The organism is Empedobacter brevis NBRC 14943 = ATCC 43319 (assembly GCF_000382425.1).
Classification (GTDB): domain Bacteria; phylum Bacteroidota; class Bacteroidia; order Flavobacteriales; family Weeksellaceae; genus Empedobacter; species Empedobacter brevis.
In genome coordinates this window covers 1-51,742 of sequence record NZ_KB908308.1, presented here as the reverse complement: position 1 = coordinate 51,742, position 51,742 = coordinate 1, and the positions used below count along the sequence as shown (strand labels likewise).

Genomic DNA, 51,742 nt, shown 5'->3' with positions numbered 1-51,742 from the left:
TTTCTGAAATGGTTTGCATTGGCAAAGAAATTACCGAAGAACTGGAATGTCAACCTGCCCGATTTTACATCAAACGCTACATTCGCTACAAATATGCCGCTAAAAACCGAGAAGGCGTTGTAATTGGCGAGCTTCCCGAGCGCGTAATTGACAAAGGCATCCCTGGTGCCGGACTTTTATCGATGATTTTGACCGACAAATATGTAGATCATTTACCATTGTATCGTCAAAAACAGCGATTTTCGAGAGAAAACATCCAAATAGCTTCATCCACTATTGAAGGTTGGACCAAAGAAGCGCTCAATAAACTGGAACCGCTTTATGAACAGTTGGTTTTCGATACCAAATCAAATGGCTATTTACAGGTTGATGAAAGTCCGATAAAAGTGTTGGACAGCGACAAAAAAGGCGCTACCCACCAAGGTTATTATTGGGTATATCACGCGCCGCTTGAAGGCACCGTGTTGTTCGATTACAGTGCAACGCGCGGCAGCAGTGCGCCTTTACCTATTTTAAAAGATTTTATTGGTTACCTACAAACCGATGGCTACGCTGTATACGAAAAATACGCTCGAAAAAACGGTGTTACGCACTTGGCTTGCTGGGCGCATGCCCGCCGTGAGTTTGAAAAAGCATTAGATAACGACAAACCCAGAGCCGAAAAAGCCTTGTTGCTTATCCAAAAATTATACGCGGTAGAACGCAAAGCTAAAGAAGAAAATCTTACGGCAGAAGCAATCAAAGATTTACGATTATCCCATTCTCTTGAAACCATCAACAAACTTGGAAAATGGATTTTTGAAGAGATTAAAAACACCCTTCCTAAAAGTCAAATCGGCAAAGCGATGGCTTACGCTTACGCTAGATGGGATGCGTTGTCTGCCTATTTATACGATGGAAATTTGCAAATCGACAATAATTTGGTAGAAAACGCCATTCGTCCGTTAGCCCTTGGCCGAAAAAATTATCTCTTCGCCGGAAGCCATGATGCAGCCCAACGCGCCGCGATGATTTATTCGTTTTTTGCCATCTGTAAAAAACACGAAGTTAATCCGTACAACTGGCTTAAATATACTTTGGAAAACATCCAATCCATCAACCACAAAAATTTAAAAGACCTCTACCCGCAGAATTATAAAAAAATAGATGAACTAGCAAAGATGTAGTTGGTCGGGGGGATACGAAAAGAAATTAGAATTCAGATATCCCGGTATCAATCAGAATTTTCGACAGATGGTTGGGGAAGACGAATTGAGAATCCTTTAAATGAAACTAAATATCTTGTAAAAAAGTCCGTTAAAAAAGTTGAAAAATTTAATCCCGTAATAAAAGTCTTATTCGATGACCATGAGCAATATTATTATGTAAATATTGTCAACGGTATTAATAAAGCAACTGAAGAACAAGGTTTTTTGTTGTTAGATGATTTCAAAACAAAAAATGAAGATGATAGTGCTGATATTTTAAAGGATAAACTTTATAAATCCCCTTTAGAAGCTTTCCATTCAGGATACTACAAAATTCATGATTTGGTAGATGCGGACTTTTCAGTATTTCAGGAAGATAAAAAGAAAGCAATTCGAGAAGTACAGAAGTTACCACGGAAAATTATAAGAGATTTTATAAATGCTTGTAATAATTCTGTAATAGACGATATTTTGAAAAATCTTGATGAAAACATCAGTTTTCAAAAACGAACAAATTATGTAACAGATAATAGAGTTCAGGGTATTATTGAATTTAAAAAATATCTTGAAACTTCTGAACAGCAATTGTGTGGTAAAAATTTAAAAATAAGATCATCCTGGAGCTTTAAACTGCCATTTGTGGATGTTGGGGTAAAGTATTATCCTGTTTCAATCGACCAAGGGAAAACGAGTATCTCAAAATATGAACAAATAAAGTTTGAATTATCAGGTAATAAAATTGTAAATATTGTATATGAGAGCTAAAACACTTTTTGAGTGTTCTCTTAAATAGCTTTCAATTAGTTTTTATAAATTTACAAACGGCAATCGTTTTTTGTTATATGTTTGGTTAACTCTTTAAGTTTGGTGTAGCCTCTCAGACTGTACAGATAGCAAGCGTATTGCAAATACTAAGTAAACTGACAGTCAAGAATGAGTAAAATAAACATACAAGGAACCATTGATAACATACGTAGTAAATCAAACATTTACACTCCGATTATCGAAGCGATTGTTAATTCAATCCAATCAATTGTTTTAAAACAAATTGATAATGGTAAAATTGAAATAGTTCTACATCGAGAAAAGATTTTAGATATAGAGAATGCGATACCAAGCGTAAAAAGCATTGAAATTAGAGATAATGGCATAGGGTTTACACAAGAAAATAGAGATAGTTTTGACACTTTTTACAGCGAATACAAAAGGTCTATCGGAGGAAAAGGCTTTGGTAGATTTATGTATGTTAAGTATTTCAATAATGTATTTGTAAATAGTGTTTTTAGAGATAATGACCAATCTTTAAAATCTCGCTACTTCCGTTTTGGAAGAGAATATGAAATTATTGTAGATGAAAAGATCGAGCAAAGTACTGCTGTTGAAAGCTATAGTGTGCTGACTTTGGAAAATATTAAATCCGGCCAATATTTTGATAAGCAAATAGAAACGATAGCAAGAAGAATTCTAGATAAGATATTGATTTACTTTATCAATGATACTTTCACTCCTCCAACCATAATTTTGAAAGAGGCAGAAGGAAATCATTCAATCGTCTTAAACGATTTTCTAACCGAAATCAATGAAATAAAGCTTTGGAAAAGTAAGGATTTCACACTTGAAGATGATAAATTTCAGAAATATGAATTTGTAGCAAAAGTTTTCAAAATTTATTATCCAGGTAATCAAAAAAGTAGAGTGAGTTTAACTGGACATAACAGGGAAGTCACAGATACTCCGCTCTACAAATACATTCCAGAATTTGAGGACGAGTTTTTCGAAGAAGACGATAATAAAACAAAGAGAAACTATATAATAAAAACATATATCCTAGGTGAATATTTAGACAGTAATGTATCTCTTGAACGTGAAACTTTTGATTTCCCTAAAGAATCAAAAGATATGTATTTCCCTTTCGGGCAGGCAGATATTGAAAGAAAAGCAAGTGAAATTTCAAAAGAAGCGTTTGGAGAAGATGTTCAAGTTCGTGTCCAGAAAAAAAGCGAACAAATACGGAATTACGTAAATGAATCAGCTCCTTGGCATAAACCGTATCTAAATGAATTAGATATATCCACGATTCCATATAATTTAAAAGATGAAAACATTGAACTTGCTTTACAGGAAGTAAAATTCAGAAAAGAGCAAAAAACTAGAGCTGAACTTAAAACCCTTTTGGAGAATCCTGAAGTTTCTCATAATGGACAAATGGCGGAAGCAATTTCTAAGATTTCAGAAATTGGAAAAAGTGATCTGGCACATTATGTATTCAACAGAAAAATTGTTTTAGAAGCATTTCGTCAATTACTTAAGAGAAAGGAAGATGGCAAAGGAGAATTAGAAAAAGACATACATAATCTGATCTTTCCTATGGGTAAAACTTCTGAAAATTGTGATTATCAAGAACATAATTTATGGTTGCTGGACGAACGTTTAATATTCTCTGAGTTTATTGCATCAGATAAGAAAATATCTACGAAGAAAGATGCCTTGGGTGAACCTGATTTAGTGGTATTTGATAAAAAACAGTCATTTAGAAGTGGTGATAACAATTATAGCAACCCATTAACTATTTTTGAATTTAAACGCCCTAAGCGAGAAGCATATAAAACAGATGATGACCCGATAATGCAAATTGGAAAATATGTAAAGGATATTCGAGCTGGAAAATACGAAATGCCTGAAGGTTTAGAGAAAATTAAAGTTAATGATTCGACACCAGTTTATGCTTATGTAGTTTGTGATTTGACTCCTAAAATAAGAGAATTCGCTGAGGAATTACATTCGCTAACCAAAAGTCCTGATGATGAAGGTTATTTCGGGTTTTTAAGAGGATACAACATGTATGTTGAGGTAATTAGTTTCAAAAAGATGATGGACGATGCAACACTTAGGAACAAAATATTCTTCAAAAAGTTACATCTTGAATAATAATTAATTAGGTTTTGTTTGTTTGAATTTCAATAACTCTTTTAAAATCAGCAACATCACTGCCAACCAATAAACAACACGTAAAACCAATATTTAAAAGAGCCTTGCTAACTTTCTCATCATCAATATCACTATGGGCAATCAATTTAATATGTGGATATTTTTCTCTTAATTCCTGAAGCTGTACCAGCACATCATTATCGTAAAAATCTAAGTCTATGATACAGACTTCTGGAAGTGCTTTTAAAGCGGATAATTGAGTTATTCCATCTTCGACATGCTCCAAGCGGAAGAGTATTTCAAATCCTGAACCAGAGAGGTCATTGCATATACTATCTAAGATGAGGCTTTTATCATTGATAAATGCCAGAGATTGTTTGGGTCTGTTTATTGTATCCATAATGCCATTTTTTCTTTTTCATGAACCCTACACAAAAAAAGAAAGCGTAGGCAATCACACTTACCGGCATTAAGGCACTGGTACGCCATCCCCCAAATAAGCGGACGCCCACGCCTATGACGTGAGCGTTCTTACTTATCTGTTCCGGGGATTTAAAAATTACCAGTTTCTAATGCGGAACCTAAAGCAAAAACACTTTAAGTATTTTCTATCTTCTACAAAGATACAAAACTCATTTCGATATAGAAATATGCCCTAAACTAAATTTGATCATAGATTATTTGATTTTTTGGCTACAATAGTTTTGCTCCAATACACTCAATAAATCTGTTTCTTTATAAATGATTTTGCCTCCTATTTGAATATACGGCATAATATTGTCATCACGATATTGTTGCAAAGTACGTTTACTGATGTGTAACAGCTTGCATACATCTTCGCCCGACAGGTATATTTCTCCGTTCATTACGGGGCGGTAGTTTTTTAATATTTCTTCAATACGGCTTCGCAACCGCATTATCATCTCCTGTTGTTCGATGATTTCTTCGGTTTCATTCGTCAGTAAATCCATTGTCATTGGTATTATACGAATGTTTGCCTTTTAGCAAAGCCTGCACATCCGAAAGTTTATAATAATTTTTGCGGTTAAGCTTGGAGTAAGGCAATAAGCCTTTATCCTTATAGGTCTGCAAAGTCCGTTTGGTAATGTTCATCATCAGGCACACTTCCTGGTTATCGAGCCATTTCTCTTCTTTGAAAATCGGGGTGTATTTCCGAGTAGCGTTTTCGGTCAGTTCCAAAAGTGCTTTCAGCTCGTTTTTCATTCCATCCAGTAGGGATTTTTGTATTGCGATAACTTCCATATTCTGCTCAATTTTTCTGTGGAAGTCTAATTTATAATGGCTTATTACATAACTGGGAAATGTTGTAGTCATTGGCGTTGAGAGGCAGTGTTTGGCTGTTTTCTTTTGCCGTAAACAAAAAATCGGATAGCCTTTTGGGTTATCCGATTCGTTAATAAGTTTATAGGGAAATTTCTATCAACGTTTGGTAGGCTGTTCAATTTTAACTTCCTGTTGTTTTTTCTCCCTTTCTTTTTTCATCTGTGTATAAGACCAAAGAATAACAACGCCAAGAATAATTAAAGCATAGGCAATCCATTTACCAACACGTTCTATAAAACGGATAAATACAGATGCTTCAAAACTCGAAAAGCCCTCTGCACCCATCGCATTACGTCTGTAAAATTTCCTCCGGCTTATCCAGTAGATAAGACCTATACCGATAACAAGCGGAATAATTCCCATTACCAATTGAGAAGTAACTGCATCCATATTGTCAAAATTATATCAAATAAATTTAAACAAAAACATCCTTGGTTGAAAATCAAAAGCAAAAAACCGACCTATAAAGTCGGTTTTGTCGTTGTCAAAGTTGTTGTTCTTAATCACTACTATTGAACTGAAAACTTAATTGCTTTTCATTCCCGAAGCTGTCCGAAATCCAAACCTCAAAGGATTGTGAAACAGCAGATGTTGAAGTGTAGTACAAGCGAAACTGCTCTGTTGGTAATGAATACAAATCGTTCGGGAGGTACGGTGGTTCATCGTAGTATTGCAATGTTCCTGTACCGTCAAACTGAAAATAGCGAAGAAAATACTGAGTGTTCGTGTAGTTTCCTGTTCGATGTATGGTAATGCGGATCTCTACCGTCTGCCCATCGGCAACATCTTTGGGTACCGGCATTACATTTACCTCAAAAGGAAAATCGTTCTGTATTTCGAGTTCATCATCTTTGCTACAAGATACCAAAGAAACCGAAGCTGCGAGAATTGCCAACATTAAGTATATCGGCAATAAGCCTATTCTGAATTTATTGAATATTGCTCTCATTGTTTTTACATTTTAAAAGTTAAACCTTAATCCCACACCTGCGGAGGGGCGGAACTGTTTCATATCCGTACCCCATACGACCTTAGTACGTCCTTGCAGAACTAACACAAAACGATCTGACAGGTACGTTTCAAAAGTGAGCCTTCCACCGGCTCCGTAGATGAAGTTGTCTTCATTCAAAACCTTTGCTCCATCATACAACATTGTTTCGCCACGGTTGATTGTTTCATAACCCAGTACGCCTGTTATAGCTGCATTCAGCGTGATGTTTTTACGGGCATCGCCCAAAAGAAAGAAACTATAACCTCCCTCAGCTGTGTAGGTTTCCTGTGGTATGCGAAGATCTTTGTAGTTGTGGTATTGATGGGTATATTCCAACGCCCATAGCTGATAATTGCCGTTTTTGCCGTTTACAGTCATACCAAGGCTGATGTAATAATCGTTGCCGATTTTATCATCGGATAATACACCAACATTTACTTCCAATCCTTTTTGTTTAGGCAACATTCGTTGCGCTTGGCTGGTTGTGATGCCTATCAGTATAAGCATCACAGTATAGATATACTTTTTCATATTATCGCTTTAAAGGTTTATTAAAATTTCAGATGCATATCGTTGATCAATCGGGCTTTTATCAAATCCGAATTTTCTACCTGAAGTGTTTGATGACGACCACCGTTCTTCTCGAAAATCTCAACCAACAGTACCTTATCATCGGCAATAGTGAATTGGTCTAACAGGAAAACATTTTTTTCGGTGGTTTGTCCCGAAATTTCTGTAAGTGGTTTATAGTTACGAAGCGGTATCATCGGGCGTTCCTGTACTACGGTTCGTTTGGCAACCTTTTTATCAACTACCTTGAAATTCACAAAGTCGATATTGAACGGTACATTGCTGCGATTTCTCAATTCCGTATGGAAATAGTATTTACCATTGTGTATGTAAATTCCTTTCAGAATAAACTGAATGCCGAAACTCTTAGCCCCAATATGCTTTACAATGCGTTTGTCCTTTTTGTAAATAGTTTCCAAAAGCAAGCCCGCCAATGAGGGAGAATTGTTGCCCAATTCTTCAAAAAGCACATCGTTACCGTTGGCTTTGTCCACTGCTTTTTGCATTGTCAAAAGGTCATAGCTCAATGCTTCGGGATACCCGCTGTAATACACATTGAAACTGTAAAAACGTCCGTCATTCGTGATAACGGAAAAATTGGTTTCCGCTTCAAAATCCCTTACCGATGCTTTTACACGCAATACATTTTCGGCATCTTCCGCTTTTCCTGCAATTAGGTATTCACTTCCCAAATCCACGTAACGAATGGCAGTCGGGAAAATTAGGTGTGAAGTTTTATCGTAGGTCACTTCCATACGATAAGGTTCTATCTTGCCCAGAGCAAGAGGTGTCCTGATGCTGTCCTGTGCATAAGATGTTACGGCAAAGCCGATAATGAAGGCGAATGCCCAAAAGGTTTTAAAATGATTTTTCATTGTTTTATTTATTTGAGTTCAACATTATTTTTTTGATACGAGGAAGACCTGATGCCCCGCTTTCAGCGTAACTTTTGGCGTTCTTACTTTCTTGGCGAAATAACCAGAAATACCCTGTACCACGCCACGGCTTAAATCAGCAGCAACCTGTTGTCCGGCATTTTGGGTAAGCATCAGGCTTGTCCCTGATTGTTGGCTCATGTTGCCGGCCATTTCAGTAAGGGCGTTCATTTCAGGCGAATACGGAACATGTAAACCTTGCTGTCCGTCCAAATCGTAAATGGTAATATCCACAGGGATGATGTTGCCCTCCAGTTCTATTGAAGTAATTTTTAGCTGTAATCGCCCTCCCTGAAATTTGGCATTAGCTGTTACAATCGTTCCTTTGGGAATGGTTCGTTGTGGTGTTTGAGCTGGCTCCAATAAACGAAGACGTACACCTGTTTCGCCTACTATCGTTTGTGTTTCGTATACACTTGCCTTTATACTGTTTTTCGGTTGTACCACCTGCTCAATGGAACCTGCGGTATAAAAGCCACGATTTTTTGTCTGACTCCAATCCGCTAAAAATGCACTATCGGTAGGCTCACGGTATAAGGCAGAAACGGTGTTTTTCCTCATAGATGTAAATGCTACGAAGTGTTCTTTTTGACTAGTAGTAGTAGTTCCTGAAGCATTGCTGTTATTGACAGGTAGAGTTTCTGATGTATTCGTAGTACCTTGCGGAAGATACTTTGCTGCCATCTGATAGGATTTTTCCATCAGTGCAAGCTGGTCATCTATGGTTGCAGCTTTTGGTACATCTTTTTCAGCCAATTGATCTTTCAGTTCGTCCAATTGCCTGCGGAGTTCCATTGTTTCAGAATTATCGTCCTGATAAAACGAACCCAATGTACTTTGTGCATTGCGGTAACTGTTTAAGGTAGAATTTCCATATCTGCCGGAATTTCTTTCAGAACCATAACGATAGCTTTCCTCTTCTTCAGGTATTTCTTCTTCCATACTCTGGGAGCTGTCCGTATTCCAATAATCAGAAAGCGTTGTCAGGGCATTTCGTTTTTCCTTATCCTTTTGTTCCAGCATTTCCTGCTCGTATGCCTTTTGCTTGTCCGACTGTAATCCTGCTTCGGTAGCCTGCGGAACGGCATCGTTCAGTCCAAGACTTTCGATTTCGTTCTTATCTTCCGATGGTTTAAATATGAGGTACATACAGCCTACAAAGACAATTCCCATCAAGCCGAAAATGAGTGGCTTTTTTAGTTTATCGGCTTTGCTCTGCGTACTGTCTTGCAGCACATCAGCGGTTTCTTTCGGATTACCCTCGGTTACCCGAACCACCGTCTTTTTATTTTCATTTTCTTTCATAAATCTTATTTTTAAAAATGGTTGATAATGTGTCCTGCAAGCTTGCAGGGCTTTCTCCTTTTCTGAGTACAGGGTTTTCGATATGCCTGATTTTCATATCGTTTTCAGACTTTCCCGTGTCGTACCAAACTTTGGCAATCACGCCTGCGGTAAGCATCAGATAACCCAAGAAAAAGTATAGGGTATACTTGTGCTGTTTGCGTACAGGCAGTTCACGCCAGCGATCATCCAATCGGTCAAAGTACCTGTCCATCTTTGCTCTTAATTTTTTCATATTGTAATGATTATCGGTTATCGCATTCGGAACCGTCTGTTTTGGTTAGACAACTGTTCTCTGGGCTTTTCGGAAACTTGTGCAATCGCTTCTTTTCTTGTCGGAACCGAATTTGTAGTGAGATCCGTTAATTTCGATTGCTTCAATAATTGCCCATACTGGTCTATTCTGTCAATATTCATTTTCTGAACATCGAAAAGACCGTCTTTGTACTTTATCCACATATTGCATTCAACCTTTTGCTTATCATCGCCATTCCATTCCAAGTAGGTTTTCAGCATCAGAATGTTTGGCAACATCGGTTTGTCTGTTCCATTATTACAAGCCTCCAAAAATCTGCTGATGCTATCTTTGATTTTGTCGGCATAGGCCGCTTCTGTTTGGAAATAGCCGTCATACCCTTTGTTCGTGAGGTTTTGTGCGAATGTGTCTAAGTCAAGTAACTGTTTCATAACTTCTATTTTTAGCGTTCAATTACTTCAATGTCCCTGTTTTCCGTTACGGCAAACTTTTCGATATTAAAACCTTGTGGGTTATTATCGGAACGGACAGAGTTCACGAGATAGCAGGACGTGATCAGGTTCCGTCTGGTTACATTGCTCGAACGGATGATGAATTGTTTGGCATAGGTTCGCACGGCATACGGATAGGTATCGAAGTTGCAGACAACGCTATCCACCTCAATACGCTGCTGTACGTTTCCTGAAATGATACGGTTATAGTATCCTTTTTCCGAAAGGTCTTTGTAATAATCAAAGGCACTTTTGTCGGCAAGGTTGAACGCCCGTTTCATATTGCTTTCAATGGCATTCTTATCGGGAGCCAATGTGAAGAACAGTTCGTGAAAACGTCTTACGTGTTCCCTCGCTTCAACAGGTCGGTTAATACTTGCATCCTGCGATAAGGCAAGCATTAGCGATTTTCCGTTGTCCAATACATAAACTTTTTGGCGTTGTTCCTCCGCAAAACGGTAGGACTGCCATACGGCATATCCTACCACACTAATGCAGAGAACGGCAAATACGATGGCATAAAGCCTGATCTGTCTGAAGCTGTTTTCAATATTTCTTAGTGTTTTAAATTCCATTTTTTAGATGATTAATTATTTTACATTATTTCATTAGCTGACCACCTATATTACCTGCGGCAGAACCTGCTCCGGCACTTGCTACATTTCCGGCTTTCATTGCTGTCTGATTTACATTTCGTGTAAAGTTTCCTGCACCTCCGGCCTGGATAATCCAACCTGTTACGGTAGGTATCGTAAAGTATCCGATAATGCCGATGATCATAAATATGATGTACACGGTATTACTGGTATCGGGGATATAACTCGGATCGGCGAGCATCTCAATATCCCGCTCCAATATGAGTGATTGTATCCTTGCAAGCATGGAACTGAACAGATCTGAAACCGGTAGCCAGAGATACACACTGACGTACCTAGTGAGCCACTGTGTGAGCGTACTCTGAAAGCCATCCCATACGGAAATCGCAAAGGCGATTGGTCCGAGTATGGAAAGGACGATCAGAAAAAACGTTCGGATGGTATCTATGACTAATGCGGCTGCCTGAAAGAGTATTTCCAACAGATTGCGAAACCAATCTTTAAGGGCTTTCTCTAGCTGATAAGCGGTTCTGTCCATATACATTCCTGCCATTGTTCCAATGTCGGAAGGCGACCAGCCCAATTCATCCAGTTTTTTATCAAACTCTTCGTCCGATACCATAAAAGCTGTTTCTGGATTTCTGACCATTGCTTCATATTCCAATTGGTCTTTCTGCTGTTGCAATTGGTTCAAGTCGAGTACCTGGTTTTCGAGTATGGCGTGGGTTCCCGTTACCACTGGACTTAGTACCGCATTGATGGTTCCCAATACAATTGTCGGGAAGAACATAATACATAGTCCTAAAGCAAACGGTCGTAGCAATGGGAACATATCTATAGGTTCGGCACGGCTCAGAGCCTGCCAAACCTTTAACGCCACATAGAATAATGCACCCAATCCCGCAAGACCTTTTGCCACTGCTGCCATATCGCCTGCAAGCGGCATCATATCATCGTAGAGCGACCGCAGGACTTCGTGAAGATTATTCCATTCCATAGCTTACCAGTATTTTTGGTTGGAAGTTCCGTAGAGATCAAGTACTCTTTTGGCATCATCTTTCTTTTTCGCTCTCAAATAGCTTACGGAAATGTTCTTGTTGGTGTAATAGCGTACAAGGCTGTGGTATTCCTTGACTTCTTTGTACACACGGTCGATAATGTCCATACGCTCCTTATCGTTCAGCGATAGGCTTGATGAGGTTATGATCTGCTTTAGTTCCTTCAGTAGCTCGGTACTTTCGCCCAGTAATGCCGAATAACCATTGCCAATTGCAGTCAACTCCTGAGCTGTGAAATTGGGATCGTTCATCATCTTGCCGAAATTCTGTACATACATTTCGGATACATCACCTACCAGCAAAACCGTTTGTTGCACTTTACGGGCGTCCTTTACTAAGTTGTTGATGGCTTTCAGTTTGTCGTAATACTCTTTGCCTTGCTTATAGACTTTTTCAACCTCCTTAAAATTCTTAACCACATTACTTACTGTGGAGGATGTTTGTACAATCTCATTGGCGGAGTTGAGAATACCGGACGCAAGATTTGCAGGATCGGTTACTACAAACTGTGCTTTTGCGGAGGGTGTAACGGCAAGCATAATTGCCGTACACACCAGTAACATTACTTTTTTCATTGTTTATAAATTTTTAAATGATTAATAATTATTGATTTACTTGTTCACGCCTTTGCATAGCGATATGCTTAATGGCGAGTTCGACGTTGCCGTCGAGTTCCGATGCGAGCTGCATCACTTCCATTTTTTCGGTTTCTTCCGTGGTATATGCCAAATACTCTTCAAGACTAACTTCGGTGGCATAGACTGCCGAGTGCGTACCACCTAATCCAATCCACACTTCTTTATAAAGCCGTGACGGATCGTTGTTCATATTGATGGAGAGTACCTGTCCTTTTTCTTTATCGGTAAGCCCGAGCATTGCCTGTATATCATCAAACTTGTTCATATACTTGCGTTGGTCTAAAAGGATTTTACAATCACTGTTGTTAATGATACTTTCCTTAACAATGGGCGACTGGATGATGTCATCCACCTCCTGCGTTACCACGATGGCTTCACCGAAAAACTTCCTAACCGTTTTAAACAAATACTTTATATATTCTGCCATACCTTCCTTCGCAATCGCTTTCCACGCTTCTTCAATCAGGATAAGCTTTCGGATACCTTTCAGCCTCCTCATCTTGTTGATAAAGACCTCCATAATGATAATCGTGACGATGGGAAAAAGAATTTTGTGATCCTTGATGGCATCAATTTCAAACACAATAAAGCGTTTGGAAAGCAAGTCTAATTGCTTGTCCGAATTCAACAGATAATCATACTCTCCACCTTTGTAGTAAGGTTCTAACACATTGAGAAAATTAGCGATGTCAAAGTCTTTTTCCCTTACCTCTTTTTCTTCGAGTACCTTGCGGTAATCACCTTGGACATATTCATAAAAACCGTTGAATGATGGGAAAATCCCTTCCGTTTTGATACGCTCAATGTATCCACTCACGGCATTGGAAAGGGCGACCTCTTCAGAACGTGTTGGCTGCTCATCATCACGTTTCCAAAGGGTCAATATCAAAGTCTTGACACTTTCACGTTTCTCGATGTCGAAAACGCCATCGTCGGTATAGAAAGGATTAAATGCAATTGGATTGTCTTCTGTGTACGTGAAATAAACCCCATCTTCGCCTTTGGTTTTTCCTTTAATCAGTTCGCATAATCCCTGATAGGAATTACCTGTATCTACTAATAGTACGTGAGCACCTTGCTCATAGTACTGCCGAACCATGTGATTTGTAAAAAAAGATTTACCACTTCCTGACGGACCAAGTATAAATTTGTTCCGATTTGTGATGATACCACGCTTCATTGGTAAATCCGATATATCCAAGTGGATAGGCTTTCCGGTAAGCCTGTCAGCCATCTTAATCCCGAATGGCGAAGGTGAATTATGATAATTCGTTTCTTCGGTAAAGAAGCATAAGGCAGGTTCAATGAATGTGTAAAAGCTTTCCTCACTCGGAAAATCGCCCGCATTGCCCGGCATTCCTGCCCAATATAAGGTAGCTACATCCGTAGTGTTATGTCGGGGTTTACATTCCATGAGTGCCAAGGCACTACCGCAGTCGTTCTTTAGCTGTTTCAGTTCCGCAGGATCTTCCGACCACGCTATAATATTAAAGTGTGCCCGAATAGAAGAAAGACCGAAAGAATGAGCTTCGTTCAGATACCTTTCTATCCATTCTTTGTTGATCTGGTTGGCACGGCTGTAACGAGCCAGTGAGTGCATATTCCTTGCAGACTTTTCAAACTTTTGCAGATTGGCTTCGCTGTTATCCAAAAACAGGTATTGATTGTAAATGTGATTACAGCTTAACAGCAATCCAACAGGAGCCGCAAAAGACAGACGGCAGTCGCTACGGTCGGTGGACAGCTTTTCAAAACGGGTATCAGCCGATACTGTTCCGGGCAGGTCGTCCGTATCGGACAAAGTATGCAACGACAATCTTTTGTTTCCAATACGTACTTCTTCGGAACCCAGACCGATATCCTGCATCGGAGTTCCGACTTCTCTCGAAAGCGTAAGGTATTGTTCCAGCAATCCTTGCTTTTCATCTGTTCCGATGATTTCGTCTTCACTCAAACGTTGCAGAGTGATGAACCCGCTATCATTCACGATACGCTCAAACTGTGCCACGGCTTCCATAAAGCGATGTATGGCTTCTTTATCCCTGATTTCTTTCGGGATAAGCGAACCTTTGCAAAGCGAACTGAAGTTGCTTTGCATCCGCATTCGCTCTTTGGTAGTCTTTGTAAGGAACAGATAACAATAATGGTTTAGAAATGGTCGCTCGTTAAAATGGCGTTGATAGGACTTTGCCAAAAAACTTTGGTTATCCGCTGCCAAATCGGGAGCATAGTTTTCCTTGATGTACCAATCCTGTTTGTGGATGACCGTAAAATCCGGTAAAGTTTTGATCGCCTTGTGCCAGGCGGAGTGAATGGCTTCATATTCTGCCGATGCTACAGTGAACAGTTCTGGCAAACGAACCTCAAAACATGCTGTGATGTCAGCATCCTTGGAAAGGATGCAGTTGTTCTCTACTGCCAGCAATGGAAATTTGCTTTCCAGTGTGGTAGTCTTTGCTACATTTCTCATACATTATTTGATTTAAGGGTTAACTTTAAATAGCGGTGTACAGCCTTACGGCAGATGATGTAGCGGGGATGCCTTTTGTTGGCTGCTATTTTCATCAATCCGTGTTCACCATATTTGCTATTCAGTGAAAAGGTCTGCCATACAATCAATGAAGCACCTCCGACACCGAGGAAAAGGCAGACGTAAGAATTTACGCCAGCCATATACAGTATCATCACCAAAATGAGCATACCAAGCAGACCGCCTGCGAAGATGAACAGGTACTGTGCTTTCAAGCCTTTAAATTCCACCGTTCTTCCGATGCCTTTGTTGATATTGTAATTCATAAGGCAAAAGATTAAAGGAAGAATGAACGCAGGATAGTAGCCGCAACAATCAAGAAAATACAGGCACCGAACCAAGAAGCTGCTGTCTTGCTTGTATCAGGATCTCCGCTACTAAATTTGTTGTAAACTTTAACCCCTCCGATTAGCCCGACAACGGCACCGATGGCGTAGATTAATTGGGTTGCAGGGTCGAAGTAGCTTGTTACCATTTGGGTAGCCTCGTTGATACCTGCCGAACCATTTCCCTGTGCGAATGCACCAATTCCTGACAGCATCGCCACGGCTGCCAGCAAAACTTTTTTTCTCTGTTTTTCCATAATTGAAACACATTAATTTGTTAAGTCAGCCCACACCTTGCGGGCTTTTCGGAACAAAGGTGTTTCAGAAATAGAGGCAGTATTACAAAGTGGCAGTCAGAGGAAGTGTTTGGCGGTGAGTGGCTTTAAAAACGAAAGGCACCAGTTTAAACTGATGCCTTTCATTGACCAAAATGATAATATTTTTTACATGAAGTTTCTATAATCGTATGTTTTTCCTTCGAATCTGTTTAATAACCAGCCTATTCGGGCTATTTCATTCGATGTTTGAATTGTAGTTGGTAATTTGGAGTATAAATCAAAACTGTTCCAATTCATTTTTGTCAAACCAAGTATTTCTGTAGCAACTGTTCCTATGTTACTTGAACCATAATGCTTCTTTATTTTCAATGGTATAGGTATATTTTTGCCTCCTAAGTAATAACTTCGATTGTCAGATTTTACAGAAGGTACTATCCCATGTGTCCATAGCAAAGCTGTTGTAGAATCTAATAAGAAACAAGATCCTCTAGACAAAGGAAACATTCCTGGCACAATATTCTCATCTTTTGTATAAAGTGAAAGGAAACGAGCATTTTCTTCAAAATTAACTTCAATAAGATCGATTTGTTGTACTCCTGATTTTTTTAAACTGTTAACTATTCCTTTTATTTCATCGGGCTTAAAATGTGTACGCTTATGAACTACCACACGTTTTGGGACTTCTCCCATGGTATTGAAAAATAACTCTCTCACGAGTGTTCCGAACTTATAAGCATCCTGATAGGAAAGGTAAGGGTTATTTTGTTTGTCAAAATAACAGTCTTCAACCCTAGAAAGGCGGTATTTTAACCCTTGTCCCATAGAATTATATATGTGACTACATCCCAAAACGACCTTAGTTTTATCTTTCTTTTTGTTTACGCTATAACCAATACCTACAAAAGCAGTATTAGATTCGAGTCCATTCAACACCCAAGGGGTTCTTTGAGCCTTAACATAAAAAGAAAGTGATAACCACCAGTTGACTTGACATACTAAAGAATCTTTTAAGGTGCTTTCCTGAATAAACTGTGTGGCGATCTGTTTCTGAGCCGCATAAGCTTTAATATAGTCATGCAAATCAAATTTTTCATTTTCATTATTTATATCGCTGATAATATTCCATTCTGTAGGTATAAAAATTACTAAGACTAATTTTTTATTTACAGCTTCCAATTGATCAATAGCCTTTTTTATTTTATCCGAAAACTCTTTAGCTGATTGCATTAGGTTACTTATTGGCAAATTTATATCGCTATCTTTCCACAAATCGCTATTGATATCAGGTACATTAAACGGAATACCATAAGCATTTATGAAACCAGGATAATCAATCAAGTAATCAGGATTTGAAGTTCCGGCTGTTTGCGTTTTATTAAGACGGCATAAAAAATCATAAACAGGAACTCTATATAGATTTGGGCAAATAATACCTAGATTAATTTCCGGATCAAAAACGTTTCCATTTAATGAAAAGTCATAAGGTCTATTTTTTGTCAAGCCTCTCATAGGATGAAAGTCTGTAATAACAGTCCCGGTAAGCTTATCTAAGAATTCAAGATTCGGTTCTTTATATTGAATACCATTATGAAGAATAGATTTCTTATTGAAATTATTAGGGAAACGAAAAGGATAACCTCCCATTGCTTTTGCAAGTGCTACATGCATAGTACCTGAACTTATGGAAAATTTGAATGCTGTACCAGAATTTTGTGGATACTCAAATGTTAAGTTTTTTCCATTTGGAAATAAAATAGATTTCCAACGTTCAAGTTGGTTATTAAATTTTACATTAGGTTGTCCTTGATACAATATTTCATGATACGATTTCCCCACTTCAAATTTCAAAGATTTCGGAATTTCTTCTTCCGAATCAAGAAAGAATGTTGGTTTTAAGTTAATGTATGCAAAGGGCTTTTCTGAACGTATATTGTTGTCAAAAAATAGGCCTACTTCAATAGCATCATATAAATGATATTGAATTCCATTTTTAGACTGTATTTTTTTGCTGTTTGGTAGGTATATTTTTTCAAAGCCGTCTGTTCTCAAATTATATAATTGGCATAAAGAATCAATAATTGTTTTTAAATAGAGATTCTTAAATACACTTCCGTCTTTAACTTCATTATATGTTACTGGAGTTCTTTTTATTTCACCTGTTAACCTTCCAGAGAAGGTTTCTCTAATCTGAGACTGAATACCAAATGCGTAAACCATTTTTTTCAGAGGAACTGCTACAATATTTTTACCTTTTGTCAATTCGCGTATGGTAGCCCAAACTCGCTCATCTTCTTTAAATGGTACTTCAAACTGAAAAACTTCTGTTGGAAAAGTTACCGGAAACAGATTGCTTTTTAGGAGAACATGAGGTTGTTTGACTTCCATTGAAAAAGGAGTTTTTTCAATTCCTTCAATAGAGTTATTCTGTAATATATCGTTTACATCCTTGACGAAAGATTGATTGTCATCTAAACATGTTTTACATGTGTGAATAAGTGTGGTGTCAAAACCTTCGGTTGGTATATAAAATCCTTTTCTACCATGTGATTCTAAATGATTAATCAAGTCTTCAACGTCTTGATTAATATTGTAACCGAAACCACACCAGAATAACATTCCTGCACCTGGCTTTGAGTAAGCTTTCTTAATGGCCTCCATTAAAGATTTATCTCTACCACTATAACCGATCACAATTAAATGTTTATCATACAAATGTTGTTCTAATGCGGCAACGAATGTATTATGTTGGGTATCGAGTTCTGCACCTGTATTTTTCAAAGGACCATATTTGAAATCACCATGTAATGATACAGTTAAAAGCTCGTTGCTACTGGAAGCTCTATGTATTCTTTCTGTACTTTCCAATGATACCGCAATAGGAGTAAGTCCTGTTTGATAGGCTGACTTTTCTACTAATCCGTCAAAATTTGTAGTAAATACAGATTTTACCATGCCATATTTAGCTAATAGGCAGAGCAATCTGTATCCGAGGTGTGGTTCACGATTCCTACATATATTCTCAAAATACTTTCTTCTGGTATCATCAATCGGATAAGCTTTTAAGGCATAGTAAGAATACTCTTCAGCACTTCCTTCTTTAGGATATACTCCCTCATTATCTAACCAACGTTGGATGCTACGCTGAATGGTTTCCGATTTATATTCACTATATTGTTTAGAAAGATTGGGATTTTTAGTAATAAAAATATTCTTTTTCCATTCCCAAATACAGTCCGCTGCTGACTGAATACCAGAACTAATGGAAGCTCCAGCTCCTAAAAGAAATACGTGTCCTGTATCCGTATTTTCTTTAAGCGTTCGCAAAAAAGCGTCATATGGTAATTCTTGATTCATTAATATCTATGATTAATTGGTTAGTGTTTCATTTGTACATCTAAAGCTATTTCCTCACATCGTATTTTGTGCTTTTTTTAGTTTTGAATATACATTTACTGTAATCTTCTGTTATATTCAATGACTTGCCATCCATATCGTTATTTATTTTTTAATCGATTTTCTGAATTTTTAAGTACCTTGTATGCTAATGGTTCTTCTTGCAGCATATCTACAATTTTATCTGAAAGCCATATTACCAGCAGTTCGTCTGGGTTTATTTCCAACAATTCAGCTATCTTCATAATCTGTTCTTTACTGGCTTTCCTTTCTCCTCGTTCTATTTTGCTTACAAGAGCAGTATCAACTTCCAATGCTGCTGCAATTTGCCTGAGCAGTAATCCTTTCTGCTCTCGTAATTGTCTGACCTTAATACCAAAATCTCTTTGTTCCATTTTAATGACTTGTCACTTTATGTCAAATTTAATGTTTTTTTTGACATGAAGTTCTTTATCATTATTAATTTTAAAAAAGAAAAGTGCTAATTGAATACAACGTTTCAATTAGCACTTTTCTTAAATGCCGTTTTGTGTAAGTTTCGATCTGAATATTCACACAAACTCCCCAATATCAAAATCATTAAAATCACTTTTCCGCAAATTGGAAGAATTGTCTTTGGTTTCGGATGAAACGGTGCTGTCCAAAAGCTCGGCAATTTTTCGGGAAGCACCGTCCATTGAACTTTCCAGCAGTGCAAATAATTCGGTTCCCTGTAATCTTTGAACTATATCAATCGCTGTTTCCTTTTGGGCTGGCTCTAATTTTTCTTTTTGAAGCAAGACCCCCACGTTTGATAGTTCCTGAAAGGTAACCCCTGTGGCAAAACCGCTATCTGTGCCGGATATTCCGTACCTGTTCCATTCTTCGTCGTCTTCCTCTGTCAAATCAGGTACATTGCCGAAAACCTCGTCCAATTCTTCCTGCGGAATTTGAATGCTGACGTCTTCGTTCTCGTCATATTCGATGTCTAAATTATCGGGGTTTATTTCTTGTTCCGCCATTTGGCTTTCATTGGCACTGTTTGGCACTGATTGGCTTCTTACGGGTTTCGGTTGCCCCATAATATCAGGCAGGTTCGGATTGACTTTTTCCTGTGTCGGTTTTTGTTCCGGTTTCTTTTTAACGACAATCTTGTCGTGCAATAGCAAGGCAATGATTATCAGCAGGCATATTACAATTATTGTTTCCATAGCTAAAAGTTTGGCTTTTTCGTTTTGTCGTAAATCGCTCTCATTTCGGCTCCGAAATCATCAAAATGATGTTGTAGCAAATTCTGTAAATAATCAGCAAGCGTAAGCTTTCCACCACCGAGCATAAACACGAGCTGGCTTAGTTTCTGATGAAATTCTTTGCTGATATATACTGTTTTTCCGTTCCGTGCCAAAAATTCTGTCGGAGTAAGAAATGTGGATTTGTATTGAGCCGTGCGTAACGCTTTTTCCGGCTTTTGTTTTGCATTTTTCATAATCAGATATTTTAAAAAATAGGTTTGAATTTCTCATTAAAATCATCGGTAATCGCTTTCTCAAATAGTTCAAAATGATGTTCCAAAATATTGTCGAGATACGCATACAGTGGTATTTTATCATTCCCGATGACCTGTACAATACGAGATAAACGTTCGTGATACTCCTGACGGATATAGATACTCTTATCGCCTCTTTTTTCCATAGAGTGCGTATTCAGAAACTTTTCGCCGTAGGTACTGTCAATATTTTTCTTTGCTCTGGTACGTTCTCTTTGTACAGGCTTCTCCTGTATCTGCTCTTTGACTTGTTCTTTTATTTCCTCTTTGGCATGTTCTTCAGGAGTTTCGGCTGGAGGCTGTTGCATTCCCTCTTTGCGGACACCGCCTGCCATTAACGACATTATATATTCTTCGTCTATTTCCGGTGCGTTTCCTTTTTTATTTCTTTTTTCCATAGCATTTACAATTCAATGGTTCTTAAAAATTCCTGTATAAATAAATCCAAATGACAAGCGGTCATCAACCTTTGGTCGGGCGGTAATAAAGAGGAACGGAATGCTGTTTTTTCCATTGCCTCACCCTCTTTTCTGAAACGCTTGCTGTCCGTTATGTAGGTCTTCATCAGGGAGAAGCCCATATCTGTTATAAACTTGCCGTACAAATCGTACAGGTGCGATTTTTCACGCCTGTCCACTTGGTTCCAAAACAGGCGGATACCCTTGATGTTGCTTTCTCCGATTTTCATAATAATATCGGTAAGTGCCTGTGTGAAGCTCAACGTACTTTCCACGACAACCCTGTCAGCCGTTATGGGCGAAAAAATGTAGTTCATACCCATAAGGGTTTGGAGTATTCCCGTTGAATTGACCGTTCCCGGCAGGTCAAAGAAAATTACATCAAAGGGAACGGTTGATGACTGGATTAAATCGTTGGCTTCGCTCAAAGCCGTTTCAGCTTTACATTTCTCAATCGTGTAGGCTTTTTTGTTAATGTTCATAAACTGTTTATGAGCCATTTTCCTAAAGCTCTCGTTTTCCCTTACGGTTTTCAAATCCCTTTCACGCATTTTCAATAAACTGTGCTGTGGGTAATCACAATCCAATACCGCTACATTGTAGCCCATTCGGTAATGGAGCGTACTTGCGACAAGTGCTGTAAAGGTACTTTTGCCGACACCGCCTTTTTGAGAAGAAAAGGCAATAAACAGAGGTTTCTTTTTTGTTTCCATATTTTTAAAAAATTAATGTTTCTACTTGCTTGCAGGCAGTCCTGCGTTCCAGATTTCGTTCAGGCTTCCTTGCAGGATAGCCAGCAGGCTTTCTTGACTGAACCCGTGATTTCCTGCCTGTCTGCGATACGGCAGGACGGCAGTCATTCCTGTATGCTATCAGGCAGGATAGCCGTCATTCCTGCGTTCCTGTAATCCTGCATTCACGAGAGCAATCACGATTGATTGCAAGCCGTCACGCTATCACTCTTGCATTCTTGCAATCCAGCCGTCAGGATTGCAGGATTGTCTGCATTCTTGAATGCTGTCAATCTATCAGTCCTGATTGAGTTCCTGCCTGAAATCTGATGCAAAGAACTATGGATGTTCTTTTCATTGTATGTGTGTGGTAGTGTTTGGCGTTCAAAGGCAGTGTTTGGCACTGTGTTACAGTGCAATGCTTTCGTAAACAGGTCTTTACTTTGTAGAAAGATTTTTATTAACGGATTTATGCAAAATAGAACTGACAAAATGGACTTTAACAGCAACGGCATCGAGCCGTTTTTCCCTGTTAAATTTAATCCGTCCCGCAGGGCGGATTTTTGTGTTCATCAGAACACGGCAAGTTGTGTTTTGAGGCACTCTAAACCGAGTTTAGTGCCTCAAAACAACTTGCCCTTGCAGGGAGCAGAAAAACCCTCCGAAGTCGGCTTTTCGTGTGAATTATAAATGGATTAGTGATGAACGAGAACAATAACAGCAAACAGAATAAGGGCGGTCGTAAGCCCAAGCTCAACCCAAGCACCCACCGCCACGTTTTCCGATTGACAGATGAGGAAAATGCCAAACTTTTATCGCTTTTTGAAGTATCGGGAATGCCCAATAAAGCAAAGTTTATCATTTCGCAAGTGTTCGGAAAGGAAATGAAGTCGGTCAAAATTGATAAAGGAACGGTTGATTTTTATATGCGACTGACTTCTTTTCACAGCCAGTTTCGGGCAATAGGTATCAATTATAATCAGATTGTAAAGCTGTTGTACCGTCATTTTTCGGAAAAGAAAGCCGCAGCTTTCCTGTACAAATTGGAAAAGCAGACGGCTGAAATGGCAATGTTGTGTCAGAAAATCATCCAGCTAACCGAAGAATTTGAAGCCAAACATCTGAAAAAACAGCGTTAGACCTGGATGAGCTATCCATTAAAAGATAAAAATTAATAGCTCATCCACGCTTCATTACCATTAAGAAAATAAAAAAATCAATGAAAAATGATAGCAAAAATCGGAAGAAGCGAAAATTTGTACGGTGCGTTGGCATATAATAATCTGAAAGTGAAAAAGGAAAACGGACAAATTCTGTTTACCAATAAGATAATTGAAACGCCAAGCGGAGCATATACCGTTTCTCAATTAACCCAATCTTTTGAGCCGTACCTTATCGCAAATCGCAATACGCAATATCACACCTTGCATATTTCGCTCAATCCCGACCCGAAAGATAAAGTTAGCGATTACAAGTATAGGGAAATGGCACAAGAATATATGCGGGAAATGGGTTACGGCGAACAGCCTTTTGTGGTCTTCAAACATACCGATATTGACCGTAGCCATATCCATATCGTATCGGTCTGCGTGGACGAACAGGGCGTGAAAATTTCGGATAGTTTTGAGAAAATGCGGTCTATGAATGTATGCCGTGAACTGGAAAGAAAACACGGTCTGATACCCGCAACGGACAAAGAACATAATCACAATGATAAGGTTTTTCGTCCGGTGGATTATCGGGCAAGTGATATAAAAAGTCAGATTGCTTCGGTCATTCGCCACTTGCCGAACTATTATCAATACCAAACTTTGGGAGAATACAATGCTTTGCTATCCCTGTTCAATATTACTACCGAGAAAGTGGAGGGAGAATTACACGGAAAGGCACAGCAGGGTTTATTGTACATTCCATTGAATGAGAAAGGCGAAAGAGCCGGACATCCGTTTAAGGCTTCGCTTTTCGGAAAGAACGCAGGGCTTCCGGCTTTGGAACTGCATTTTGCGAAATGCAAAACAACACTGAAAGATACCCCAGCTAAACAGACCTTAAAATCAGCCGTTACTATTGCCCTGCAATCCACAAACAATGAACAGGCTTTTAAAAAACAATTAGGGGAACAAGGGATTAATGTTGTGGTGCGTAGAAATGACACGGGACGTATTTACGGAATGACCTTTATAGACCACAATTCTAAAAGCGTATGGAACGGTTCACGTTTAAGCAAGGAACTTTCCGCCAATACCTTTAATGATTATTGGAACAACAACATCAAACCGGATATTAAAGAACCAACTGTACAACTGCCAAAAACATCCCCATCAAATGATGCGGATCTTCCTGCGGAAGAACCACATCATTTGTTCGATTTCTTAACTACTGAAAAACACGAAGACCGTTTGATTGAAGCCTTTGGAGGTTTGCTTATACCTGAAGCACAGGGAGAAGACTACGAGGAACAGGGCTTTGCCAACAAAATGAAGAAGAAACGTAAACGCAAAAGAGGTCAGCAGTAGTATTCAGCCAAATACCGCCACTCAAAGCCAATGACTGCCAAATTCTTATAGCCACTATGTAGAGCCTATAAATTCACGCCCGAACATTAAAACTTAAAATAATGCAGGGAGAAGACGATTTAAGAGGACTTGCCAAGATAATGGCTTTTATGAGGGCAGTAAGTATTCTATTGGTACTGATGCACCTTTATTGGTTTTGCTACGGTTTCTTTATGGAACGTGGCTGGACACTGGAAGTAATCAACAAGATATTAAGCAATTTTCAGCGTACTGCCGGGCTGTTTTCGCACACTTTATATACCAAAGTATTTGCTTTGGTATTGCTGGCTTTGAGCTGTCTGGGAACCAAAGGTGTAAAAAATGAAAAAATAACCTGGTCTAAAATTTACGTGGCTTTAGGAGTTGGTTTTGTGCTGTTCTTTCTGAACACACCATTGTTAAAACTATCTCCGGTAATAGGCACATTTCTTTATATCCTTACTATCTCGTTAGGTTATATCGCCTTGTTGATGGCAGGTGTATGGATGAGTCGACTGCTTCGTACCAATCTGATGGATGATGTTTTCAATAATGAGAACGAGAGCTTTCAGCAGGAAACAACGCTGATGGAAAACGAATATTCTGTCAATCTTCCCACGAAGTTTTATTACAAAGGCAAATGGAACAATGGCTGGATTAACATAGTCAATCCTTTTCGAGCCTCAATTGTGTTGGGTACTCCGGGGTCAGGAAAATCGTATGCAATCGTAAACAATTATATCAAGCAGCAGATTGAGAAAGGCTTTAGTATGTATATCTACGATTTCAAGTTTGACGACCTTTCAACCATTGCATACAACCATTTATTAAAGCACAGGGATAAGTACAAAGTACAGCCTAAATTCTACGTTATCAACTTTGACGACCCACGCAAGAGCCATAGGTGTAATCCACTCAATCCCGATTTTATGACGGACATTTCCGATGCTTACGAAGCAGCTTATACCATAATGCTTAACCTTAACAGGTCGTGGATACAGAAGCAAGGGGATTTTTTCGTGGAAAGCCCAATTATCCTATTGGCAGCAATTATATGGTATCTGAAAATCTATGAGGACGGTAAGTATTGTACTTTCCCACACGCTATTGAATTGCTGAATAAAAAATATTCGGACGTATTCACGATTTTAACTTCCTATCCCGATTTGGAAAACTACTTATCGCCGTTTATGGATGCTTGGCAAGGCGGTGCACAAGACCAATTACAGGGACAGATTGCATCGGCAAAAATTCCTTTGTCAAGAATGATTAGCCCGCAACTGTATTGGGTAATGACAGGGGATGATTTTTCATTGGATATCAACAACCCACAAGAACCGAAAATACTTTGTGTAGGTAACAACCCTGACCGTCAGAATATTTATTCCGCAGCATTGGGTTTGTACAATTCAAGAATTGTAAAACTCATTAACAAGAAAGGACAGTTAAAGAGTTCAGTAATCATAGATGAGTTGCCCACGATTTACTTCAGGGGACTCGATAACCTTATCGCAACTGCCAGAAGTAATAAGGTGGCAGTATGTTTAGGATTTCAGGATTTTTCGCAATTAACAAGGGATTATGGCGACAAAGAGAGCAAGGTAATACAGAATACAGTAGGTAATATTTTCAGTGGTCAGGTGGTTGGAGAAACGGCAAAGAGCCTTTCGGAACGCTTCGGAAAAGTATTGCAGAAACGCCAAAGTATGACGATTAACCGCAACGATAAATCTACCTCTATTTCCACACAGTTAGACAGTCTTATTCCGGCTTCCAAAATTTCAACGCTCACACAGGGTATGTTTGTCGGTTCCGTATCGGACAACTTCGATGAACGTATCGAGCAAAAGATATTTCACGCTGAAATTGTCGTGGACAATGAAAAAGTTGCCGCAGAAACTAAGGTATATCAGAAGATACCGGAAATCCTATCCTTTGTTGATGAACACGGAGAGGATAAAATGAAACAGGAAATCGAAAGCAATTACCGTCAGATAAAAATAGATATTGTAAATATTATTGAAAGCGAAATGGAGCGTATCAAGAATGATCCAAACTTACTGCATTTGCTTTCACGGTAAGTAATAAAAAAGTGTCTGAATATCTAAATTCTGCAACAGTTTATCTGGATACAGTATAAATTACGGTGAAATGTGGGATTAAATGTGGGATTAAATGTAGTTTTCAGTAACTTTGTGAGTATGAAAAAAGTGCTCGCAATATTTTTTCTATCTACATATCTTATTTCAACAACAGAGTTAGGTCAGTTGTTGAAGTTTCCTATGCTGGTAGAGCATTATTTCGAGCATAAAGAAAAAAATCCTCAAATTTCCGTCATGGAGTTTCTGGTACTTCACTACGAAGGCAACCACCTTGAAAATCATCCTCACGATGATGACTATGATCAGGATCAAAAACTACCTTTCATTATGCACGGAGACGTATTAAGCTTTTGCTTCGTATATCCCCAACCGCTTTTTTTTGAATCAATTCATAAAATTGACATACGAGAATCGTCTAAGGTAGTTTCTTTTGACGATGCATTTATCTCCAACCAGTTTCTTTCTTCTATTTGGCAGCCTCCAAGATCTTGTTAATTCTTTTTTAACCAATTGACTTTTCGTAAATTCTTTTTGCACTTTGCATAAAGGAAGGTTTGCTATGCAGTATTAACACATTCTATTGAATGCAGGTTTGTGTTATACTTTGGGGAAAAAGATTTTATTTCTTTTTCGATTTCCTCCAAAGTTAAAAAAAACATTGCCTCATTGTTATTTGTGTGCCTATTCATGGACTTTTCTTATGGCATGATTGTATAGAATTTCATCTTCAACTCAATTTTTAGGGTATTCTGTATAGTCTGCCTGAAAAATTGTTGAGGTGCGATTTTGTTATGCACTGATCTCCTACATGAAAGTGTTATATCATTATTGTTCATTTCTGTCTCCATAAAACCGGGGCTTCATGGAATGTGGTTGTCAATTGGTTAATCCTGTTATTTTATTTACGATAAATACTGCTGTATCTATTTGTAATTGTATTGAATAATAATTTGATTAACAAGTAAAACTATGCTTACTAAAATCATTGAGTTTTCCGTAAGGAATAAACTCATCATAGGGCTTTTGGTCATTGCGCTCATTGGAATTGGCACCTACCAAACCACGAAATTACCAATTGATGCTGTGCCTGACATCACCAACAACCAGGTACAGGTTATTACGATAGCACCTTCTTTTGGTGCGACGGATATTGAACGCCTGGTTACCTTCCCCATAGAACAAGCAACGGGCAACATTTCCGGCACCAAAGAAATACGCAGCTTTTCCCGTTTTGGACTCTCGCTCGTTACCATTGTTTTTGATGATGATATAGATGTTTATTGGGCAAGACAACAGGTGGCTGAACGTTTGCAGCAAGTGCAAAGTCAAATCCCCCAAGGGATCGGCACACCGGCATTAGGACCAATTTCTACCGGCTTGGGCGAAATATATCAATATGTAGTCCGCCCCAAAAAAGGTTACGAACAAAAATATGACATCGCCGAACTGCGTACCATTCAGGACTGGATTGTGCGCAGGCAGTTATTAAGCGTAAAGGGGGTTGCTGAAGTGAGTAGTTTCGGTGGCAAACTCAAGCAATATGAAATTGCAGTAAATCCTGACAAACTCAATGCCTACGGGATTAGCATCAACGATATTTTTTCGGCTTTGGAAGAAAACAATCAAAATACCGGTGGTGCATATATCGAAAAAGGGCCTACCGTTTTATATGTCCGCAGCGAAGGCCTGATAGGCAGCCTGGAAGATATCGGCAATATTTCCATTGCCAATAAAAACAACGAAACACCTTTGTTTATCCGTGATGTGGCAAACGTGAAAATGGGTTATGCCACTCGTTATGGGGCTATGACTTACAACGACCAGGGCGAAGTTTCGGGTGCCGTAGTGATGATGCTGAAAGGTGCAAACAGCAGCGAAGTCATCAAGAATGTAAAAGCTAAAGTAGCCCAAATACAGAAAACCCTGCCCGAAGGCGTAGTCATTGAGCCTTTCCTGGACCGTACCAAAATGGTCAATAATGCCATCAGTACAGTAGAAAAAAACCTGATGGAAGGCGCACTGATTGTAGTGCTCGTTTTGGTTCTGTTCCTTGGGAATTTCAGGGCGGGGTTACTGGTAGCATCGGTTATTCCGCTGGCCATGCTTTTTGCCATCTGTATGATGAATTTGTTTGGGGTAAGCGGCAACCTGATGAGCCTTGGAGCCTTGGATTTCGGGCTGATTATAGACGGTGCCGTCATCATTGTAGAATCGGTGATGCACCAACTGTCGCATAACGCCAGATTTCAGCAAATGACCAATTTATCCAAAAAGGAAATGAATAATACGGTAATTGGTTCTGCGGGGAAAATGATGAACAGTGCTGTATTCGGGCAGATCATCATTCTGATCGTTTACCTTCCCATCCTAAGTTTGCAAGGTATAGAAGGCAAAATGTTCCGACCGATGGCACAGACCGTAGCCTTTGCTTTATTGGGCGCATTTTTATTATCGCTTACCTATATCCCAATGATGAGTTCCTGGGTACTGAGCAGGAAAATCAGCCATAAGCACAATCTTTCAGATAGGGTTATGCGTCGTGTAGAAGCCTTCTACCAAAAATTTTTGTTAAAAGCCATCCGCATGCCCAAACGCATTATCGCCGTGGTTTCAGTTTTATTTATTGCGGCCATTTTCGTGATGTCGAGATTGGGAGGCGAGTTTATCCCCTCTTTGGAAGAAGGCGATTTTGCAGTGGATACCAGGGTCTTAACGGGAAGTAACCTTAATACGACCATTGCAAGTACCCAAAAGGCCGCCCATATCCTAAAAACACGCTTTCCTGAAGTGATAAAAGTAGTAACCAAAATAGGTAGCGGCGAGGTACCCACAGACCCGATGCCGATGGATGCCAGCGATATGATGGTGATTCTGAAAGACAAAAGCGAATGGACATCTGCCAAAACTTTTCCGGAACTATCGGAGAAAATGAGCAAGGCCTTGGAAGATGTACCGGGAATTTCAGCAGGTTTTCAATATCCCGTAAATATGCGGTTCAATGAACTGATGACGGGTGCAAGACAGGATGTGGTCCTGAAAATTTTTGGGGATGATTTGGATTCCCTGGCAGCGACGGCTGACAAATTAGGGAAAATAATCAATACGGTGGATGGCGTACAAAACCTTTATATAGAACCTATAACCGGAATGCCCCAGGTTATTATTACCTATAACCGCCCAATGATTGCCCAATACCATTTGTCTGTAGCCGGCATCAACAAGGTGGTCAATACGGCATTTGCCGGACAAAGCACCGGTTTGGTTTTCGAAGGGGAAAAACGTTTTGATATGGTTGTAAAACTAAATGCCGACGTGCGGAAGAATCTGGAAGACGTACAGAATTTATTGATTCCAACACCATCCGGTAATCAGATTCCTCTTTCACAGTTGGCAGATGTGAAGATAAAAGATGGCCCCAATCAAATTCAGCGGGAGAATACACAACGCAGGATTATTGTCGGCTTCAATATAAAAGGCCGGGATGTGCAAAGTATTGTTCAGGAATTGCAAGCCAAAGTGAATGCGCAAATCAAGCTTCCGGCCGGGTATTCTATTACTTATGGCGGTTCGTTCGAGAATCTGAACCAGGCAAAAAGCCGTTTGATGGTTGCGGTGCCTATTTCATTGGCTTTGATATTCATTCTCTTATTTTTTGCTTTTAAATCAGTGAAGGAAAGTTTATTGATTTATACCGCAATCCCATTATCCACCATTGGCGGAATTTTCTTTTTAGCGCTTCGGGGAATGCCTTTTAGCATAAGTGCCGGTATAGGTTTCATTGCACTGTTCGGCGTGGCTGTTTTAAATGGAATTGTTTTGGTCGCCGAATTCAACCGTTTAAAAAAATCAGGAATCAAAAACATTGTCCGCATCGTGGTAGACGGAACAGAATCCCGTTTGCGCCCCGTGCTGATGACCGCATTTGTGGCTTCATTGGGTTTTATTCCAATGGCGCTGAGCAATGGTGCAGGTGCAGAGGTGCAGCGTCCGCTGGCAACGGTAGTTATTGGTGGACTGATGGGGGCTACTTTGCTCACATTATTCGTTCTTCCTTTATTGTTCATCGCATTTGAAAAAGGTTTTACAATGAATCCATTCAAGAAAAAAGCAATCACATTATTGATCGTTTCAGGGATTTCTTTAATGGGAATGGGTTCTGTTAAAGCACAGGAAAAAATCACTTTAGACAGGGCTATTGCATTGGCTGTTCAAAATAATCAAAATTTAAAAACCGAAAAACTGAAGGCCGATTATGCCAAGGCCGTCATCAAAACTTCGGCTGATATTCCGCAGACTGGTATCACGGCTGATTACGGTCAGATCAACAGTGCATACAACGATACCAAGTTCGGAATTTCACAGAATATCGCATTTCCAACGGTTTATAAAAGGCAGAAAGAATTGTTTACACAGGAATGGAAATACAGTTTGCTGAATGTTTCGTTGAAAGAATTTGAATTAAAAAAAGCCGTTACCCAAACTTTTTATGCCATCCTGTTCTGGCAGGAAAAGGAAAGGCTGCTGCTAAAAGCAGATTCCTTATACGCTGATTTTTATGCTAAATCTTTGTTGCGCCTGCAAAAAGGAGAAAGCAATATTTTGGAAAAAACCACTGCACAGAATCAAAAGGCTGCTATCAATATCCAGTTGAAACAGGTGCAGCGGGAATTAGAAACAGCGAAGTTGCAGTGGCAATGGTTATTAAATTCGGATACGGTTTATAAAGTGGAATCCCCTGAAAAAATAATTCCGCTACAGGTGGATGAAACCGGCAAAAATCCTGTTATACAGGTTTTGGAACAGCAGAAAAATATTGCAGCGAGCCAAACCAAAGTAGAAAAATCTAAATTACTGCCCGGTTTGATGATTGGTTACAATCTCAACAGTTTCAAAGGAACCGGAGCCGATGATAAGTTATACAACGCTTCCCCTCAATTCCATTCTGTACAGGTTGGTTTTTCCATTCCTGTTTTTTCACAGTCGCAAAGAGCGAGAATCAATGCTTCCAAAATCACGGAAAGTATTACCGAAAACCAATTGCAGGCTACAAGTGCTTATTTACAGAACCGGTATAAACAACTCTCGGAAAACTATCAGCGCAATTTGGAAATTGTAAACTATTATGAAAGTGAAGGGCTAAAAAATGCGGCAGTCGTTACCGAAACAATACAAAAGCAGTTCACCAACGGGGAAATCAATTACCTGGACTTTGTAATGCTCATAAATCAAGCCATCAGTATTCAAAGTAATTACGCTGATGCTGTCAAAATGCTGAACGATACTATTATACAAATCAATTATCTCAATTAAATTCTTATGACAATGTATTCATTCGATATAAAAAATAAAAACCGGGGCATGCTGAAAATACTGCTTCCCGTTCTGGGAATATTGTTGCTGGTTCAATGCCAAAACAAGCCTAAAGAAGATGTTAAACAAGCTGTTGTAAATGAAAGCAATACCGTAGTATTAACGGATGCCCAATTAAAAAATGCGGCTGTTGAAACGGTACGCCTTTCAGAAAAAAACATTGCCACTGTTTTAAAATTAAACGGAAAGATTGACGTGCCGCCGCAAAACCTGATTTCGGTAAGTGTGCCTTTGGGCGGTTTTTTGAAGAGCACCCGCTTACTGCCCGGAATGTATGTGCGCAAAGGGGAAACTATTGCCGTGATGGAAGACCCGCAGTATATAAAACTGCAACAGGACTATTTGCAGGCCAAATCAAAACTGCACTTTGCTCAGCTGGATTACCAGCGACAAAAAGACCTCAACCAAAGCCAGGCCAGCAGCGATAAGGTAATGCAGACTGCACAGGCAGAAGTGAATAACCAGCAGATTATGATGAATGCCCTGGCACAGCAATTACGCCTTATCAACATCAATCCCAATAGCCTGAATGCGAATAAAATCACTAAAACCATTCCGGTTTACAGCACGATCAATGGCTTTGTGAGCAAGGTAAATGTGAACATCGGGAAATATGTAAATCCTGCAGACATATTATTTGAATTAGTCAATCCCAACGATTTGCACCTCAATTTGAAAGTCTATGAAAACGACATAGATAAACTGAAAATCGGGCAAAAACTAATGGCCTATTCCAATGCAGAACCTGGCAAAAAATATGAAGGGGAAATCATCCTTATCAGCAAAGACATCAGCAGCGATGGTATTTCGGAAGTGCATTGTCATTTTGACCCCTATAACAAAAGCCTGTTGCCGGGTATGTACATGAATGCCGAAATAGAAACCAAAATCTCGTTCGCTCATGCCGTTCCGGAAGAAAGCATCGTGAATTTTGAGGGAAAGGATTATGTGTTTGTGCAAACTGCCAGACAAACCTATAAAATGCTGCCCATAACTGTAGGCGGGAAAGAAAACGGCTTTGTCCAGATTGTAAATGATACAGATTTTACAGATAAAAATATCGTTTCCAAAAATGCCTATACGCTCTTAATGAAACTAAAAAATACGGAGGATGAAGAGTAAAGGAGGTTTTTTAAAGGGCAGAGCAAAAAGCTTGGTATTTACATTAAGAGGAACTTGGTATTTACTCACAACCGAAGATGCTGCGAAGGCTCAGTTCTTTCTTTGTTCTGTTTTCATTGTGATAGGATTTTATTTTGGTATCAACCGTTATGAATGGATGTTTCAATTAGCTGCTATCGGAGCGATACTCGCAGTGGAGGCGTTAAATACAGCGGTAGAAAAATTATGCGATTTCATCCATCCTGATTATCACCCGAAAATAGGTTTTATCAAAGACATCTCTGCGGGAGCTTCAGCCTTCATGGTACTGGTTTCGATAGTATGTGCTTCTATTATCTATTATCCCTATTTGTTCCATGATTAACTCAAATTCAATTATGAAAAAAATATTTTTAAGCAGATATGGATTGCTGCTTTCAACAATAATTATTTACATTATTACGTCTTTTTTGATAAGGCTTACACTTAGCATTATTTCTTTTCATAATCTTGACGGACATGTATATAATATGCTATGCACATTCGCCATTGGCTTATGTTACGATATCACGGTTGCTTTATTTATTACCACTTTCTATAATGTTTATCTGCTGCTTTTCCCAACCTGTTTTATTGGTTCTATAGCGGACAGAATACTTACTTTTTTCATACTGATCGTAACGCTCTTTATCACCTATTTTGGTTCTGTCGCAGAGTTTCCGTTTTGGGATGAATTTGGGTCACGATTTAATTTTATTGCAGTAGATTATCTCATTTATACGTATGAAGTTATAGAAAACATTAAAGAATCCTATCCTTTACCGTTACTGATCGGGGGATTGCTATTGTTAGTACTATTAACCTTGTTTTTACTAAATAAGAAGAAAATTTCCCGCGCTGCTTTTACCAATAAAATGCCTTTTAAAAAAAGGTTGGTCGTATCATCAGCCTTATTGGCAACGACCGCCCTTTTGGGTATTTCCCTGACCAATAAAAATGCGGAGTTCAGTAAAAACACAACTGTAAATGAGCTTAGCAAAAATGGTATTTTTTCCTTTTTTGCTGCATTCAGGTCTAATGAATTAGATTATGATGCTTTTTATCTGACCCTGTCACAACGCGATGCATACACTATTCTAAAAAAAGAATTAGTGCAAGGAAACCAAGAATATGTTTCAACGGATTTTGACGCCATTTCGAGAATTACCAAAGGGAACGGGCAACCGGTTCAATATCCGAATATTATTTTGGTTACCATAGAAAGTTTTAGTGCTGAATTCCTGTCTGCTTTTGGTAATAAAAAAAATATTACGCCAAATTATGATTCAATGGCAAATGAAAGCATATTTTTTAGAAATATGTATGCAACCGGAACACGTACGGTTCGTGGAATGGAAGCCTTAGCACTGTCGGTTCCGCCAACACCTGGAAATAGTATTGTACGAAGACCGAATAATAAAAACATTTATTCCATCGGTACGGTGTTAAAAGAAAAAGGGTATCAGCTAAATTTCATTTATGGCGGAGATGGTTATTTTGATAATATGAATACTTTTTTCGGAGGACAAGGTTTTGATATTATTGATAGGGACAGGGGGAATCCGCTATCTGATAATATTGATACACAGCGTTTTCCTATTCAGGATAACGAAGTCAGCTTTGAAAATGCCTGGGGTATTTGCGATGAGGACATTTACAAACAATCCATCAAAAATGCCGATTTGGAGTTTCAGCAGAATAAACCGTTTTTCCAGTTTATAATGACCTCTTCCAACCACAAACCTTACACCTTCCCCAATGGAAAAATAGATTTACCGCAAGGAGATAGAGATGGAGCTGTAAAATATACTGATTATGCACTGGGCAAATTCATCAATCAGGCAAAAACAAAACCGTGGTTTAAAAATACGGTTTTCGTAATCGTCGCTGACCATTGCGCAAGCAGTGCCGGAAAGTGGGAGATTAACATTGAAAAGCACCGTATTCCGGCTATAATCTATAATCTGAACCATGAGCATACGCAAATAGACCGGTTGGTTTCTCAAATCGACCTCATGCCAACGCTATTGGGATATTTAAACTGGAATTACAAGTCTTCATTTTATGGCAAAGATATTAATCAAACCAAAATTGGCGATGAAAGAGCATTTATTGGGAACTACAGAACACTTGGATTATTAAAAGGAAACGTTTTTACACAACTGAATGATAAAAAAAGAGTAACACAATTCCGTTGGAATGAACGGAGCAAAACAATGTCAGAGGTTAAAGATACCAACAATCGTTTTTTAATTACTCAAACAATAGCCTTTTATCAAACAGCCAGTGAGCGATTTAAAAAAGGACGAATGAAGGAAAAGCAGCATTAGACAGCATATTTTGTCGGCAAAATTCAGCGCTAATAGTATCGTTAAAAACCATTTATAAAAATTAAAAACAATGAAAAAAATACTCTTAATTCTCCATGTGATGGTGATGTCCCACGCATTTGGGCAGACCGCGATACAAAACGCAAAACAACAAGCCAAAGAACAGCACCGATTGATTCTATTGAATTTTTCGGGTTCAGATTGGTGTGTACCCTGCATCAAAATGCACAAAACCATTTTTGAAAACGGAACCTACAAACAAATGGCCGACAGCCTTTTGGTGTATGTAAATGCAGATTTTCCGAGAAAAAAGAAAAACCAGCCCTTATCCCAAACCATAAAGGAAAATGAAGCTTTGGCAGATAAATATAATCCCGGCGGTGCTTTCCCTTATACCCTTTTACTGGATGTGGATGGAAAAATAATCAAAACCTGGGAAGGCCTCCCGAAAGAAGGTGTTGATGGGTTTACAAACGAAATCATAACCCTATACAGAAAAGTAAAAAAATGACAACAAAGGAATTTCGCAAAACCGAAAAGCTGATGGGCAATGCCTTTGAAATCACGGTAGTGGGAGCAGATGAGGTTTTAGCCTATCAACAAATTGATTCCGCCATTGTGGAGATTAAGCGAATTGAGCAATTGTTTACCACTTTTAAAACGGACAGTCAGACCAACCTGATTAATAACAATGCCGGAATACAGGCGGTGAAAGTAGATGAAGAAGTTTTCAACCTGATAAAAAGAAGCCTCCGCATCAGCCGTATTACCAATGGTTTTTTTGACATCACTTACGGAGGTGTGGATAAAAGTCTGTGGAATTTTGATCGGTCAATGACCAGACTGCCCGATGCCGAAACGGCAAAAAAACTGGTTTATCTCATTAATTATCAAAATGTAATCCTGAACAGGGAGAACAGTACCGTCTATCTCAAAGAAAAAGGGATGCGTATTGGTTTCGGTGGTATTGGAAAAGGCTATGCCGCAGAAATGGCCAAGAATGTTTTGCAAAAACAAGGTGTAGGTTCAGGTATCATCAATGCTTCAGGAGACTTAACAGTATGGGGTACACAGGCCGATGGTAAACCCTGGACAATAGGCATTGCCAACCCGGACCAGGCCCGGCTGCCATTTTCTTATTTGAACCTTACGGACACTGCCATTGCCACCTCGGGAAACTATGAAAAATATGTGAAGGTTGGCGGTAAAAAATACTCGCACACCATCAATCCGAAAACAGGAATGCCTATTACCGGGATAAAAAGTGTAACGGTTATTTGCCCCAATGCAGAAATCGCAGATGCTATGGCTACCCCTATCAGTATCATGGGCGTTAAGGCAGGATTGGAAATGATAAACCAAATCCATCAGATAGAATGCATCATCATAGATGACAAAAACAAAATATTCACTTCAAAAAATATCAATTTAATATGAAAACAAATAAAATAATCCTGCTAAGTGCTATCGGTACATTATCGCTTGGTTCCTGCACCACAGTGAAAGAATACCAGAAAAACAAACTCAACGATGCCGAAATGGTATTGAGCAACCGTACCATAGAAAAAACTGAACTTAACTTTCAATCTTACCGTGAAGGAGCCTCCGGAGCCAATGCCGGAAAAAGTGGCGGGGGTTGTGGATGTAATTAAAATCAGTGAAACAGTAACCCAAACAATGAAAAATGAAAAGAATATATATTAGTGCATTAGGACTTTTTAGTTTTTATCAAATCCAGGCACAGCAAATAAAAACAGATTCTGCATCGGTCGGAAAATTAAAAGTTGATGAAGTGAATTTAGTGTCCAGTTATTACAAACAGGATGGGAACAATTCTGCGGTAACGGGAGGTATCGGAACAGAAAAGCTGACCGATATTTCCAATATAATCAACATTAAACTCATCCGGTATGACAAGAAAAAACGCAAACACTCTTTTGGGGCAGAATTGGGCATAGACCACTATACTTCTGCCTCTTCGGATATGATAGACCTCAAGGCCAATTCCTCAGCATCCAGTCAGGACATTCGAGTTTATCCTTCCTTGAGCTGGCAGGTAGAAAATGAAGAGAAGGGAAACAGTTTTATGGCAGGTGTGTCTTCTTCCACCGAATATGACTATCAATCTTTTGGGGCAAATATTGGTTTCTCCAAAAAAACAACCAATAAAATGGGAGAATTAACAGCCAATCTTCATGCGTATATCGATCAGGTAAAACTTATTCTTCCCATAGAATTGAGGCAAGGGACGGCAGAAGATAATGGAACTGATAGCCGGAATACTTTTGCCGCATCACTTTCTTATTCGCAGATTATCAATGCCAATTTACAGCTCGTATTTCTTGTAGATGCCGTTCAGCAAAACGGACTATTGAGCCTTCCGTTTCACCGTGTATATTTTTCGGATGGAAGTGTACATCAGGAAAAACTTCCTGATAACCGGTTCAAGCTCCCTTTGGGTTTCCGTGCCAATTATTTCTTGGGTGACCGGTTCATTATCCGAACCTATTACCGCTATTATACAGATAATTGGGGTATAAATTCACATACTTTCAATATAGAAACACCGGTAAAATTATCCCCTTTTGTTTCCCTCAGTCCTTTCTACAGGTATTATACCCAGACAGCGGTAAAGTATTTCGGTGCCTACCAAACACACAACGAATCCAACGGGTTTTATACCAGCAATTATGATCTGTCCGGATTTAACAGCCAGTTCTTTGGTATGGGTGCCCGGTTCAATCTTCCCAACGGATTATTTGGAATCTCAAAATTCAATATGATTGAAATACGCTATGGGCATTATACAAAAACAACCGGTATGAAGGGTGATATCATTTCATTGAACCTTAAGTTTAAATAAAATGAAGCGTGTTTTCTTAATATTTCTTCTATTTCCAACCTTGCTTTTTTCTCAAAACATAGAAGCAGATAGCAGCATTTTGTCTAAAACAACCAATCCTGCTTATCAGTTTTCCACTAAGAAGCTCATCATTCCCACAATTTTGGTTTCTTATGGTGTTTTAAGTCTAATGTCAGATGGTTTGAAAACACTTAACCAATCTACCCGTCACGAGAGCAGGGAACATATTTTGCCTGGTGCTAAGATTGACAACTACATGCAGTATGCTCCTGCTATTGCAGTCTATGGACTCAATCTGTCGGGGGTAAAAGGAAAACATAATTTTAAGGACAGAACAATCATATATGCAACCTCCCAACTCATATCAGCGGCAATGGTTTTGCCCACCAAACAGTTGGTTGGCGAGGAACGTCCGGATGGTTCCAGTAAGACTTCCTTCCCTTCCGGACATACGGCAACGGCTTTTTCATCAGCACATTTTATGTTCAGGGAATATAATGAAACCAATTTTTGGTTGGGTATTTCCGGCTATCCGATTGCTGCCATGACAGGCATCTACCGGATTTTTAATGACAAACATTGGGTTGGCGACGTAATTGCCGGAGCAGGCATTGGCATTCTATCGACAGAAGTGGCGTATTGGTTGTTTCCGACCATTTCAAAATGGTTTGCCAATAAAAAGAATCAGGCATCACTGGTTATACTACCCACTTATCAAACAAAACAATTTGGATTAGCAATCATTAAAACATTTTAAAAAATGAAAACAGAAAACAAAAATCAGTTTACAGTAATTCACCGGATTTTACACTGGTCTGTTGCACTATTAATGTCTATTTTATTTATTACCGGATTTTTACGGATGTACTGGATGAGCAAAAAAACAATTATAGATACGGTTGAAACCGAGATGCAAAGCCACAACATTTCACTTGAAAAGGGACAGATAATACCTATCGTAAAAAGCATTCAGAAACCGATGTGGGAATGGCATGAATATGCTGCCTACATTATGTTTCTGGCATTCTTAGTAAGGATAATTTATATGCTCGTAAAGGGAATTAAATTTCCTAATCCGTTGAAGAAATCCCAATCAGTAAAGGAAAGAATGCAAGGATTTATTTATGTAATTTTTTATCTGTTCATCGCCGTTTCTATTGTTACAGGATTTTACCTGAAATGGGTGGACGGTCAATGGAAAGAACCGATGGAAGCTGTTCATAAGTGGGCCATTTATTGGTTTCCGATATTCATTTTATTGCATTTTGGCGGAATTGTAATTGGTGAGTTAACCAGCAAAAAAGGCATTGTGTCTAAAATGATTGGAGGATAATAAAAATAATATAAACTATATAAATAATTACAAAAATGGAATTGGAAAAACATTATGTAAATAAAGCCGGGTGGCTCAGAGCGGCGGTACTTGGTGCGAATGACGGTATTCTTTCTACAAGCAGTATCATTATCGGTGTGGCGGCTGCAAGTGATTCTCGTGAAACAATCATTTTAGCGGCACTTGCAGGAGCTATTGCTGGTGCAATGTCTATGGCCGCAGGTGAATATGTGTCGGTAAGTTCTCAGGCAGATTTAGAAAATGCAGATTTAGAGAGAGAGCAAAGAGAATTAATAGAAATGCCTGAAATTGAATTAAAAGAACTGGCAAAAGTTTATCAAAAAAGAGGATTAGACGAACAATTGGCATTACAGGTAGCCCGGCAATTAACAGCACACGATGCTTTGGGTGCCCACGCAAGAGATGAGTTAGGTATAAATGAAATTACAGAAGCAAAGCCATTTCAGGCAGCATTGGCTTCTTTTGCTTCCTTTATTATAGGGGCGGCATTACCCTTTCTGGTTACGCTTATAGCCCCGGTAAAAGCGATGATTTATTGTCAATATATTTTCTCGCTTTTGTTTTTGGTATTGCTTGGAACTATTGCAGCAAATGCAGGCGGTTCCAATCTCAAAAAAGCAATAGGCAGAATTTGTTTTTGGGGAACAACCGCAATGCTAGCCTCGGCTTTGGTGGGATATATTTTTGGCGTAAATATTTCCTAAAATAGGAACGGCAGCATCAAAGGAACATTCGGATTTTAGTCCTAATGTAATGTCAATTTAATAAAACATTGATACTATGGATATATCAAAGCAAAATTATTTAAAAAGAATCGCGGAGTATGTAGTAAGCCTATTTGATTCAAAGACTACCGCTGAACTATGCTATCATAATCTGGAACACACAAAGGCTGTTGTTAAAAATGCTGCTGAAATGGCAGATTTCTATCGTTTGAAAAATAAGGAGAGATTTATTTTATTGGCAGCAGCATGGTTTCACGATACCGGTCAATTATTTGGGCCAATGGATGGTCATGAAAAAAGAGGAACATTTATTATGGAACAATTTTTACGTAGCCATAAAATTGATGCCAGTATTATAGTGGAAATAAACAAAGCGATTATGGCGACAGAGGCAAATACAAAACCCACCAATTTAATCGAAGATATTTTACGAGATTCGGATGTGTACCATTTAGGAACCAAAGATTTCCCTCAAATGGATGAACTTGTATGGAAAGAAACAGAGCAACGCTCAGGGCACATAATTCCAGATAAATTCCAGAAGTCATTGGACTTTCTCAACAAACACTGTTTTTATACAGCATATTGCAAAGATAGGCTGTTAACCGGAAAGAAAGCCAATATAGAATATCTGGAAGGCTTGATAAAGGCTTTTTAAAAATCCAAACAATTTTATTATTGAATATTTATGGTTTAGTGCAAGGAAAATCCTTTAAAGAATAGCCATATCATACTACCTTTTTAAATGAACGATTTTTGTAAAAACATAATTAGAGATTTAGATGACGAGATTAATGAGTTATCTATCGAATTTAATGACTCTTTAGCATTATGCGAAAAAGCTATTGGCTTAACTATAGACAAAATAGCTAAATTAAAACAAGTTGTATTAAAACGTGGTTTTAAAGACATTGAGGAAGAAATCCATTTTTTCAAACATTTGAAGCCTAATGTACTTTCTAAACTAATTTATTATAATTCTATCTACAAGATAGAAACCAAAAAGCCCTATGGTGGTGAAAAGGTAATTGAAACACATTTAAACAACGAGTTATTTAATCTTAAAAGATTTTTTGATAATAATCTTGAATTCTATAAGTATTATCGAACCAACAGCACTTATCTTGACCACAAATATTTCGTTCGTGGGAAGTATGATATTAAGTTAAGTTTGGATACCTACTATTTTGAATCTGATCATAGTTTTTCAACATCCCATGATTATAAGGTCGCCAAAATTATTGCGAACGACTTAATACAGGTTTATTTGGAGGATAATCTTTCTAATAATATTAGATACAGCACACTGAAAAGTGCGGAAAAAATCAAATCTACGTTAGTGTGGACAGCAAGTAAAACAGCACTGATTGAATTAATTTACGCATTACACACTCAAGGGGTTTTTGGTAATGGAACCATAGACATCAAAGTAATTGCGACTTATTTTGAGCAGACATTCAATGTTAATTTGGGAGATTTTTACCATACCTTTTTAGAACTTCGCAATAGAAAAACTAACCGAACCAAATTTATTGATACTCTAAAAGAAGGACTGTTACGGAGAATGGATGAGCAAGAAGAAAAATAGAATTGATTTTAATTGCAATAAAAGATACTTATTGTATTTTAAATATTAATATATTAAATGTTTTACCAGCTTACTTTCTCTGCGTTCGTGAAAGCTGTTATCAAGAATAGCTCTTAATGCCGATACTATTTAATAAACAATAATTTTAAAAATATGACAACTTATAATGTACCCAATCATCTAAAAGGGCTGACGGAAAACGAGGTAAAGGTTTCCCGGGAGCGGTATGGCTACAACCAGATGGAGGCAATTGGCAAAAATTCCCTGCTGGATATGTTGATCAACATATTGAAAGAGCCAATGCTAATCCTGCTCTTTGCTATTTCAATTATCTACGTGCTCGTAGGCGATTATGGCGAAGCACTGTTTATGTTTATGGCCATTATTGCCGTATCTGCTATTTCCTTTTACCAGGACAACCGCAGCAAAAAAGCACTGGAGGAATTAGAAAAGCTGAATGAACCGCTGAGCACGGTAATCAGAAATTCGGAAGTGGTCAAAATAGCTACGCATGATATTGTCATAGGCGATTTGTGCATTACGGAAGAAGGAAGGATCATCAATGCCGACGGGCGGATTGTCCACAGTAATGACTTTTCAGTCAATGAAGCATCATTAACCGGTGAGAGTTTTTCTGTATTCAAAAACAGTGACCCAGGGAATAATAAAATTTTTAGCGGAACGATTGCCGTTTCGGGATTGGCGGTCTTTGAAGTAGAACAGATTGGAAAACAAACGCAAATCGGCAAGATCGGCGAATCTATCCTGACGATAAAAGAAGAAATTTCACCATTGCAGGTTCAGATACGAAAATTTGTAAAATGGATGGCTGTTGCCGGTATCCTCATTTTTCTAATGGTTTGGGTGTTCAGTTTCATACGGACGGGTAATCTTGTTGACAGTCTGTTGAACGGTCTTACCCTGGCGATGTCTGTCCTTCCCGAAGAAATTCCCGTTGCATTCACCACGTTTATGGCTTTGGGTGCCTGGAAGCTGATGCGGGAGGGCATCATCATCAAAAGAAGCAGTATCGTGGAAACATTAGGCAGCACCACGGTTATCTGTAGCGATAAAACAGGTACCATTACCGAAAATTCTATGCAGCTTAAACAGTTATATGATTACCGGTCTGACAAAACTTTTGATGAAAAAGAATTTGCCAACCCCGAACTGGCAGCATTGATAGACTATGCGATGTGGAGTAGCGAACCCGTTCCGTTTGACCCGATGGAAAAAACGCTTCACCAGGTGTATGAACAGACACAAAGAGACGATGTAAGAAAAGATTACCAGATGTTCCACGAATATCCATTGGAAGGTAAACCACCTATGATGACGCATCTTTTCGAAAATTCAGAAAAAGAAAGAATTATAGCTGCCAAAGGAGCTCCCGAAGCTATTCTTGCTATCGCTACGCTCTCGGATACCGAAAAGGACAAAATCAGAGGCCTTATCAGGGAGTTCGGGCAGCAGGGATACCGGGTGTTAGGAGTAGCCAAATCCGATTTTGAAGGCAATGATTTTCCGGAAAGACAACAGGATTTTGAATTTGAATTTTTGGGATTGGTTGTGTTCTATGATCCTCCGAAGGAAGGGATACGGGAAGTATTCCGTCATATTTATGAAGCAGGCATCAAGGTGAAGGTAATCACGGGAGATAATGCTGATACAACACGCAGTATCTCCTCCCAAGCAGGTATCGTCAATACGGCTGAAGTCCTGAACGGAAACGATGTGGCGGCTTACCCGGAAGAAGAATTAATACCGGTGGCTGAACGCACCGTTTTATTTACCCGGATGTTTCCCGAAGCTAAACTTAGCGTGGTGAATGCACTGAAAAAGAAAGGTGAAGTGGTGGCGATGCTGGGTGATGGTGTAAACGACGGCCCTGCTCTTAAAGCAGCTCATATAGGCGTGGCAATGGGCAACAAAGGAACAGAAATTGCAAAAGCAGCCGCATCTTTGGTGATAACCAATGACGACCTTGAAAAATTAGTGATAGGTATTGCTGCCGGAAGAAGGATTTATGCCAATATCAAAAAAGCTATACAGTACATCATTTCTATCCATATACCAATTATACTGACGGTATCTTTGCCTTTATTTTTAGGCTGGATATTTCCCCAGATATTTACACCTGTACACGTTATCTTTCTGGAATTGGTGATGGGACCTACCTGCTCCATTGTCTATGAAAACGAACCGATGGAGAAAAATACAATGCAACAGCCACCCAGAACAATGACCGATACCTTTTTGAACCTGCGTGAGTTGGCCATCAGCATTATACAAGGGTTAGTCATCACAGCGGGCGTATTATTTGCCTATCAATGGTCTGTTCAGCATGGTGGCAGCGAAGAAAAAACAAGGGCAATGGTTTTTACCACACTGATTTTGGCAAATATATTGTTGAGCCTCGTTAACCGTTCCTTCTCTTACAGTGTGTTTGACAGCTTCAAGAATAAGAATCCCCTCTTCCCGGTTATTATTGGTCTAACTTTGGTATTACTTTTTGTCATACTGTATATTGCACCTGCTGCCAATTTCTTTCACGTAACCGGATTGGACTTACAGGAGTTAGGGATGACATTATCGGTAGCAGCGGTTTCAGTTTTGTGGTTTGAAATTTATAAATTGTTTAGAAGAATGAAAAAATCAACGCTTATGTTATAGTGAAAGGTACATATCCGGTATAACATTCTGCATTAGATAAGGATTAAAGCGATGCTCATTTTTAAAAAAATTTACCAAGCTCAAAACAGTACTAACCAAATTGAAACTGCTGCTGCGGTGACTTTTATCCTACATACCTTGAATTGCGGAACAGGAAAACCAATAGGACAAAATTCCATGAGTGACGGGCTTTCAAGAAAATGGACGAGCAGGGTGACAGGGAATGACTTTCTTATAAAACCCCACGGGGTAAATGAATACCTTTTGTCCTTACAATACTCTCCGAAATATTTGAAGTTTCTTTTTGTTTTTCGGTTTGTTCCGCAGGTTCCTCTTTGGGGTCAGGCGTGATAGACAACTGTATCTTTCGTTCAACGGCAGCCAGTTCCGTTTTGAGTTCGCCCAATCGACTTTCTTTAGACCACGTACCGTTTACCACTTCCTGAAGAACAGGTAAATCCTTTTGTATTTCCGCAATTTTCTTTTGCTCCTGCTGTATATAGCCTGGCAACTTCTCCAGTGCATTAAGGAAGTTCGTAGCCGCCAGCTTTTCATCTTTAGCGATTAAACCGTTGTTGTAGGTGTATTTGATATTGCCCTCGCCCTGCACCAAAAATCGGTTTACACGAATATCCACGCCCTCTTTTTCGGACATTTCGGTTTTTACCAACAGCGTAAATCCGTACAACGTACCGATTTCTTCATACTGCCCCCCGGTGCGGGCTTTGTCCGCAAGCTGGTTGAGCTTTGCACCGATTTGTTTTATATCCGCATTGAGTGGCAAGCCGTCCAGCAGAACAGGGTTTGCAATAGTACCGTCAGAACGCTTTTGTATGCGTTGCTTTAAATTTCCCCAATCGGTTGTCATTCGGTTAAAACGGGATTGTGCACTTTCGAGCAATTCCGTAAAGTCTTGCAGCTTGTATTTGGCACTGAACTTGGAACGGTTGAACGCCTGTTTTTCGCTTTCCAGTCCGGCAATCTGTTTTTCTAATTTGGCTTTATCCAAAAGGTCGGTATTTCCTGATAGGATAGCCACATATTCCGAAAAATTCATTCCCGATTTTTCGTCCATACTGCCTTCGTCAATGGTACGTTTGCCGAGGTTATTGTTTTTTAATTGGTCTATAAATAGCTGTTTATTATACAACAGGTTGAACTTGTAGCTATCCAATGATTTTTCTACGGCATAGATGATCACATCTACTTTGTTATCGGCAAAGAACTTGGCAATCTCATTGCCTTTACGAACAGCCCGACCGACCCTTTGGGCAAGGTCGCTCGGTCGCCACGGTGTATCTAAATGATGAACGGCAACGGCTCTTTTTTGTGCGTTCACACCTGTCCCCAACATACTTGTAGAACCGAACAGCACACGTATTTTACCCTCGTTCATTCCTTTGATAAGCTCCTTACGCTGCTTGTCATTTTTGGCTTCCTGTATAAAACGGACTTCGTGTGCAGGGATGCCGTGGTCTTCCACAAGTTTGCGTCTGATTTCTGAATAAACATTCCATTCGTTTGGTTTGTAAGTTCCCAAATCGGAAAAAACGAACTGCGTTCCTTTCTGTGCATTGTATTGGTTGTAATATTTAGCAATAGTTGCAGCACAATGCGAAGCTTTGCTATCGGGATGGTCTTCATATTTTCCATTTACCATCCGCATATCGAGTGACATTTTGCGGGCGTAATCCGTAGCGATGAGCATCTTCGCCTTTTCTTCGCTTTGCGACAACGGTGGTCTTCCGAGCAACTCGGCATTTCCCGTTTTTGCAAAATCCATCAATTTTTGAATAAATGCAGACTGGTCTGGAGTGGGCGGAATATTATATAATATCTCATTCTTATTCGGTCGGTCAATACCTATATCTTTTGCCGTTCTGTAATCTGTAATTTCAGAATAGAATTGAGCCAATTCCGGCACCTTGATAAAGTAGCGGAAGCGTTCTTTTGCTACAATGTTATTGGCAACCGAAAATTCATAATCGGTCGTTTTCCTTGCATAGATGGCTGCCCACGCATCAAAAGAATGAATGCCTTGTTTTTCCATTGCTCTTGGTCGCAGGTATTTGAACAGCAGGTACAGTTCGGTTAATGAGTTGCTGATAGTTGTACCCGAAAGAAAGGTTGCTCCCATATCTGCATTAATACGTTCCTGAATGGTGCGGATTGCAAAGAGCAGGTTCATTGCTTTTAGGCTTCCGTCCACGTTTCCCAATCCCGCAACCCTTGTATGCCTTGTGTTGAACATCAGATTTTTGAATTGGTGGCTTTCATCTACGAACAAATGGTCAATGCCCATCATCTTAAAGTCCACTACATCATCTTTGCGGTTTTCAATATCGTGTTGCAGGGTTTTTAATTTTACTTCGAGATTTTCTTTCCGCTTGATTACTCCGGCAAGCATCCCTCTTGTAACCTCTTTTCCTCGCGATTGCAACGCATCGAGGTTTCGTTCTACGCTATCTAACTCAATTTGGAGAATTTCCTTTTGCATTTCTGGCGATTGCGGTATCATCCCGAATTGGTCGTGTGTCAGTATCACACAATCCCAATCGTTGTTTTTAATGTCGCCAAAAATCCGCAGGCGTTTTTGTGGCGTAAAATCTTCCTTGCCCGGAAATAGAATTTTAGCGTGTGGGTAAGCAGTGCGGTACGCTTCGGCAATTTCGTGAACATTGCTTTTCAGCCCGATAATCATCGGTTTGTGTGCCAGTCCCAAACGCTTCATTTCCTGTGCTGCCGTACACATAACCAACGTTTTTCCTGCACCTACTTCGTGGTCGCAGATAGCACCGTTGTTCAGCTTTATCATCCAAACCGTGTCCTTTTGGCTTGAATACAGGTCTTCAATGCCCAATGCCTTACGGTCTAATCCCGGAAAGTCCTGATGGCTGCCGTCATAGTTTGGTCGGACAAAGCAGTTAAAAGTATCGTTGTATTGGTCGGTCAGCCTGTTTTTAAACTCATCATTTTGGGCGTGGAGCCATTCGGTAAAGGCGGTACGGATTTCGTCAATCTTGGTATTCGCCATTTGTATGGCTTCCATATCCCGCACCTTGACCTCTTGGTCGCCAACCTTAATTTTCTTAGTAATATCAGGCGTGGTATTGACAAGGGCGTGTTTGAGCAGGGCAATCCCGTCAAACGTTCTGCTTTCAGCTTTGACAGCGTATTTTTCCCATATATGCAAATTCTTACGGTCGCACTTTACTGAAAAGTCATCGGAACTTTCAGAGTAATGAACGAGAACCTCCGTATCAAAAAGATGTGAAGCAAAGCGGGCATAAATGCCAGTGGGTATCCAGCGTTCGCCCAAATTAAAATCGAGTTCCTCAAACTCAATTCGTCTTGGTCGGGCTTCTTCCAAAACGATAAGGCTTGTTTTGGCTTCGGTATCATTGGGATTGTTTTCAATGTAGTTCTGTACCTCTTGGGCTTTCTCTACTACGTTTCCTGCAATCCAGCGTTCGGATATTTCATATTCATTTTGCAAAGGATTGTAGTAAATGCGACCGTGTAAGGCTTCTTTCAAAGCATCGTCCGTCATACCGCTGATTTCGGACATATAGTCCAAATCAACGCTTCCGTATTTGTTCAGCGAAGCCGCTAACGCTTCTTCGGGATTGTCCGTTGCTATGGTTATGGTAGAAAAACTTACAGGACGGCTGAATATATCCGCCTTGTGGGTTACGCCACCAACGACACGCTCCAAATAAGGGAGTTCCTTACCGGAACTATCTGTTTTGATGAGCTTGATATTATCCGCACTATTTAAGTTTCCGTACCTTTTGACAAAGGCATCGTAAAGGCGGTTAAGGGTTTTCCTTTCTTCCTTGTATTCGGTCTGAAACTTTGCCTCTTTATTGTAAAGCTCTTGGTAAACATCACGTACAGCAATGTATGTTTCGGCTCTTGCTTTCTGTAAGGTCGGTAAAGCTAAAGGGTGGAAAACTGCCGTACCGTCTGATGTATCTACATCTTGCAGATGACCGACCCAACCATTATCCACAACAAGACAATTGTTACGGTGGTACGATTGCAGTTCGCCACTATAAGGAGCAGGCTCGGGAATGGTATTGGGAACGGCTGGCTTATCAGCTTGGCCATTCCCGTTTATTTGTGAAAACAGGTCGCCGATGGCTTCTTGTTTTTTACCGTTGGTTGATGTGCTTCCGTTGGCAGTTCTATTGGTAATCGGAGGCGTATAAGGTTGCTGCATCGCACTGAACAAGTCGGTCTGGCGATTTATTGCACCTCTTCTTTTATTGGTGCTTTGCCTTTTAACTTGTGTCGTTCTTTTGGGCGAAGCAAGAACTGCTACGGGTTCGTTTATATTTTCAAACAGGTCAAAAATGCTTAACTGTTTTAATTCCTGCGGGCTTTCCCGATTGATTATCGGTGCAGATAGAGGTTGTATTTCGGGTAGAACGCTTACAGGTGGAGGTGTAACCTTTGGTTCAATCGGAATTTGTATAACAGGCTCATCGTTCCGTTCGCCTTTGTATAAATTCAAATTCAGGTGCTTTCCAAAATCATCCGTAAGCATTTGTTTGAGGTCTTTGGCAATTCCGTTAACGCCGTCTTTATGCGTATAGATTAGGGCAGGTTGCCCGTAAGGGTCGGTATCTAATTTACGGTCGGTATGCACAATTCTTGTGCTGTCCTGAAAGAGTGCATTGCCCGGTGTATTGTATTCTGTTTGGCTGCTTCGGCAAAACAGATCTTCCCTTTCGGTCAGATTTTGTTTTGCCGTATTTTTTTGCAGTATGATGAGGTCGCTTCCGACTTCCGTACCTGCATATTCCGTAAACAGGTTGTTGGGTAAACGGACAACCGAAACCAAATTATTATCCCGCATCAACGCCCTCCTTATCGGTTCGTTCTTCGGGCTGTTGAGAATGCCCTGTGAAGTAATGTAAACCAGCAAACCGCCCTCACGGAGCATATCAGCCCCTTTCAGGAAAAAGTAGTTGTGTATGCTTCGGGCAGCCTGTACTTTTGCACTGTCCCTGCTTCGGGAATAGGAAAGGTCAAACACGGAAGTATCGCCGAATGGAATGTTACTTGCGACAACATCATAGCTGTTTTGTTCCTTTTCGGGAATTTCCTCAAAGCCACTTACACGGATATTGCTATCGGGATAAAGCTGTTTTAAAATCTTGCCTGTCAGTAAGTCTTTTTCATAAGCGGTAACACTTTGCCCATTTTCTGAAAAGGATTGTACGAATGAGCCGATACCTGCGGAGGGTTCGAGGAATTTATCAATGTTCAGACCGCTTTCACGCAAGGTTGCGGAAATCGCATCTATTACCTGTGGCGGTGTATAAAAAGCTGTCATTACGGAGCTTTTCATACTGTCCACATACCTGCGATATTGTTTCTCGTCTTCGGAATTTTCTTTGAGTAGCTGGTGGAGTTCCTGCGTAATCGGAAAAAAGTCGTGTTCGGTCTTTCTCCAATGATTGATGTCTATTTCATTCGCTATGGGGTTCAGAACGAATTTAAGACCGCCAAATCCGCTGTATTGCATCATTAGCAGTCTTTCGCCTACGGTGGCTTGTCGTTTCTCCTTTTCAAGTTTAAAAGCAATTCGTAGGGCATCAATGTTCTGTTGGAGATGTTGGCGTTTACTGAAGCCCATTTTCCTCTATCCATATTGCGATGGTTCCGGTTATTTCGGTATAGAGCAGGTCGTACTCTGTGTTATAAGCGAAATCATCGGTTAGTTGGTAGCCGGAGAAAACAGGCTCACAAACCGGGAACATTTTCACGGCGAACGGTCGCAGTTCCTCATCTGCCATTATGGTATCAAACTCATTGCATACTACCTGAAAAACGGTGTCGAATTTGGAGAAGTGCAAGCCCTCAAACAGAATGTAGTTGGCTATTTCGTTGCATTGTTCAACTGCATTTCCTAAACTAAAAGCACCCTCGTAGGCATTGGCAGCCCACGAAGAACGTTGCTCAATAAATTTTTGGTCGTTTGCTTTTTCGGGGAAGCTGGTGTTTAATAATTCTTGCAGTCGTAACCTGAAATACGATAAGTCTTTTTGCTGTGTATCCATACTATAATTTTTGTTTAGAATTTTGCTTGAAGCCTAAAATTATAGCAGTAGATAAGCCCCTTTGCAGAAGTGGCAGGGTTTGGCTTTGAGAGGTAGGTTTTTACCACTTAGTAAATTGAAATAGAAACTTGAAAAGAATTAAGATTTGAATATTTTTTCATAAACTACTTTTGTGTTTAAATTTATTATCGTAATATTGCGATGTAAAAATGTAAACTAATGGGACTTACCAAATCAGAAATATTTACAGACCAACAGAATAAGCTGGCTTCTCGATTTAAAGTTTTGGCACATCCTGCAAGGGTTGCTATACTTCAATATATCATCAATCAAGATGCCTGCATCTGTAACGATTTGGTTGAGGAATTAGGGTTGGCACAGGCAACCATTTCACAACATCTAAAGGAATTAAAAAACATCGGTATCGTTCAGGGAACCATTGAGGGAAAATCTGTTTGCTATTGTATTGATGAAAAAGTATGGAATGAAATTCAAGAGGAATTTAATGCGTTTTTCAATCAGGAGGTAAAAGTAACCAAGTGCTACTCATAGCATTTTTTTAATATTTAACATCGTTATATTGCAATATAACATTTATTGTACTACTTAAAATTCAGTTAATATGAAACTATCAAAAATCAAAGAAATCTTGCCAAGATTAGAGAATGTTGAATTTAAGTTAGAGAACGGAACGCTTGTTCCCGAACATTTCCACGTTACCGAAGTTGGACAAATCAATAAGAATTTTATTGATTGTGGCGGAACAATCAGAAATGAAAAAGTTGTCAATTTCCAATTATGGAATGCTAACGATTTTGAACACAGATTAAAGCCAACCAAATTATTAAACATTATCAAACTATCTGAAGAAAAATTGGGTATTGAAGATGCTGAAATAGAAGTAGAATACCAAAGCGAAACGATTGGTAAATATGATTTGGATTTCAACGGAAAAACATTCGTACTAAAAAGTAAAACAACGGCTTGCTTGGCAAATGATGCCTGTGGCATTCCTGCTGAAAAACAAAAAGTAAACTTGGCAGAATTAAAAGATAATGCTTGCTGTACACCAAATTCAGGATGCTGTTAAACTAAAAACTATCATATAAAAATCAGACAAAATGAAAATTGCATTATTCAGTGACATTCACGCCAATCTACCTGCATTAGAGGCATTTTTTGAAGATGTAGAAAAAAGAAATCCCGACAGTATTTATTGCTTAGGCGATTTGGTAGGCTATAACATTTGGGCAAATGAAGTAGTGAACGAAATCCGTAAAAGGAAAATACCAACCATTGCAGGGAATTATGATTTTGGCATCGGGCGTATGAGCAATGATTGCGGATGTGCTTATAAAACCGATAGTGAAAAAGGCAATGGCAGCGTATCTATTTCCTTTACCAACTCTATTATGA

48 protein-coding genes are annotated in these 51,742 nt (G+C 39.3%); 24 read left to right on the top strand and 24 right to left on the bottom strand.

Features of this window, described 5'->3' with window-relative positions; translation table 11 throughout:
- From tnpC to H277_RS0118070, 3 genes are all read left to right on the top strand, one after another.
- On the top strand, window positions 1-1,166 hold a 1,166-nt coding region (gene tnpC / locus H277_RS0118080; protein ID WP_026357725.1), incomplete at its 5' end, for an IS66 family transposase.
- A complete protein-coding gene (locus H277_RS0118075) occupies window positions 1,167-1,952 on the top strand; it encodes a hypothetical protein (protein ID WP_019977038.1) in 786 nt (261 codons plus the stop codon). It abuts the gene before it with no gap.
- Window positions 1,953-2,120: 168 nt separating this feature from the next.
- Window positions 2,121-4,115: an ATP-binding protein gene (locus H277_RS0118070; RefSeq protein WP_019977037.1), complete on the top strand. Its 1,995-nt coding sequence runs from the start codon at window positions 2,121-2,123 to the stop codon at window positions 4,113-4,115.
- Window positions 4,116-4,122: 7 nt separating this feature from the next.
- Here the strand turns inward: H277_RS0118070 and H277_RS0118065 are convergent, their stop codons facing one another.
- The 22 genes from H277_RS0118065 to H277_RS0117955 form a co-directional block, all read right to left on the bottom strand.
- A complete protein-coding gene (locus H277_RS0118065; protein WP_019977036.1) occupies window positions 4,123-4,515 on the bottom strand; it encodes an ANTAR domain-containing protein in 393 nt (130 codons plus the stop codon).
- A 277-nt stretch (window positions 4,516-4,792) separates the two neighbouring features.
- Window positions 4,793-5,086, bottom strand: coding sequence for a helix-turn-helix domain-containing protein (locus H277_RS0118060; protein ID WP_019977035.1), 294 nt, complete (start codon window positions 5,084-5,086; stop codon window positions 4,793-4,795).
- Entirely contained in the window at window positions 5,067-5,378 is a 312-nt protein-coding gene (locus H277_RS0118055; protein WP_019977034.1) for a helix-turn-helix domain-containing protein, read from the bottom strand. The genes H277_RS0118060 and H277_RS0118055 overlap by 20 nt, the downstream gene beginning before the upstream one ends.
- Window positions 5,379-5,555: 177 nt before the next feature.
- Window positions 5,556-5,849: a hypothetical protein gene (locus H277_RS0118050; protein ID WP_019977033.1), complete on the bottom strand. Its 294-nt coding sequence runs from the start codon at window positions 5,847-5,849 to the stop codon at window positions 5,556-5,558.
- A gap of 109 nt (window positions 5,850-5,958) precedes the next feature.
- Window positions 5,959-6,408, bottom strand: coding sequence for a DUF3872 domain-containing protein (locus H277_RS0118045; protein WP_026357724.1), 450 nt, complete (start codon window positions 6,406-6,408; stop codon window positions 5,959-5,961).
- A gap of 12 nt (window positions 6,409-6,420) precedes the next feature.
- On the bottom strand, window positions 6,421-6,981 hold the full coding sequence (locus H277_RS0118040) for a conjugal transfer protein TraO (protein WP_019977031.1): 561 nt from the start codon (window positions 6,979-6,981) through the stop codon (window positions 6,421-6,423).
- 20 nt (window positions 6,982-7,001) lie between these two features.
- Entirely contained in the window at window positions 7,002-7,895 is an 894-nt protein-coding gene (traN, locus tag H277_RS0118035; RefSeq protein WP_019977030.1) for a conjugative transposon protein TraN, read from the bottom strand.
- A gap of 24 nt (window positions 7,896-7,919) precedes the next feature.
- Entirely contained in the window at window positions 7,920-9,260 is a 1,341-nt protein-coding gene (gene traM, locus H277_RS0118030) for a conjugative transposon protein TraM (protein WP_019977029.1), read from the bottom strand.
- Entirely contained in the window at window positions 9,247-9,534 is a 288-nt protein-coding gene (locus tag H277_RS0118025) for a nitrogen regulatory IIA protein (RefSeq protein ID WP_026357723.1), read from the bottom strand. Before H277_RS0118025 ends, traM begins: the two co-directional genes overlap by 14 nt.
- A gap of 17 nt (window positions 9,535-9,551) precedes the next feature.
- Window positions 9,552-9,986, bottom strand: a complete 435-nt coding sequence (locus H277_RS0118020) for a hypothetical protein (protein ID WP_019977027.1) — start codon at window positions 9,984-9,986, stop codon at window positions 9,552-9,554.
- A gap of 11 nt (window positions 9,987-9,997) precedes the next feature.
- On the bottom strand, window positions 9,998-10,621 hold the full coding sequence (traK, locus tag H277_RS0118015; RefSeq protein ID WP_026357722.1) for a conjugative transposon protein TraK: 624 nt from the start codon (window positions 10,619-10,621) through the stop codon (window positions 9,998-10,000).
- 25 nt (window positions 10,622-10,646) lie between these two features.
- On the bottom strand, window positions 10,647-11,639 hold the full coding sequence (gene traJ, locus H277_RS0118010) for a conjugative transposon protein TraJ (protein ID WP_026357721.1): 993 nt from the start codon (window positions 11,637-11,639) through the stop codon (window positions 10,647-10,649).
- A 3-nt stretch (window positions 11,640-11,642) separates the two neighbouring features.
- On the bottom strand, window positions 11,643-12,275 hold the full coding sequence (locus tag H277_RS0118005) for a DUF4141 domain-containing protein (RefSeq protein WP_019977024.1): 633 nt from the start codon (window positions 12,273-12,275) through the stop codon (window positions 11,643-11,645).
- 28 nt (window positions 12,276-12,303) lie between these two features.
- A complete protein-coding gene (locus H277_RS0118000; RefSeq protein WP_019977023.1) occupies window positions 12,304-14,808 on the bottom strand; it encodes a TraG family conjugative transposon ATPase in 2,505 nt (834 codons plus the stop codon).
- Entirely contained in the window at window positions 14,805-15,134 is a 330-nt protein-coding gene (locus tag H277_RS0117995; RefSeq protein ID WP_019977022.1) for a DUF4133 domain-containing protein, read from the bottom strand. The genes H277_RS0118000 and H277_RS0117995 overlap by 4 nt, the downstream gene beginning before the upstream one ends.
- An 11-nt stretch (window positions 15,135-15,145) precedes the next feature.
- Window positions 15,146-15,451 carry a DUF4134 domain-containing protein gene (locus H277_RS0117990; RefSeq protein ID WP_002979435.1) on the bottom strand — a complete coding sequence of 102 codons (306 nt, stop codon included), beginning with the start codon at window positions 15,449-15,451 and terminating at the stop codon, window positions 15,146-15,148.
- A gap of 186 nt (window positions 15,452-15,637) precedes the next feature.
- Window positions 15,638-18,826, bottom strand: coding sequence for an SIR2 family protein (locus tag H277_RS0117980; RefSeq protein WP_019977020.1), 3,189 nt, complete (start codon window positions 18,824-18,826; stop codon window positions 15,638-15,640).
- Between the two features lie 140 nt (window positions 18,827-18,966).
- Window positions 18,967-19,260, bottom strand: a complete 294-nt coding sequence (locus tag H277_RS0117975; protein WP_019977019.1) for a helix-turn-helix domain-containing protein — start codon at window positions 19,258-19,260, stop codon at window positions 18,967-18,969.
- A gap of 156 nt (window positions 19,261-19,416) precedes the next feature.
- On the bottom strand, window positions 19,417-20,055 hold the full coding sequence (locus H277_RS0117970; RefSeq protein ID WP_019977018.1) for a hypothetical protein: 639 nt from the start codon (window positions 20,053-20,055) through the stop codon (window positions 19,417-19,419).
- A gap of 2 nt (window positions 20,056-20,057) precedes the next feature.
- Window positions 20,058-20,330: a DUF3408 domain-containing protein gene (locus tag H277_RS0117965; RefSeq protein ID WP_019977017.1), complete on the bottom strand. Its 273-nt coding sequence runs from the start codon at window positions 20,328-20,330 to the stop codon at window positions 20,058-20,060.
- A gap of 11 nt (window positions 20,331-20,341) precedes the next feature.
- On the bottom strand, window positions 20,342-20,788 hold the full coding sequence (locus H277_RS0117960) for a DUF3408 domain-containing protein (protein WP_019977016.1): 447 nt from the start codon (window positions 20,786-20,788) through the stop codon (window positions 20,342-20,344).
- A gap of 5 nt (window positions 20,789-20,793) precedes the next feature.
- Entirely contained in the window at window positions 20,794-21,561 is a 768-nt protein-coding gene (locus H277_RS0117955) for a ParA family protein (RefSeq protein ID WP_019977015.1), read from the bottom strand.
- A 719-nt stretch (window positions 21,562-22,280) separates the two neighbouring features.
- Between H277_RS0117955 and mobA the strand changes: the two genes are divergently transcribed.
- From mobA to H277_RS0117865, 18 genes are all read left to right on the top strand, one after another.
- Window positions 22,281-22,718 (top strand): conjugal transfer protein MobA, encoded by a 438-nt coding sequence (gene mobA / locus H277_RS0117950; protein ID WP_019977014.1) that lies wholly within the window; start codon window positions 22,281-22,283, stop codon window positions 22,716-22,718.
- A gap of 87 nt (window positions 22,719-22,805) precedes the next feature.
- Complete coding sequence (gene mobB, locus H277_RS0117945) at window positions 22,806-24,095, top strand: conjugal transfer protein MobB (protein ID WP_019977013.1); 1,290 nt, start codon at window positions 22,806-22,808, stop codon at window positions 24,093-24,095.
- A 101-nt stretch (window positions 24,096-24,196) separates the two neighbouring features.
- On the top strand, window positions 24,197-26,194 hold the full coding sequence (mobC, locus tag H277_RS0117940) for a conjugal transfer protein MobC (RefSeq protein WP_019977012.1): 1,998 nt from the start codon (window positions 24,197-24,199) through the stop codon (window positions 26,192-26,194).
- Between the two features lie 120 nt (window positions 26,195-26,314).
- A complete protein-coding gene (locus tag H277_RS0117935; protein ID WP_019977011.1) occupies window positions 26,315-26,710 on the top strand; it encodes a hypothetical protein in 396 nt (131 codons plus the stop codon).
- 474 nt (window positions 26,711-27,184) lie between these two features.
- Entirely contained in the window at window positions 27,185-31,525 is a 4,341-nt protein-coding gene (locus H277_RS0117930; RefSeq protein ID WP_019977010.1) for a CusA/CzcA family heavy metal efflux RND transporter, read from the top strand.
- Window positions 31,526-31,531: 6 nt separating this feature from the next.
- Window positions 31,532-32,707, top strand: a complete 1,176-nt coding sequence (locus tag H277_RS0117925) for an efflux RND transporter periplasmic adaptor subunit (protein ID WP_115170872.1) — start codon at window positions 31,532-31,534, stop codon at window positions 32,705-32,707.
- Between the two features lie 31 nt (window positions 32,708-32,738).
- A complete protein-coding gene (locus H277_RS0117920; RefSeq protein ID WP_338107167.1) occupies window positions 32,739-33,071 on the top strand; it encodes a diacylglycerol kinase in 333 nt (110 codons plus the stop codon).
- Between the two features lie 13 nt (window positions 33,072-33,084).
- Window positions 33,085-35,055: an LTA synthase family protein gene (locus H277_RS0117915; protein ID WP_033422802.1), complete on the top strand. Its 1,971-nt coding sequence runs from the start codon at window positions 33,085-33,087 to the stop codon at window positions 35,053-35,055.
- A 70-nt stretch (window positions 35,056-35,125) separates the two neighbouring features.
- Window positions 35,126-35,566, top strand: a complete 441-nt coding sequence (locus H277_RS0117910) for a thioredoxin family protein (RefSeq protein WP_019977006.1) — start codon at window positions 35,126-35,128, stop codon at window positions 35,564-35,566.
- The gene (locus H277_RS0117905) at window positions 35,563-36,492 is read left to right on the top strand and encodes an FAD:protein FMN transferase (RefSeq protein WP_019977005.1); all 930 of its coding nucleotides are present in this window, start codon (window positions 35,563-35,565) and stop codon (window positions 36,490-36,492) included. The genes H277_RS0117910 and H277_RS0117905 overlap by 4 nt, the downstream gene beginning before the upstream one ends.
- Window positions 36,489-36,707 carry a DUF4266 domain-containing protein gene (locus H277_RS0117900; protein WP_019977004.1) on the top strand — a complete coding sequence of 73 codons (219 nt, stop codon included), beginning with the start codon at window positions 36,489-36,491 and terminating at the stop codon, window positions 36,705-36,707. The genes H277_RS0117905 and H277_RS0117900 overlap by 4 nt, the downstream gene beginning before the upstream one ends.
- 32 nt (window positions 36,708-36,739) lie before the next feature.
- Window positions 36,740-37,918, top strand: a complete 1,179-nt coding sequence (locus H277_RS0117895; protein ID WP_019977003.1) for a DUF3570 domain-containing protein — start codon at window positions 36,740-36,742, stop codon at window positions 37,916-37,918.
- A 1-nt stretch (window position 37,919) separates the two neighbouring features.
- Window positions 37,920-38,675, top strand: coding sequence for a phosphatase PAP2 family protein (locus tag H277_RS0117890; RefSeq protein ID WP_019977002.1), 756 nt, complete (start codon window positions 37,920-37,922; stop codon window positions 38,673-38,675).
- Window positions 38,676-38,678: 3 nt separating this feature from the next.
- Complete coding sequence (locus tag H277_RS0117885; protein WP_019977001.1) at window positions 38,679-39,251, top strand: cytochrome b/b6 domain-containing protein; 573 nt, start codon at window positions 38,679-38,681, stop codon at window positions 39,249-39,251.
- A gap of 35 nt (window positions 39,252-39,286) precedes the next feature.
- The gene (locus H277_RS0117880; protein ID WP_019977000.1) at window positions 39,287-39,976 is read left to right on the top strand and encodes a VIT1/CCC1 transporter family protein; all 690 of its coding nucleotides are present in this window, start codon (window positions 39,287-39,289) and stop codon (window positions 39,974-39,976) included.
- Window positions 39,977-40,052: 76 nt separating this feature from the next.
- A complete protein-coding gene (locus H277_RS0117875) occupies window positions 40,053-40,655 on the top strand; it encodes an HD domain-containing protein (protein ID WP_019976999.1) in 603 nt (200 codons plus the stop codon).
- An 87-nt stretch (window positions 40,656-40,742) separates the two neighbouring features.
- The gene (locus H277_RS0117870; protein ID WP_019976998.1) at window positions 40,743-41,585 is read left to right on the top strand and encodes an RteC domain-containing protein; all 843 of its coding nucleotides are present in this window, start codon (window positions 40,743-40,745) and stop codon (window positions 41,583-41,585) included.
- A gap of 153 nt (window positions 41,586-41,738) precedes the next feature.
- Window positions 41,739-44,258, top strand: coding sequence for a cation-translocating P-type ATPase (locus tag H277_RS0117865; RefSeq protein ID WP_019976997.1), 2,520 nt, complete (start codon window positions 41,739-41,741; stop codon window positions 44,256-44,258).
- 232 nt (window positions 44,259-44,490) lie between these two features.
- Here H277_RS0117865 and H277_RS0117860 read toward each other — a convergent pair whose 3' ends face one another.
- Window positions 44,491-49,902, bottom strand: a complete 5,412-nt coding sequence (locus H277_RS0117860) for an N-6 DNA methylase (protein WP_019976996.1) — start codon at window positions 49,900-49,902, stop codon at window positions 44,491-44,493.
- Entirely contained in the window at window positions 49,889-50,326 is a 438-nt protein-coding gene (locus H277_RS0117855) for a DUF1896 domain-containing protein (protein ID WP_019976995.1), read from the bottom strand. The genes H277_RS0117860 and H277_RS0117855 overlap by 14 nt, the downstream gene beginning before the upstream one ends.
- Before the next feature lie 219 nt (window positions 50,327-50,545).
- Between H277_RS0117855 and H277_RS0117850 the strand changes: the two genes are divergently transcribed.
- The 3 genes from H277_RS0117850 to H277_RS0117840 form a co-directional block, all read left to right on the top strand.
- Entirely contained in the window at window positions 50,546-50,878 is a 333-nt protein-coding gene (locus H277_RS0117850; RefSeq protein WP_019976994.1) for an ArsR/SmtB family transcription factor, read from the top strand.
- Between the two features lie 70 nt (window positions 50,879-50,948).
- The gene (locus H277_RS0117845) at window positions 50,949-51,416 is read left to right on the top strand and encodes a DUF6428 family protein (RefSeq protein WP_019976993.1); all 468 of its coding nucleotides are present in this window, start codon (window positions 50,949-50,951) and stop codon (window positions 51,414-51,416) included.
- Between the two features lie 31 nt (window positions 51,417-51,447).
- Window positions 51,448-51,742: metallophosphoesterase family protein (locus tag H277_RS0117840; RefSeq protein ID WP_019976992.1), on the top strand; the 295-nt coding region annotated here is incomplete at its 3' end.

Excerpts from the sequence above, each read along its gene's own strand:
- H277_RS0118070 (WP_019977037.1), top strand. The coding sequence starts at position 2,121 with ATGAGTAAAATAAACATACAAGGAACCATTGATAACATACGTAGTAAA.
- H277_RS0118065 (WP_019977036.1), bottom strand. The coding sequence starts at position 4,515 with ATGGATACAATAAACAGACCCAAACAATCTCTGGCATTTATCAATGAT.
- H277_RS0118060 (WP_019977035.1), bottom strand. The coding sequence starts at position 5,086 with ATGGATTTACTGACGAATGAAACCGAAGAAATCATCGAACAACAGGAG.
- H277_RS0118055 (WP_019977034.1), bottom strand. The coding sequence starts at position 5,378 with ATGGAAGTTATCGCAATACAAAAATCCCTACTGGATGGAATGAAAAAC.
- H277_RS0118050 (WP_019977033.1), bottom strand. The coding sequence starts at position 5,849 with ATGGATGCAGTTACTTCTCAATTGGTAATGGGAATTATTCCGCTTGTT.
- H277_RS0118045 (WP_026357724.1), bottom strand. The coding sequence starts at position 6,408 with ATGAGAGCAATATTCAATAAATTCAGAATAGGCTTATTGCCGATATAC.
- H277_RS0118040 (WP_019977031.1), bottom strand. The coding sequence starts at position 6,981 with ATGAAAAAGTATATCTATACTGTGATGCTTATACTGATAGGCATCACA.
- traN (WP_019977030.1), bottom strand. The coding sequence starts at position 7,895 with ATGAAAAATCATTTTAAAACCTTTTGGGCATTCGCCTTCATTATCGGC.
- traM (WP_019977029.1), bottom strand. The coding sequence starts at position 9,260 with ATGAAAGAAAATGAAAATAAAAAGACGGTGGTTCGGGTAACCGAGGGT.
- H277_RS0118025 (WP_026357723.1), bottom strand. The coding sequence starts at position 9,534 with ATGAAAAAATTAAGAGCAAAGATGGACAGGTACTTTGACCGATTGGAT.
- H277_RS0118020 (WP_019977027.1), bottom strand. The coding sequence starts at position 9,986 with ATGAAACAGTTACTTGACTTAGACACATTCGCACAAAACCTCACGAAC.
- traK (WP_026357722.1), bottom strand. The coding sequence starts at position 10,621 with ATGGAATTTAAAACACTAAGAAATATTGAAAACAGCTTCAGACAGATC.
- traJ (WP_026357721.1), bottom strand. The coding sequence starts at position 11,639 with ATGGAATGGAATAATCTTCACGAAGTCCTGCGGTCGCTCTACGATGAT.
- H277_RS0118005 (WP_019977024.1), bottom strand. The coding sequence starts at position 12,275 with ATGAAAAAAGTAATGTTACTGGTGTGTACGGCAATTATGCTTGCCGTT.
- H277_RS0118000 (WP_019977023.1), bottom strand. The coding sequence starts at position 14,808 with ATGAGAAATGTAGCAAAGACTACCACACTGGAAAGCAAATTTCCATTG.
- H277_RS0117995 (WP_019977022.1), bottom strand. The coding sequence starts at position 15,134 with ATGAATTACAATATCAACAAAGGCATCGGAAGAACGGTGGAATTTAAA.
- H277_RS0117990 (WP_002979435.1), bottom strand. The coding sequence starts at position 15,451 with ATGGAAAAACAGAGAAAAAAAGTTTTGCTGGCAGCCGTGGCGATGCTG.
- H277_RS0117980 (WP_019977020.1), bottom strand. The coding sequence starts at position 18,826 with ATGAATCAAGAATTACCATATGACGCTTTTTTGCGAACGCTTAAAGAA.
- H277_RS0117975 (WP_019977019.1), bottom strand. The coding sequence starts at position 19,260 with ATGGAACAAAGAGATTTTGGTATTAAGGTCAGACAATTACGAGAGCAG.
- H277_RS0117970 (WP_019977018.1), bottom strand. The coding sequence starts at position 20,055 with ATGGAAACAATAATTGTAATATGCCTGCTGATAATCATTGCCTTGCTA.
- H277_RS0117965 (WP_019977017.1), bottom strand. The coding sequence starts at position 20,330 with ATGAAAAATGCAAAACAAAAGCCGGAAAAAGCGTTACGCACGGCTCAA.
- H277_RS0117960 (WP_019977016.1), bottom strand. The coding sequence starts at position 20,788 with ATGGAAAAAAGAAATAAAAAAGGAAACGCACCGGAAATAGACGAAGAA.
- H277_RS0117955 (WP_019977015.1), bottom strand. The coding sequence starts at position 21,561 with ATGGAAACAAAAAAGAAACCTCTGTTTATTGCCTTTTCTTCTCAAAAA.
- mobA (WP_019977014.1), top strand. The coding sequence starts at position 22,281 with ATGAACGAGAACAATAACAGCAAACAGAATAAGGGCGGTCGTAAGCCC.
- mobB (WP_019977013.1), top strand. The coding sequence starts at position 22,806 with ATGATAGCAAAAATCGGAAGAAGCGAAAATTTGTACGGTGCGTTGGCA.
- mobC (WP_019977012.1), top strand. The coding sequence starts at position 24,197 with ATGCAGGGAGAAGACGATTTAAGAGGACTTGCCAAGATAATGGCTTTT.
- H277_RS0117935 (WP_019977011.1), top strand. The coding sequence starts at position 26,315 with ATGAAAAAAGTGCTCGCAATATTTTTTCTATCTACATATCTTATTTCA.
- H277_RS0117930 (WP_019977010.1), top strand. The coding sequence starts at position 27,185 with ATGCTTACTAAAATCATTGAGTTTTCCGTAAGGAATAAACTCATCATA.
- H277_RS0117925 (WP_115170872.1), top strand. The coding sequence starts at position 31,532 with ATGACAATGTATTCATTCGATATAAAAAATAAAAACCGGGGCATGCTG.
- H277_RS0117915 (WP_033422802.1), top strand. The coding sequence starts at position 33,085 with ATGAAAAAAATATTTTTAAGCAGATATGGATTGCTGCTTTCAACAATA.
- H277_RS0117910 (WP_019977006.1), top strand. The coding sequence starts at position 35,126 with ATGAAAAAAATACTCTTAATTCTCCATGTGATGGTGATGTCCCACGCA.
- H277_RS0117905 (WP_019977005.1), top strand. The coding sequence starts at position 35,563 with ATGACAACAAAGGAATTTCGCAAAACCGAAAAGCTGATGGGCAATGCC.
- H277_RS0117900 (WP_019977004.1), top strand. The coding sequence starts at position 36,489 with ATGAAAACAAATAAAATAATCCTGCTAAGTGCTATCGGTACATTATCG.
- H277_RS0117895 (WP_019977003.1), top strand. The coding sequence starts at position 36,740 with ATGAAAAGAATATATATTAGTGCATTAGGACTTTTTAGTTTTTATCAA.
- H277_RS0117890 (WP_019977002.1), top strand. The coding sequence starts at position 37,920 with ATGAAGCGTGTTTTCTTAATATTTCTTCTATTTCCAACCTTGCTTTTT.
- H277_RS0117885 (WP_019977001.1), top strand. The coding sequence starts at position 38,679 with ATGAAAACAGAAAACAAAAATCAGTTTACAGTAATTCACCGGATTTTA.
- H277_RS0117880 (WP_019977000.1), top strand. The coding sequence starts at position 39,287 with ATGGAATTGGAAAAACATTATGTAAATAAAGCCGGGTGGCTCAGAGCG.
- H277_RS0117875 (WP_019976999.1), top strand. The coding sequence starts at position 40,053 with ATGGATATATCAAAGCAAAATTATTTAAAAAGAATCGCGGAGTATGTA.
- H277_RS0117870 (WP_019976998.1), top strand. The coding sequence starts at position 40,743 with ATGAACGATTTTTGTAAAAACATAATTAGAGATTTAGATGACGAGATT.
- H277_RS0117865 (WP_019976997.1), top strand. The coding sequence starts at position 41,739 with ATGACAACTTATAATGTACCCAATCATCTAAAAGGGCTGACGGAAAAC.
- H277_RS0117860 (WP_019976996.1), bottom strand. The coding sequence starts at position 49,902 with ATGGGCTTCAGTAAACGCCAACATCTCCAACAGAACATTGATGCCCTA.
- H277_RS0117855 (WP_019976995.1), bottom strand. The coding sequence starts at position 50,326 with ATGGATACACAGCAAAAAGACTTATCGTATTTCAGGTTACGACTGCAA.
- H277_RS0117850 (WP_019976994.1), top strand. The coding sequence starts at position 50,546 with ATGGGACTTACCAAATCAGAAATATTTACAGACCAACAGAATAAGCTG.
- H277_RS0117845 (WP_019976993.1), top strand. The coding sequence starts at position 50,949 with ATGAAACTATCAAAAATCAAAGAAATCTTGCCAAGATTAGAGAATGTT.